Raw genomic sequence first — 57,444 nt, 5'->3', positions numbered from 1 at the left:
AATTGAGCATATGAAACAGGTTGAAAAGCAAGGCGGTATTTGTTTTGTTATTATATCCGCATTTGGTTCCGTTTATTATTTGTCCGCTACTGACCTCTTCTTCTTTTGGGAGCGGCAGCAGCAAAACGGCCGAAAATCCATTAGCAAAGATGAATTAATGGAAGCAGGCCACCTCATGACACTTGGATATTCGCCAAGAATTGATTATATTAAAGTAGTGGAGACACTTCATTTTTCGGATGAAAGCAAGCAACATTTACGTTCGAAAAAGGTTTAACACGAAAGGTTGAGATGTGATGTCTGATCAATTTACAAGTCGTGAACAGCGACGTAAAGCAAGTCAAGAAAACAATAAGAAGCAAAAGAACAAAAAAGGCAAAAAGAAAGCAGGTCTATTTAAAAAAATATTTTTATCTTTACTCGTGATCGGTCTTCTTTGTTTAGTAGCCGGAATCACAACTTTTGCCGTTTTTGCATCAAGCGCTCCTTCTATTGATGATAGCAAGCTAAAAACGCCGTATTCTTCAAAACTTTACGATAAAGACAAAAAAGTCTTTGCAGAAGTCGGGGCGGAAAAAAGAACGTATGTCTCGATTAAAGATATACCCGACGTGGTAAAAGATGCGTTTATTGCAACTGAAGATGCACGTTTTTATAAACACCACGGGATTGATCCTATCCGTATTGGCGGTGCTCTTGTCGCAAACGTCGAGGACGGTTTTGGAGCAGAAGGTGGAAGTACGATTACACAGCAGGTTGTGAAGAACTCCCTGCTTAACAATCAAAAGACGTTAAAACGTAAAGTACAGGAAGTGTGGCTCTCGATTCAACTTGAGCAAAAATACTCTAAAGATGAAATTTTAGAAATGTATTTAAACCGTATTTTCTTCTCTCCTTATGCTTATGGTGTTGGGAAAGCGGCTGAACAATTTTTCGGAGTGACAGATTTAAATAAACTAACTGTTGCACAGGCTGCCACACTTGCGGGTATGCCGCAAAGTCCTTCTGCCTATAACCCAGTGAAACATCCAGAGGCAGCGGAAAAACGTCGTAATATCGTTTTAGGCCTAATGAAAAAACAAGGCTATATTTCAGAAAAAGAGTATGAGGAAGCAAAAGCAACACCTGTCAGCAAAACAGTTGTTTCAGCTGATAAATATAAGAGTCAAAACTCAAGTAAGTACTCTGCTTATATTGAAGAAGTCATGGAAGAAGTACAGAAAAAAGCCAAAGTAGATGTATCAACAGATGGATTAAAAATCTATACTTCTCTTGATCGAAAAGCACAGGATCATCTGGATGACATCATCAATGGGGATTCAGCCGGATTTACGAAAGGTATGCAAGCTGGAGTCACCCTGCTAGATACAAAAAATGGTGAAATTCGTGCCATTGGCGGTGGTCGTGATGTACCAGCCGGCGGCTTTAACTATGCCACTGATGCAAAACGCCAGCCGGGATCTACAATCAAACCAATTTTAGATTACGGTCCTGTAATTGAAAACAAAAAATGGTCAACATATCAGCAAATTGATGATGCGCCTTATACGTACTCTAACGGTACACCAATTAACAACTTTGACAGAAGACACTTAGGGAAAATGTCGATGAGAAGTGCTTTGGCACAATCACGAAACATCCCTGCTTTAAAAGCTTTCCAAGAAGCTGGTACAGATAATGCTGTTCAATTCGCCAATAACTTAGGTTTGGACTTACCTTCTGACATTCCTGAGTCTTACTCAATCGGCGGATTTGACGAAGGTGTCTCTTCTCTTAAAATGGCTGGTGCATTTAGTGCATTCGGTAACAACGGATACTATAATGAACCGCATGCTGTAACGTCTGTTGAATTTAATGACGGAACGAAGCTTGACTTAACGCCAGACTCAAAAGCAGCCATGAGTGATTACACTGCATTTATGATCACAGATATGCTGAAAACTGCTGTACAATCTGGAACAGGTACACTCGCACAAGTACCGAATGTTCAAGTAGCTGGTAAAACAGGTACAACCAACTTTACACAAGATGATATTAATAAATACAACATCCCTTCTGGCGGTGCGAAAGATTCATGGTTTGTCGGTTACACGCCGCAATACACAGCAGCTGTGTGGACTGGAATCGGCAACTCAAAAGATGCGGACGGCAAAATGTGGCTTACGGATTATGAACAACGTGTTGCCAAAGTTGTCTTCCAGAAATTAATTTCTCAAATTGATGATGGAAGCGGCTCATTTGAAAAACCAGATAGTGTCGTTGAAGCAACGGTTGAAAAAGGATCAGATCCAGCGAAGTTAGCTGGACCAAACACACCAAGTGATAAGAAGACAACGGAATACTTCGTCAAAGGAACTGTCCCAACAAAAGTTTCTGACACATATGAAAAGAAAGAAGCTGACAAACCATCTGACTTAAAAGCGGTGTATGATGAAGAGAAAAAATCGATTACACTTACTTGGGGTTATGATGACGATGCAGATGCAACATTTAATGTGAAGCAAGCGGTCGATGATGGCGGCTATAAAGACATTCAAAACAGCTCTTCTAAAGAAGCCGTCATCTCTGATGTAAAGCCAGGATCCACCTATAAATTCCAAGTGACAGCGACTGTAGACGATGTCACAAGTAAAGCGGCTTCTACTTTCCTCACCATTAAAGATGACGAAGAAGAGGAAGAAAAAGCAGATGATGAGAACAAAGAAGAAGAAGAGCCACAGCAACCTGATGATGAGCAGACAGATCAAACAGATGATAATCAAAACCAAGGTGGCACTGATGAGCAGAAGCCTGATGATAAAAAAGATCAAGGTGGAAATACCGAAAATGGTGATGGCTCAGACAGTACAAATGGAAACAGCAACTCACAGAGTGATGCCAATAAAGATAAAAAGAAAGACGACGAGAAAGCCAATTCTCAAAGCTCAAATACTCAGTCAAATTCTACTTCTCGCAAAGAAGACGAATAACAAAAAAGCACTTGCCCTATGTGGCAAGTGCTTTTTTAACGATTTTGTTTTAACTTTCTGAGTGCTTCATATTTTCCATACTGCTTTTTGAGCTCTGTGTATAACTCGTCCAATTGAATAAAGCAATGATATTGAGTAGGTTTAAGCAAAATAAACTCTAATCGTTCTGTCCAGTTAATGGGGGCTACTGGAAACGTCTGTTGTTTAATTTCCTCCCAATCAACGGTTTGAAGCTTCTCTCCTTTGATCCAGTAAAACATTGCAATCATACTGACAATGCCTTGCAGCATATCATCCTCTTCACACCGAGATTTTCTCGTTTGAAAGCGAGGAAGCATGTGGTCTTTTAATTCATTCCACAGATCAAACATCAAAGGAACAAATTCTTCCGTTTTCTGCCACGGTTGCTCATCTAGTAAAGGTTCTGAGGATAGATCAAATGCGAGTGGATTGATTCTTAATATATCCTTTTTTTCGCCGCTTATCTCTACCTTTTTCTCTTTTAGCTTTTCGACATATGAGGTGAAAACAGCTGCTCCGCTCATGCCAGCTTCACCAGCCCTTTTTTCAGCCTCTTCTGCCCTTCTCTGCACATATCAAGAAGTGGACAAGATTCACACTGTGGCCGTTGCGCCTTACAGTGATATCTACCGAAAAAGATGAGACGATGATGGGTCACGGACCAATCCTCTTTTGGCACCTTCTTCATTAAGGTTTGCTCTACCTCAAGAACAGAATCCTTCCAGCGGCAAATCCCAAGTCGTTTGCTGACACGCTCAACATGTGTATCTACTGCAATGGCGGGAATTCCAAAAGCGACAGACACAACGACATTTGCTGTTTTCCGTCCAACCCCTGGGAGCTTGATTAGCTCATCTCGATCTCTTGGCACTTCACCGCCATAATCTTCAATCAGCATTTGGCTTAATTTTTGAATGTTTTTTGCCTTATTACGATAAAGACCGATCGAACGAATATCCTGCTGCAACTCTTCAAGCGGCACACTTAAATAGTCTTCTGGTGTTTTATATTTTTGAAATAGATGTTTGGTCACTTTGTTCACTAGAACATCTGTACATTGCGCTGAAAGTGCGACAGCAATCACTAGTTCAAATGGATTGGAATGAACGAGCTCACACTCAGCCTCTGGAAACATATCTCCTATAATATCTAAACATTCATTGATTTGTTTTTTTGATAACATGCCTTCTCCTTTATTGGTTATTGTTCCAGCCAATTATAAAAAGGAACTTGTCGTTTATATGAAGATGTTTCTTCTTTTGAAGGTGGGGCTTTTTGCTGCGAACGGAAATGCTGGCTATGTTCTTTCGCTTCTTCCGCTGTTTTCAGCCCTTTCTTTTTCCACTCAAATAAAATTCGATCGATATAGCGGAAATTTAATTTTCCTGATAAAACGGCTTCTCTTAGAGCAAGACGAATCATCTCAGCATCATGATGGTCTTGGTCCATCCAGATTGAGAGTGTTTCCCCTTCAAGAGGAGAAAGTGGTCTGCCAAACTCATCTTCAAATAGCGCATATAAAGACTTTTCAGCCTGCACATGATTTTTTTGTACGTCTTTCGCCTGTTTTGCTTCTAAAAAGTCATACAGCACACCCCATAAGGGTTCTACCGAGTACCGGTCATGCTGAATACCAGACCTGTCTTCAAACGGCTGAATCGAAATAAACCCTTTTTGAATCAAATACTGCACCATATAAGCACATTCTTCGGGCGAAATGGTCATACCATGTGAAAGCTCTTCAAATGTCTGAAAAAAGACGCCTTGTTCTTCATTCATTTTAATCTTTAACATGACCATCATTTGTGACTCATTCAGTCCTAACTGCTCATAATGAGCAATCAGCAAATTAGGCAAACTGGTCGAACCCATTTTCTGCATATCTATAAATTGCTGCCTTTTCATCGGATACACCTCTTCACTTTCAGTATATCACGTTTTCTCATACGTGCTGCCCTTAAGACGTTTGAAAAAGCCTCCATATGTTGGAGGCTTTCACGTCTTAAGGATATAAACGGTTTAATAATCTTGGGAATGGAATTGTTTCACGCACATGCGGCGCTCCGCTAATCCAAGCAACTGTTCGTTCAAGTCCAAGACCAAAACCTGAATGTGGTACAGAACCATACTGTCTTAATTCTGTGTACCATTTGTACGTTTCTTGATCTAACCCATGTTCTTTTAACCTTGCTTCAAGCAGATCTAAATCGTGAACACGTTCAGAACCGCCGATAATCTCTCCATAGCCTTCTGGCGCAATTAAATCTGCACAAAGGACGACATCATCACGGTCTGGTGCAGGCTGCATATAAAATGGTTTTAATGAGGTTGGGTAATGAGTGATAAAGACTGGTTTATCATAGCTTTCGGCGATCGCTGTTTCGTGCGGCGCACCGAAGTCATCTCCCCATTCAATGTCATCAAATCCTTTATCCTGCAAGAATTTAATCGCTTCATCATATGTGATGCGCGGGAATGGTGCTTTGATGTTTTCTAATTTTGCTGTATCACGGCCAAGTGTGTGCAGTTCTACTTTACAATTTTCAAGTACACTTTGAACAACGTGAGACACATAATTTTCTTGGTACTCAAGGTTCTCATTAAATTCAACAAATGCCATCTCAGGCTCGATCATCCAGAACTCGATTAAATGACGTTTTGTTTTCGATTTTTCTGCTCTAAATGTTGGACCGAATGAGAATACTTTTCCTAGTGCCATCGCAGCAGCTTCCATGTAAAGCTGTCCACTTTGAGAAAGGTATGCATCTTCATCAAAATATTTAGTAGCAAACAGCTCTGTTGTTCCTTCTGGAGCACTTCCTGTTAAGATTGGCGGATCCACTTTCACGAAGCCTTCTTGATGGAAAAATTCATATGTAGCACGAATAATTTCATTACGGATTTTCATAATGGCATGCTGTTTTTTAGAACGCAGCCATAAATGACGGTGATCCATTAAGAATTCTGTTCCATGTTCTTTTGGTGTAATTGGGTAATCTGTTGCTTCGTGAATCACTTCAATGGATTTCACTTGTAATTCAAAACCAAGTGGTGAACGTTCGTCTTTTGTTACTTGTCCTGTGACATAGACCGATGTCTCTTGTGTCACTGATTTCGCAAGTTTAAAGACTTCCTCTTCCACCTCTGCTTTTACAACGACTCCTTGAATAAAGCCTGTCCCGTCGCGAAGCTGCAAGAATGCAATTTTCCCGCTTGAACGTTTATTGGCAATCCATGCGCCGATGGTTACTTCTTCATCGACGTGTTTGAACACTTGATTAATAGTTGTTTTCAACATATTTCCCTCCAAAGCCAGAAAGAAACTCACCTTGTTAGATAGGTGTGATTCTTTTTTCATACATTTTATTATAACCGTTCTAAATCAGCATGGTCAACGCAAGACAGAAGAAACTACGGTGTTAAATTTTTTTCCACTCGTCCTGTCGTAAAATCAACATAGCTGAAACTATATTGGCTGTTCTCATTTAAGTACGTTACTTCCCAAAGGAGGACGTCACCTTCTCGTGCTAATTGAACATTTTTTAGCTTAGAAATGGTGTTCTCCTTTTGAACGGCTTGTACTGCTTGGTTTGAAGTAATGCCTTCTTTTGCTTTTTTGGCAATGACTTTTTCTTTTTTGCTGGCAGGTACCCACACATAGATCGCTTCGTTTTGTTTGTTTTTACCTTCCACAATAAATTGCTTTTCTTTCCCAACAAAGGTATCCACTTGCTCTACTTGTGCTAATGATGCTTGCTTTTTTGCTCGTTCAATCGCTGACTCATGACCTTCTTCTTTTTGTCCCATGGCCATTTGATAAATCCACGAAAAGCTAATGATGCCAATGAGTAAAACGAGCGCAGCAACGGATGAAATAATCCAAACTATTTTTTTCATGTCAAGCTTCCCCTATGTGCGATATATGGTAAATATCGCTTGATTTTGATCTTCTTGATCTAATGCTAATCCAAACATAAGATCTTCCCTTTTAAGCGTTCTGTTCAGCAAATCGACGATTTTGTATAGGTCTTCTGAATGCTTAATTTGAACAGTTGAAAGTACCTCTATTTTACTTTCCACTTCTAATTCCTCCTCGGTACGTAAATATTGTTAGTCATACTTTTCAATGTGAGAACCGATACTATTTTTACAACGGAACATAAAAAGCCGTTACGATAAATTAACTCCAAACCCACACCAGTGAAAGGCCGCTTATGACAGCGGCTTTTCGTTGTTAAGCTTTTCTATATACACCTCAAGCGACTCTTTGGACATCTCGTGAACTGGCGCATGATGAAGTGATTCTAAAAATAGTTTTCCATACGAAGCGGTTTTCACTCGGCGGTCTAAAATCAGCAATGTTCCGATGTCTTTTTCCGAGCGAAGCAAGCGGCCTGCTCCTTGCTTAAAAGTTAACACAGCTTCCGGGAGAGCGACGGCTTTAAACGGATTCTTCCCTTGTTTTTTTGCCGCTTCACATTTTGCTTCAATGAGCGGTGAATCAGGCGGTCGGAAAGGAAGCCTTGCCATAATGACGGTCGTTAGCTCTGAGCCAGGAAAATCCACACCTTCCCAGAAACTCCCTGTTCCTAGCAAGATGGCTTGCTTAGCCAATTTGAACATTTTCGTCAATTTTACAGGGCTCCCGCCTGTCAAACCTTGAGCAAACAATGCCGATTGCATACCTTCTGATTTCAGCTCTTCATACACTGCTTTTAACATCTCATGTGAATTAAATAACACCAATATTTTCGCTTGATCCTGCTTTTCCATGATCTTAATATATGTTGCAGCTTGCTTCACATAATCGCGTTCATCACGGTTTGTGATCGGTGGCATGTCAGCCGGTACAACGACCTTAAGCTGTTTTTCAAGTTCAAAAGGTGAATCAATTTGGACAAGGTGTGGATAAAAATCTTGCAGGCCAAATCGTTCCAAGCAATAATCAAAGCGTTGATTAATGGTAAGCGTCCCTGATGTGAGGACAACGCTTTTTTTGTTCATGAAGAACCGATCAGCTAGCAGCTCCCCTGTATCCAGCGGCTGTGCGTGCATAAAGACAGCATTCTTGGCACCCTTTGCATCAATCTCAATCCAAACGGTTTCATCATTGTTTGGTTCAAAGATAAACCGGTACAGCGTACTGCAGAATGTCTGCATAAACGACATCACTTGATCGTATTCTTCTGCTTCAAATGCAAAGTGTTCTATGAACTGATCACTTTTGTGAAGCAGCTCATTTTTTTGCTGCTCATACAGTTTCTCACAAGCAATTAATAATGAACAAAGCTTACTCGCTGATTCTTTAATTCGGACCCACTGAGCATGTTTTGAATGATGACGGACTCTATGAATGAGACGATTGATGTCCGCTTTTGGTTTTGTCCTTTTGACAAAAGAATGAACGGTACTAAAAAATGCGTCACTTTCCATCTGAAGCTGCTGAAGATACTCGTCCATTTCAATAAAGGTGTCAGTTGATAAACCTGCCCCATGAAATCTCTTTTTCAATTTCTTAAGCAGCCCGCCATGCAAAGAGCCAAGCTGCGTTAATTTCGCATGAAGCTGGATATAAGACGCACTGTCACCTAGCGTTTCATTGGCTGTTTTTTCAAATTGATGGGCCTCATCAATCACATAGACGTCTGCATGCTGAAAGATAGAAGCTCCTTCCGTTTGGGATAAAAGCAGACGGTGATTCGTCAAAATTAAATCAGCGGTTTGAGCCTTTCGTTTAGCCCGTTCATAAAAACAATGTTCTTTAAAACGGCGTTTTTTCGATGTAAATGGCATGTGCACACAAGAGATACGGTCTTTTATATTTGCAGCTCCTGACGGTAAATTCAGTTCAGACAAATCACCTGTTTCAGTGACAAGGAGCCACATTAAAATTTGCGCTTTTGTTAAGACAACATCATAGTTATCATCTTCCTCATGCAGGACATGCTCAAACTTATCTAAACAAATATAATGTGCCCGCCCTTTAAACACACAGGCGGCTGGCTCAAATGGGAGCAACTGCTTGAGTAGCGGAACATCGCGCTGAAGCAGTTGCTGCTGCAGTAAAATAGAATATGTACTGATAATGACAGGTTTTCCTGATTTCTTTGCTTCTAAAGCAGCTGGTATAAGATAAGCGAGTGTTTTCCCGATTCCCGGCGCCGCTTCAATTAACGCATAAGCTCTTTCATGGAACGCATCTCTTACTTTGTTCATCATCGTGAGCTGGCCTTCTCTTACTTCATAGCCTTCTAATGTTTGAGGAAGCTTCTCTTTTATCTCCTCAAACAGCTGCTCGTCGTCAGCGCCTACTGCATATGTCGATTCAGTGATAGGATTGGTCACATCTTTCACAGCAAAAGATCCTACTTCTACAAGCAAATCATCCTGACTAGAGTGATTGGTTTCAAGCTGCTTAATTAAAAGTCCTATATCACTTAGAAGATAAGAGGATAATCTGCGAAGCTGTTTTAACACATTTGGCGGAGTATTCCTTAATTGATCTAATAAGGTTAAAAATAACATGGCAGTAACTTCCGCATCACTATCCGCCCTGTGCGGGTGGTCATGTGGAAGCATGAGCTCTTCGCTTAATTCAGTTAGCTTATAACCTTCAAGCTCAGGATAAAGAATTCTAGAAATTTCAACCGTATCAATCGCTAGCACATCCAGCTCATTTTTCCCGCATGCTTTTAGTTCATCGTTTAAAAAGTTCAAATCAAAATGAACATTGTGCGCAACAAAATAAGCGCCCTGTATGAGATCATACACCTCTTGGGCAATGTCCTCAAAAAACACCGCGTCATCAACCATGTGCTGTTTAATACCTGTCAGCTGTTCAATAAATCCAGGAATCGTTTTCCCTGGGTTCACATATTTTGAATACCGTTCGACAATTTGTCCATTTTCAATGACCACCGCAGCAATTTGAATGATTTTATCACCTTTTTTTGGTGAATTCCCGGTGGTTTCAATATCAACGACAACAAACCTTTGATCGGTCATAAAATGGACACCTCAATTCCTCGTTCCACTCATAGTGAAACACACTCTGGGCAATATAGCTGAAACAGAACAGCTTCCTTTTGATGAAACTGTTCTGTTTCCATGTGAGCGTGCGTTATAAAATCGTTCTCGCAGGCTCTTGCCCAATCATTTGTTCAATTTGATTTTGTTTATTTAACACGACCACTTTAGGTGTGTGCGATTTCGCTTCTTCCTCTGACAACATCCCATAAGCGATAATAATGACTTCATCTCCTGGCTGAACCAATCTTGCTGCCGCACCATTTAAACAAATGACACCGCTCTTTCTTTCTCCAGGGATGATATATGTTTCAAGTCTAGCACCATTGTGATTATTGACAATTTGCACTTTCTCATTTGCCATCATGCCTGCCGCATCAAGCAAATCTTCGTCGATAGTAATACTACCTACATAGTGTAAGTTTGCTTCAGTCACTGTCGCTTTATGAAGTTTCGAGGTCATAAAAGTTCTATACATGTTTTTCACCGCTTTCAGGAACATGGAAAATCACATTATCAATCAGTCTTGCCCGGGAGAACTTCACAGCAATGGCAATGATCACTTGCCCCGTTAAGTGCTGAAGGGGTTCAAGCTCTGGATAGGAGTAAATGTCAATATAATCGATTTCTCCACTTGTTTGAAGAATCTCCTCTTCCACTAATTGATAAATACGATTTACATCATGTTCACCCTTTTCTACAGCTGTCTGTCCTTTTTTTAATGCCCGGTATAAAGCAGGTGCTTCTTGCCTTTCTGTTTCAGACAAATACACGTTTCTTGAACTTTTCGCTAAACCGTCTTCTTCTCGAACAGTAGGAACAGACACAAGGTGAAGATCAAAAAAGAAATCCTTGATCATCGCATCGATAACAGCGACTTGCTGTGCATCCTTTAGACCAAAGTATACATTGGTTGGTGCGACAAGGTGAAACAGCTTTGTGAGCACCGTGACAACGCCGTCGAAGTGTCCTGGGCGTTTCTTCCCGCATAAGACGTCTGTACGCTTTTGAACAGTCATCGTAATCGATGGCTCATCTTTGTACATTTCCTTCACATCAGGTGTAAATAATATATCTACTCCAGCTTCTTCAGCAAGACGCTGGTCTCTTTTCATATCTCTTGGATAGGATTCAAAGTCTTCATTCGGTCCAAATTGCAATGGATTGACAAAGATGCTCATCACCACAATGTCATTTTGATCTCTTGCTTCTTTTGCAAGCGTAAGATGTCCTTCATGAAGGAAACCCATTGTAGGGACAAATCCAATGGAATGCTGCTTCTTTTGATGCTGCTTGATCATTTCTTTTAATTCATGAATATGGGAAACAACCTTCATTCCTTGATCCCCCCATATAAACCATCAAGGACTTCTTCTTTCATATGAAAGGTATGAGCATCCTCTGGGAATGTGCGTGCTTTTACTTCTTTTGTATATTGTATGAGCGCTTCTTCTAATACAGCATCGATTTGCGCGTATTGTTTCACAAATTTAGGTGTTCTAGACACGCCGTACCCTACCACATCATGGTAAACGAGAACTTGTCCATCTGCTTCAGCCCCTGCCCCAATTCCGATCACAGGAATCTTTAGCATGTCAGTAATCCGTTTTGTCAGTTCACCAGGTACACACTCTAACACAAGGGCGATGGCACCTGCTTCCTCACATTTCAGACTATCTTCAATCAATTTCTGTGCACTCTCTTTGTCTTTTCCTTGCACTTTATAGCCGCCAAGGACACCGACTGATTGAGGGGTGAGCCCTAAATGGCTTACAACAGGAATGCCGCCTCTTGTAAGTGCTTGAATGGATTCAAATACTCCGTCTCCACCTTCAAGCTTTAAGGCATCAGCACCGCTTTCTTGCATAATGCGTGCTGCATTTTTCATCGTTTCTTCTAATGAATAATGATAAGACATAAATGGCATATCCGTCACAACAAATGTGTCTTTTGCGCCTCTTTTGACTGCTTTTGTGTGATGAATCATATCATCCATCGTCACTTGCACTGTGGAATCAAGTCCAAGGACAACCATCCCAAGTGAGTCACCAACTAAGATCATGTCGACTTCCGCTTTTTCCGCTTGCTTTGCAGCTGGATAGTCGTATGCTGTCAGCATCACAATAGGTTCGTTTTGTTCTTTCATTTTGAAAAAATCTAACTTTGTCTTCATTTGTTCCTCCTCATTCTGGAGAGGAGATGGCTTGTCTGATCTCACACGCTTTTATCTCTCATGTGCAGACGAATCATCCCTCTGTCCAAGTCCCTTAGGATCAAGGCAGAAATTTATCGAATTTTTCTTCCTAACAGGTACAGTTCTTTTTCAGATACTGCCCACACGAAGTATATCAAAAATGTGCCGGGTGTTCCACTTAAGTTGACTTGATCTCAATGTCAGCGGAGTAGATGTTTTGGATTCCGCCCTCCGTTTCGAGTAAAAGAACGCCTTCATCATTAATCCCAAGCGCCGTTCCAACATATTGTCCATTGACGGTGCGTGCGATGATACGCTTTCCAATGGTCATCGCATACGATTCCCATAATTGTTTGATCGGAGCAAAACCATATGTCATATATTCATCATACCTTTTTTCAAAGGTGGACATGATGGTTTGAATCAGTGCCGCTCTGTCTACCTTTTGACCCAGCTCCATTCGCAAACTCGTCGCAACATCCTTTAATTCTTCAGGAAAATCATTTGCCGTCTGATTCACGTTAATGCCTGGGCCAATAATGACTGCGTGAACTTGGTCAGCTTCTGCTTTTAATTCAGTCAAAATACCAACGACCTTTTTTCCGTTTAGCAAAATATCGTTTGGCCATTTGATCGATGGACTGAGACACGTTTGCTGCGCTATGGCTTCAGCGATGGCGACAGATGCTAAAAGCGTCATTTGCGGCGCTTTGTGCAGCGGTATTTCCGGCCGGAGAATCAAACTCATCCATATGCCTGTCCCATTTGGTGAGTGCCACGTTCTTTGAAGGCGTCCTTTTCCGTTTGTCTGATGATCACTGACAACAAGCGAGCCGTGCGGGGCTCCTTTATTGACGAGGTCATGGGCAATGAGCTGAGTTGAGGCGACTTCTTCTTGAAAGTAAATATGCCTGCCAAACAGCTCTGTTTCCAAACCAAACAGAATTTCGTCTTCACTAATTTTGTCCGGTTTACGAAGCAGCCGGTACCCTTTTCTTCTGACCGCTTCGACCTCATATCCCTCTTTTCGCAAATCCTCTATATGCTTCCATACCGCCGTTCGGGAGCAGCCAAGCTCATCACATATTTGCTGGCTTGAGACAAAATCTTGCTCAGATGCTGTAAATAGTTCAATTAATCGTTTTCTAATCGCTGATCGCACGCTATGAGCCACTCCTCTATGGCTTCTTTTCGGTTTTCAAGCTGGTTTTGCAAAACGGCTTTTTTCACAGAAGCAAGCTCTTCTGCAATCCATTTACCAGCTGGCTTTTGCCGAAAGGCCATCAAATCTTTTCCTGACACTGCAAGGTCTTGAAGCTGTTTAATCGGTAGCGCATCATATGAACGTTTCGCCGCCTCCAGCTCATCAAAGAAAATGCGGCGCTCATGTTTGAGCTGCGTGATTTTCATACTAGAAAGCAGGACATGTTCACCAGCTTCAAACATTTTTTCCGCATCCCAGTCACAATCAACATATTTGCTAATGGCAACGGCTTCTTTTAAAAGTTTCGTTGATAACTTCCATTCTTTTAAAAAGGACACCGCCTCCGCCTCATCTAGACCAAGTAAATGGATAAAGGCTCCCCACACCTCATCTAACCCATCCAATAAATAATACGGGAAAGCTTGGAACGTTTCATTCAGCTGATCCTTGAGGCCGGGCAATTCTTCATACAATTTGGTGGAGATGAGCACCTTGATGGCTTGCTCACAGTAGCGGCCTTTTAAAAGTTTTTCCATTTCGATTTTTTTGCGTTCAACAGATATGTTAGCAAGCAGATGTTTATCTTTTTTCATTGCTTCTTCCGTCTCTTTAGAAAGCTCAAACCCGAGCTGGCTTAAAAACCGCACCGCTCTCATCATCCGAAGCGAGTCTTCTTGAAAGCGGCATGCAGGATCTCCAACCGTTTGAATTCGTCTTCGCTTAATATCCCGCTTGCCGCCTACATGGTCAATGATGTCACCATGAATATCCATGGCCACTGCATTGATCGTTAAATCTCTTCTTAAAAGATCTTCTTTTAGTGATGAAATAAACGCCACTTCTTTAGGCCGGCGAAAGTCTTCATATTCTGATTCAGTCCGAAACGTAGTGACCTCATAGCTGACCCCGTCAAGTAACACAATGACTGTGCCATGCTCTTTGCCGACATCTACTGTTTTATCAAATAAAGACTCCACCACATCAGGTGTGGCATCTGTCGCAATATCGATATCCCCAATTTCCCTGCCTAAAAGGACATCTCTCACCGCACCGCCGACAAAATAAGCTTGATACCCATGTTCGTGCAGTGTATGTAAAATAGGGATCGCATGTGTGAATGGTTCATTCATCTTCAACATCACCTTCGATCAATTCTAAGTAAAGCTCTTCATACTCTCTCACAATTTTGTCAGAAGAGAAATTGGCTTCCACACTAGACTTGGCTGCCATCGATATTTGCTGATGGAGCGCATTGTCTTTCAGAATAGAGATGGCATGTTTTGCTGCTCCATCTACATCACCAAGCGGAACAAGGAATCCTGTCTCTCCATGTGCAATCACCTCTGGAATTCCTCCAACGTCTGTTCCTATACAAGGAACTCCGCATGCCATTGCTTCAAGTAGTACAAGACCAAAACTCTCTTTCTCAGAAAGCAGCAGCTTCAAATCACTAATCGAATAGAGCTCCTCCACCTTCTCTTGCTTTCCTAAAAATAACACGCGGTCCGTTAATCCAAGCTTTTTCACAAGCTCGCAAACAACCGATTTTTCAGGTCCGTCCCCAATCAGTAGCAGTTTTGCATTCACCTGTTCAGAAATCTGTTTAAACACATGGATCACGTCATGCACCCGCTTCACTTTACGGAAATTTGATACATGGATGACGACCTTCTCATCCTGCAGAAGACCATAATGCGTCTTCAGCACTTCGTGATCTTCACGCAAATATACACGCTCATCGACGAAATTATGGATCGTATCAATTTTTTTATTCGGTTTAATCAGATCGTATGTCTGCGCAGCTAATGAATGTGATACAGCCGTTACGCGGTCAGATGATTCGATCGCAAACCGGATGACTTCCTTTAAAGATGGGTCATAGCCTAAAACCGTAATATCCGTCCCGTGAAGGGTGGTGACGACTTTGACAGACTGTCCAGTCATTTGCTTAGCTAAGAACGCACAGACGGCGTGAGGGACCGCATAATGTGCATGAATAATATCAAGCTTCTCTCGTTTTGCCACTTCTGCTAGTTTACTTGCCAGTGCAAGGTCATAAGGCGGATATTGAAACACAGCATATTGATTGACATCCACCTCGTGAAAATAAATATTCGGATACACTTTATTGAGTCTAAACGGAATACTCGAGGTAATGAAATGAACATCGTGCCCTTTTTCAGCTAAACGTTTTCCAAGCTCTGTGGCAATAATGCCCGATCCGCCAACACTTGGATAACAAGTGATTCCGATCTTCAATTTTTTCATAATTACCCCCCAAGTAAGTCATCATCCATCAAAAGTGGCTTCTTTGTCAGAAACCCTTCTGCAAAAGGTTTATTGACTTCCCTTCCATACATCGACTCTCTCATTTTGACAAAATCAATATAACCATTTACAAGCGGTGTCTCCACTGAACTCTCTGTTTTGACAAATTGGCTTTTATACGCATGTAAGCTATCAATTTTTTGGTTCATCTCGTCTGAGATATCGATCACAAAATCTGGACGATGGTGGCCGTTAATCATGTAATAATACATCTGGCTTATTTTATGCGCTGGCTGCTTGTATGAATCTTCAAATTTATGTATACCTGCAGAAAAAGCGGCCTCTTCTACAAGTGAACCCGCATGACCATGATCAGGATGTCGATCTTGGTGGTGCGGGGCAAAAATAAGTCTCGGTTTGTATGTTCGGATGACACCTGCAATTTCTTTCATCGCTTCGTCATTGAGATAAAGTCCTCTATCTGGCAGCGTGAGCTGGATTCGAGTCGTGACGCCTAAAATGGCAGCGGCTGCTCTGGCTTCTTCTTTTCGGCTTTCAACCGTTCCATTTGAAGATAATTCAGCCTGAGTCAAGTCACAAATTCCAACACGTGCCCCTTTTTTTACGTATTTTGCAATCGTTCCACCCATACCGATCTCTACATCATCGCTATGGGCACCGAATGCAAGGATATCAAGTGGTTTCATGTGTTCCTCCGTTTTTTGCTACATCTCGAAAATCAAACGTACCTTTATTTAAATTCCTGACTAAAATTTCGGCAGTCCCCATATTGGTTGCTAATGGGATGGCATACACATCGCAAAGCCGGATGAGTGCAGATACATCCGGTTCATGCGGCTGTGCAGTGAGAGGGTCTCTAAAAAAGAGCACAAGATCCATTGCATTATCAGCAATCATAGCACCAATCTGCTGATCTCCTCCAAGTGGTCCTGATTGGAAACGATGAATGGGCAGCCCAGTCGCTTCTTTCACTCTTAAACCTGTTGTTCCTGTTGCATAAAGTGTATGATCTGCCAAAAGATCTCGATACGCAATGGCGAATTGAATCATGTCACTTTTTTTCTTATCGTGAGCGATTAAAGCAATGTTCATCAGGGATCCACTCCTTATTAGTCGATAATATTTTCTAAGCCATAGACGAGTTGATCAATATGCATCACCTGTTCAACAGAAAGCTTCACACCTGACATAAAGGATGCACGGTTATAAGAATCATGACGAATCGTGAGCGTCTGCCCGTCCATTCCAAACAGCACTTCTTGATGAGCAATCATGCCTGGAAGCCTTACGCTGTGAAGGCGGATGCCATCATAATCTGCTCCTCGTGCACCTTCGATTAGTTCTTTTTCTTCAGGGTGCCCCTGCTTTTTGCTTTCTCTTACTTCAGCAATCATTTCAGCCGTTTTTAATCCTGTACCGCTCGGAGCGTCCAATTTTTTATCATGATGAAGCTCAATGATTTCAACATCAGGAAAATAATTCGCTGCCATTTTGGCAAACTTCATCATTAAAACAGCACCAACAGCAAAGTTAGGCGCAATAATACAGCCTATCCCTTTTTCTTCTGTTAATTGCTGAAGTTCTTTTAGGTCGTCTTCTGAAAAACCTGTTGTGCCTACGACTGGACGTACGCCATGTTCAAGGGCTTTTTTTGTATGTACTTTCCCGATTTCTGGGGTCGTCAAATCAATTAATACATCCGGTGCTGTTTCTGAAAGACACACGTCAATATCCGTATAAATGGGCGCATCAGATGTTGTATGAAGCACATCAGATAGCTTTTTCCCCTCATGTGTGTGATCAAGTGCTGCTACCAGTTCAAAATGGCTTGTTTCTTCTGCCAGCTTGACAGCCTCTATCCCCATTCTTCCTCTTGCTCCAGCGATTACGACTTTGATGGTTTGATTCGTCATCTTCTCTACTTCCCTTCTTTTTTCGTCCAGCGGTCTTTGTCTCTTGTATTGAATTTATGCATCACACGATCATGGGCTTCTTCAAGTGATATATTGAGTGAATTGGCAAGGCATGTTAACACAAACAGCACATCGCCAATTTCTTCTTCCATGCTTTTTTCTGTTTCAGTTGTTTTTTTCGGCTTTTCTCCATAGTAATGGTTAACCTCTCTTGCCAGTTCACCTAATTCTTCTGTCAGACGGGCCATCATGGCAAGCGGGCTGAAATAGCCTTCTTTAAATTGTCCTATGTAATCATCTACTTCTTGCTGCACGTGACGCAGCGTTTTTTCATTCGTCATGAAGCTCATCCTCCTATCCATCTCTTACATGTTAGCGAAATCATAAATATTTGACAAATGTTTAAAACTCAGTTTGCTTGTTTCTCTTCCATACCATATAATATTATCGCTGTCTAAGCAAAAAAAGGAGTGATCTTTTGCTAAAAGAAATTCGTCTTAAAAATATCGTGTTTATTTTAATAGGATCTGCGATTTTTTCTTTCGGCCTTGTTCATTTTAATATGCAGAACAACTTGGCGGAAGGCGGATTTACAGGTATCACACTGCTTTTATATTTTCTATTTCACATTGACCCATCTATTTCAAACCTTGTGTTAAACATTCCGATCTTTTTTATCGGCTGGAAAATGCTTGGCAGAACCATGTTTACATATACAATTGTAGGAACCGTCAGTCTTTCTGTCTTTCTAGCCATCTTCCAGCGCTTTCAAATACATATGCCTCTTCAGCACGATTTAGCCTTAGCCGCACTCTTTGCAGGTGTGTTTATCGGAACAGGCCTCGGGATCATCTTTAAATTCGGCGGGACAACAGGCGGCGTTGACATTATTGCAAGACTGATCAACAAACATTATCAAGTCGCAATGGGAAGAACGATGTTTATCTTCGATGCGTGCGTCATTACCATCTCTCTCACCTATTTAAATTACAAAGAAGCCATGTATACACTTGTTGCCGTATTTGTTGCTGCAAAAGTCATCGACTTCATGCAAGAAGGCGCTTACGCTGCCAAAGGAGCGATGATTATTTCTGAAAAGGATGACATCATTCAAAAGAAAATCACAGAGGAAATGGAGCGCGGAGTGACCATTTTAAAGGGTGTCGGCTCCTATACGAAACAGGAACGCAACGTCCTTTACTGCGTCGTTCCAAAAAATGAGCTTGTCCACCTCAAGAGCGTCGTAACTTCCGTCGATCCTCATGCCTTTGTATCAGTGAGTGACGTGCATGACGTACTTGGTGAAGGCTTCACATTAGATGAACATAAAAAGCCGCTCAATCCCCACTAAAAAAGAAGCCCGATAACGGTGCTTCTTTTTTTATGACTTTGGATAATCGGCTTGTCTCTTTTGCTTTTTTTCTTTTTCAGCACGGTATTTCCTAAACCCAACATACGTTAAAGTGAGTAAAATCATACTTCCTGTTGTTAAAATGACCCATAAAAGTGATGGATCCGCTTCATCTTGATCAACGTTCGCAAACACACTTGATAAATCTTCTTCGAGTTTCGTGAGACGCTCAAGCTTTGTCCCACTCGATGCTTTTAAAAATTCACCTTGTTCAATTACTTCCATGTGCTGCTTAATCGTTTGCAGCTTTTCAGGCGAGATATCAATGGTTAAACTCGGATAAATCATATCATACAATGAAACCAGCTCATTCCAAGTTTCATAGAACGTCGTCGATTCTGGATCTTTTACTTCTTTCTTTAATGTCGGAAAAGACCCCATAATCGGCTTCTCGAGAGATCCCCAAAGAGGTTCTGAATTTGATTGTATCGCATCGAGAAGCATTCTAAACTGAGAGGCATACCGAAGTTTTTCGCGCTCATTTAAGTCTTCCTGCGGGAGTCCTTTAATGATATCTTGATAGCCAAGTGTAATTTGCCGAACCTGCGTATTCGTCAGAGTTCCACGCCAATTCTCAGCTTTAAATGTCTTTTCAGCATACAATGCAACTTGTAATGCCTCATCATATTTAGCTTGTCTCGTTAATTGAAAGATTGAATCTGATAGTTCCGTTAATTCTTGCAGAGCTTTAGCAGCTGTTGTTTCCTCACCTTTTGCAGCAGCTGGATGCAAGACGAGAAATAATAATAGAATCATCGCGATTGACTTTCGTTTCATGCAAGTCCCTCCTAGCCTTTCTCCATACAGCGTATGAAGAAAAGGACAAGGTTAGACCAACATTGTTAAGGGAGTTCAAGCTTGACCGATTTTTTCGAGATGACAAGATAATACGAAATAAGAAGAACGGCAATACTTAACCAAAACGTCACGTAGCCGATCTCATTTGAATAGGCAGAAAGCATAGAATAACGCGGCATCATTCCAAATACATAATCAATCACATCATTATGTAAAATCCATATCCCTGCTACAACCAAATGACGCATGTGAAAACGATAATACGGCGCAAATAACACAGCCTGTACCGCCATCGCAAAGTGCGAACCAATTAGCATATATCCTTCCCACGGAAAATCATCAACAGAAACGAGCACGAAAAGATTCATCCCTACAGCCCATAATCCATATTTGATCAAGGTGACAAGGGCCAACGCTTCAAAATAAGGAGCATGGCGTTTCATTAGAAAGGCTAGTAATACAAATAAAAAGAAAAAGCTTGCCGTCGGACTGTCTGGAACAAAAGGTAAAAAGATAGCCGGCGTCTCAACGAGCTGCGGGATATACCAGTAGTAGCCGTACACAGTACCAAGAAAGTTGACAATGAGCACCAGCACAAGCATGTAGCGTGTGGCTAGCAGATATTGAATCCATCTCATATTTCTCTTCACTCACGATCTGTTAAAATCAGAAAAAAGCTGACAGCGCCAGCTTTTTTCTCCTTTTGAGTATATCCTTGTACTTGCATTTAAACAACTGAATTATTTAGATTTGACCTCAGATAAATATTTCGAGAGCTTTTCAAGTTCTTCATCGCTGCCTTTAAAAATGCCCTTAGGCATGTTGCCTTTACCTTCTACAGCGATTTTCGCAATTTCCTCTGGTGCTAAACCATTGTCAACAAGTGACGGTCCAGCTGCCCCGCCTTGCATATTATCTCCGTGACAGGAGATACATGTCTGCTCTTGATAGATTTTATACTCTTCAGCTGAGGTATCAATCTCTGCTTCTTTCTTGATTTCACCTTGCTTCGCAGCTGCTTCCCAGTCATGAGTAGCAACAGACTCCCATGTTAAATAGGTTGCTGCACCAACTGCAAGAATCATCATCCCAACTGCAATTGGTCTTCGATATGGCCTGCGTTCAGGACCAGAATCAAGAAATGGTGCGAGTAAAAGAGCACCAAACGCAATTCCAGGCATAATCATTGCGCCAACTACCGTATAGCTCCCTGCAGCAAACTCATATTTTAACAACTGGTACAAAAATAGGAAATACCAGTCTGGCAGCGGAATATAGCCCGTATCTGTCGGATCAGCCATCCGCTCAAGCGGAGGTGCATGAACAACAGTTAGGACAAGAAATCCAATTAAAAAAACAGCACCTACAAGCCATTCCTTTAAAAGAAAGTTCGGCCAAAAGGCTTCGGTTTTTCCCGGATATTCGGAATAGTCTTTAGGTATGTTAGGTTTTCTTTCTGCCGGTATTCTGGAATCTCCGACAAACTTCATCCCTTTTCCCCTATGCAAAGTCATCCCCTCCTCATTGAACATTCATCAAACGCAAAATTTTACAGCGGTCCAGAAATTCCTTGCTTACGAATCATAATAAAGTGGGCAGCCATCAGCCCAAATAATGCCGCTGGCAAGAAAAAGACATGGATAGCGAAAAATCTCGTCAGCGTTTGTGCACCTACAATGTCAGGATGACCTGCAAGCAGCGTTTTAATCTCTTTCCCAATGAAAGGTGTCGCCTCTGCAATTTGAAGACCAACCTTCGTCGCAAATAGCGCCTTCATATCCCACGGTAAAAGATATCCTGTAAAACCAAGTCCAAGCATCACAAAGAAAATGAGCACACCGACAATCCAGTTTAGCTCTCTAGGCTTTTTATACGCCCCTTGGAAAAAGACCCTCAGCGTATGTAAAAACATCATAACAATGACTAGACTCGCACCCCAGTGGTGCATCCCTCTTACAATCTGTCCGAATGCCACTTCATTTTGCAAATAATAGACAGATTCCCATGCGTTTTTAATATCCGGTACATAATACATCGTTAAAAACATGCCCGAAAGGACTTGAATGACCGTCACAAAAAACGTTAAACCGCCAAAACAATACACAAAAGCAGAGAAATGATGTGCTGGATTGACGTGCTCAGGCACTTCATGATCCGCAATGTCTCTCCATATCGGTGTGATGTCCAGCCGCTCATCTACCCAATCGTAAATCTTGTTAAGCATCGTTACCCTTCCCCTTTCGGCACAGCTTTTCCAAGATAGAGGTATCCGTCCTTCACTTGCTGCTTATAATGATCAAGCGGTGCAAGCGGTGGAGTTCCGGGTACGTTTGTACCATCCTTGTCGTACAGCCCATAATGGCATGGGCAGAAAAATTTGTTTGGATTTTTCGGATCACTGTTCCAGTTCACTGTACATCCCAAATGTTTACAGATTGGCGATAAAGCGACAATTTCATCCCCTTCTTTGTACACCCATGCAGACCTAGATTCCTTTGACTCATACCATGCATCTACTTGATCAATTTTAAAGTCAAAGCGCTTCGGTTCTTTTGTCAGTTCATCTACACTGACAACTTGAACCATATCCTGATCCTCTGTTCCTTTTAGCACAGGGTCAAGCGCAAAGCGAACCATAGGCATGAGCATTCCAGCGGCCATAAATCCCCCCACGCCGGTCAACGTGTAATTCAAAAATTGACGCCTGGACACTCCATGTCTCTTCTCGCTCATTTTTTTCTCCCCCCCTCAGGTCGTCAGCTACTTTATAACTGAATTAGAAAAAATTTCATAAAACTAGGACACCCTCATAATATATCAATCTATTCACAAGGTCAACAGCCTAAAAAGCTATGTACAATGCAAATGTAAGGGTTTTTATGAAGGGTTCCATTTTTGTAACAAAAAGTTCAAAATTTGTTCTACACTGTCTTGAATGACTTTTTGCTTTAAATTGACCTTTAAATGCTCAAGCGGAACAGACTGCAATATAAATGCCGATTCGATCACTTCTAGCTGTTCTTTCCATTTGTTATCAGATGTGATAAACACAACATGCTGAAAATGTTCTTGCAATGATTGTTTTACTGCAAGTATGTCTTCTTGCTTACGATGATTTACTTCTAAATATGTATGTGGAGGAAAAAGAAACACTCTGCCTTTCAGTTGCCTTTCAAGATCCTCTGCCACAAGTATTGTAAACTCACCTAAAGACACGGTTTGTTTGATATGGCTTGCATCTATCCCAACTAATGGAATGATAGCGGTATCAATGTAATCTTTAGATTGTAAAAAGAGATCCGCGTCCTCCGCCTGAAACTTCATCTAGTTCCCCTCTTTCATCACATAAGCCCTGCCTGTATAGGGCAAGGCTTATTGGCTTGGTTTATGATAATAGGCTTAATTCTTTTGCTAACTTATTAAATGTTTCTTGATCATGACGGTCAAGCGCTTCATCGATTTCTTTCATCAGCCGTTCTTTTTGGAAAGTAGCAATAGAATGCTCTAGCACTTTCTCAGCAAGATCTTTATCTTTTTCATTTTCATAAAGATCTTTAGGAATATGAGGATTTGTTTCAAGTACAGCGGCATATTCCGGCGAACGATATGCAGATCGGAAATTCAATTGAATAAACAAATCTTGCTGTTTATTCAAACGAATATCATGAAATGATTTTTCTGCATCTGTCGTCATGATATTTTCTTTATAAAATCTAAAGGGAACTTCATCCACACAGTGTGTTGACATAATAATTCCCCTTGGGCAAAATTCTGCTTGCTCTACAAAATGAACCTTTTCCATCAAAGAGTCGTGACTCATTAAATAATTTAATATCCAAACACACTCTCTTCGCTTTAACTGATAATGGTTTAAGAACCACCGGATAAATTCCTTCTTTTCATTGACAGAAACAGGGGTCTGCATGTTATTCCCTCCTCTATCGTAAATTAAATTGCTATACATGAATTATTCAACAAACCAGTTCTTCATTCCTGCAAACTATAAGGAAATTTCGTCTTCAATTCTTAAAATCGTTTCTTCAATTTCTTCATTCGTGCCATCTTTCTGAAGAACTTTTCGTAATAACGGCAAGGCTTCTTTTTGTCTGCCTTCTTCTAAAAGGAACGAAGCATATTCATATAAAAAGTCACGTTCCTCATCAAAATCAGGCAGAGCAAGTTTGAAATACTCAGCGGCTTCATCGTATTCTTCTCGTCCGACAGAAGCAGAAGCAGCATACCAATTCCATTTTGGATCTTCTTCCCCAAAGCTTTTAACCTCTTTAATCACATCCAGAATTTCATCAAACAGCTCTTCATTTAAATAGATCGCAAGCAGCGTTTGAACCGCTTCAATATATCCTGGATCAAGAGCAAGTGCTTCTTGAAGCAATTTTTTCGCATCTTCCGAATGGCCATTTTTCAAATCAATCTTTGCCCCATATAAATATAACTCTTTGTTATACTCATCCACTTTAATTCCTTCTTTTACTATCTCTAAAGCTTCATGATATAGTCCTTCTTCCTCATAGCTTTTAGCTAAAGGCATATAAAGTGACGAATACGAAGGATCAATATCTTTTAGTTCAGAAAGCTGCTGAATAGCCGTTTTCGTTCTGCCAGCCCTCATCGCTGTAAATCCGTAGCCAAAAAGTGTATTTGGATCCACTTGATCCTTTACAGCCTTTTCATACCATTCAAGGGCATCTTCAAATTCTCCAGCTGTGCTTAATGATTCAGCGAGCCGCTGATATACATTGACACCGCCAATTTCATTTTGTTGATCGGCCACTTTGTAGAAATAGTCGGCTGCTTTCTTTGAAAGACCTTGAGAAAAATACAATTCTCCTAAAGCAAAATCAATGACGGCTTCATGAGGTAGTAACTCTTTCGCTTTTAAAAGCTTTTGTTCACTGACTTCAAATAGTCCTTGCATTTGATACAAATCTGCCATTAACAATAAACTCTCTGGATACGCATCGTCATCTTCAGGAATCGTTTCAAGAACTGCTATTGCCTTCTCTTCTTCATCAGAGTCTATTAACAGCTCTGCATAAAAACAGGTTAATCCTGTTTCTTCTGGATATAAATCATGTAAATCACTAATGAGATTCCGTGCTTTATCAATATCTCCCCAGTCATAATATAACTGAGCTGCCTGCGCTTTTTCTTCATCATGAAGATGCTTCTCTGCTTGAGCAAGTGTTTGGAGTCCCTTTTCAGTCTCACCCGCCTCAACTAATTTTATGGCTTCTTGTAATGAACTATTCAAATCAAACCGTTCCTTTCTGTTTCCAAAAACCTAAACTGTTGTTACTTCATATCATAATCGACAGCTGCATATCCAGCAAATATGTTGCTCTTTTAACATGAGGCCATTTTTGTGTTTTGAAGACTCTTTTTCAATCAATACTTTACTAAACTGACGATTTGTAAACCGAATACGCTAAAAAATTGTTTTTGAATCAGCAAAATGCTTTTTTTCAAGGTTTCACCTTGAGACAAGCTATGCTATAGTTCTTTCAAATATGCAAAAGGAAAGAAAAAGCCTGAGGAAATCCTCAGACTGTTTGCGTTAAGTATTCAATGTGTTCAAAGAAATTTGGGTAAGATACACGTACTGCATCTGTATCTTCAATCTCGATTGCTTGCTCTGTTATACATGCCGCAATTCCTAACATCATACCAATTCGATGATCTCCGTAGCTTGAGACGACTGCGCCGCCTTTAAGGCTCGTTTTACCATGAATCTTCATTCCATCATCTGTTGCTTCAATATGAGCACCTAGTTTTTTAAGTTCTGAAACGACTGTATCAATACGATTGGTTTCTTTCACTTTTAATTCAGCGGCATCTTTAATGATCGTTGTTCCTTCTGCTTGAGTAGCTAGGAGCGCAATAATAGGAATTTCGTCGATGAGTCTAGAGATCATATCACCTGAAATGTCGATCCCTTTTAATGAAGAGGTAGAGATCGTTAAATCACCGTACGGTTCTCCGCCTTTAGCATCCACTTCTTGAATGTCGAGGTCTGCACCCATTTGTTTTAGCACATCTATAATACCAGTTCTCGTTTTGTTCAAACCGACATTTCTCAATACAATCCGGCTGTTTGGAACGATAGATCCAGCCACTAAGAAAAATGCAGCTGAAGAAATATCTCCAGGTACAAATACATCTGTTGCTTTTAACGTTTGTCCACCTTCAATTGAAACACTTTGTGCATCTTCATGTAGCGAGACACCAAACATTGATAACATTCTTTCGGTATGGTCTCTTGATTTATGCGGTTCAGTTAACGTCGTTGTTCCTTCTGCCTGCAGCCCAGCTAGAAGGACAGCCGACTTAATCTGGGCACTGGCAACTGGAGACTCATAAGAGATAGCTTTTAAATTACCCCCACGTATAGAAAGTGGTGTATACTCGCCATTTGCTCTGCCATCTATCTTGGCTCCCAATTGTCTTAGCGGACCTGTTACCCGTTTCATCGGTCTTTTGGCAATACTTTCGTCACCGATCAGCGTACTGTGGAACTCACAGCCAGCCAAGATTCCCATCATTAAACGAATAGTCGTGCCAGAGTTACCAACATCGAGAATATCGCTCGGCTCTTTAAGTCCTTTTAGTCCCTTACCATGAATGACAACATCTGTACCTTTTTGTTCGATGTCGACACCCATCTTTCTAAAACAATCAATCGTGCTTAAACAATCAGCGCCAGGTAGAAAGTTTTTTACTACTGTAGTCCCGTCAGCAATAGCGCCAAACATCACAGATCTATGAGAAATGGATTTATCTCCTGGAATATGAATTTCTCCATTCATAGGAGCACTTTTATGAATTTTCATGTTCCTCACCTCAATCAGCATAAAATGTATCGTAATTTGCTCTATTTTTTATACAGAGTTCTGCCCGCTTTCGATCGTCATCTGTTTGAAAACTGATGCGTAAAATCCCGTTAATGTCTTCTCGCGTTTCAATAATACGGATATTTGTAATACTAATGTTTTCATTTGCTAGATATCCTGTAATTTCCGAAATAACACCAGGATGATCCGGCACATCGACATAAAGATCATAAAAAGCAGGGATCGCTCCTTTTTTCCTCAGAGGCAGGCCGTCGCGATATTCCTTGGCCTCTTGGAAATAAGAGAATAACCCCTCAGCATCTTCTTGTTGCACAAAGGATTCAATGCGGTCAATCTCTTTTTTCCATTCATAGAACCGGTCTAAAATCTTGTTTTTATTGTGCAAAAGGATATCGCGCCACATTGCAGGATTACTTGATGCAATACGGGTAATATCTCGAAAGCCTCCAGCAGCAAACCGTTTTACAAGAGGAAATTCTTCTTCAAAATGATGCGCTTGATGCACAAGACTGGCAGCGACGATGTGTGGAAAGTGACTAATCACACTTGTCACAGCATCATGTTCTTCGGGTGTCATTTCAATGAAATGAGCATTGGTTCCCTTCAGCAGATCCTTCAAACGGTCAACAGCCTGACGACTTGTTACCTTTGCTGGCGTTAAAATGTAGAATGCATTTTCAAATAAAAAGTCTTTCGCTGCAATGACACCTGATTTATGAGACCCTGCCATCGGATGCCCGCCAATAAATTGGTAATGATCAGGCAACGTTTTTTCAGCAAAGTGAACGACCTTTTGCTTTGTGCTCCCTACATCCGTAATCGTGAGCTCTCTTTCAATTCCAGATGCTGCAATATCACTTAACATTTTGACGGTTTGTTGTACTGGCGTTGCCAAAATAATCGTTGCTGATGCTTTTAAGCCTTCTATAAAGGACTCGGCAGTCGCGTCGATGATCCCTAGTTTTGTTGCAGCAATCATTTGTTCTTTAGAGACATCATAGCCTACAATTTTTTTATGTGGAAATTCTTTTTTAATCGACAGTGCAATAGAACCACCAATTAAACCAAGTCCAGCGATTAATATGGTTTCGTTTGCTTCATTCATGTTCATCACCTGATTTTTCGCGAAAATTAAACAAGCTGTTTCAATAGCTTATATGTATATTGGATGAGTTACAACGAAAGCCATATCCCATAAACAGGATATGACTTCATTGTTATGCTACGCACGGATGCCTTGTAATAAATCGGCAAGTGTAGTTAAGATTTCTTCATTTTGCTCCTTTGTTCCAACAGTAATACGCAAAGAAGTTGGGAATCCGAGAGCTTTACCAGATCGAACGATATAGCCCTTTTTCAAAAGTGCATTGAACAGCTCATCTGCATCTCTTTTAAAGTCAATCAGCACAAAGTTTGTTTGAGATGGATAGATAAATAGTCCAAAACGTTCCGCAAATTCTTGATATTGCTTGAGACCTGCTTCATTTTTTTGTCTGCACGATTGAATGAAGTCTTGATCTTTAATGGCTGCACGTGCAGCTGCCTGAGCGATACGACTTGTATTAAATGGCTCTCTCGCAGGTTCAATGGCGGTAATCAACTCCTCTGAGGCAACCCCATAACCTACTCGAAGTGCCGCAAGTCCATATGCTTTAGAGAACGTGCGCAGTACAATGACATTTTGATAGGCTTTTAATAGAGATAAACTGTTCGGAAAGTCTTCCGCACGAACATATTCAAAATATGCTTCGTCTAAAACGACAAGCACGTGAGCAGGCACTTGATCTAAAAACGATACGAGCTCAGACTCTGACAAATGATTTCCTGTCGGATTGTTCGGATTACACACCCAAACGACTTTTGTGTTGTCATCCATCGCATTCAGCATTCCCTTTAGATCATGAGCTCCTCCATTTAGAAGTGGTACTTCTCTAATCTCTGCATGCTCAATTACTGCATTGTGACGGTATTGCGGGAATGACGGAGATGGGATCACCGTATTTGTATGTTGATCAAGGAATGCCCTAGCAATAATTTGCACAAGTTCATCTGAGCCATTCCCGAATATTAATTGTTTTTCATTTACTTGAAGAAACTCAGCCAGTTCCGTTCTTAAACTTGCGCTGTATCCGTCTGGATAAATCGCTAAATGTTCAAGTTCAGCTTGTATGGCCTCTCTTGCATGTGTGGAACATCCAAAAGGGTTTTCATTTGAAGCCAATTTCACAATTTTGTCTAATTGATATTCTTTTTTGACCTCTTCAATTGGTTTCCCAGGTTGATACGGTTTTAGCTGTTTTAATTGATCTTTGATTTGCAAAATGTTTCACCTCATTTGAATGAATAGAGGGGACTAAATGTTTTTGCATATGTTTCAAATTCTCTTAAAGCCTCTTGGCGTGTATCACTCGCTACTAATTGTTCTTGAAGCTCTTCAATTTTTTTGACAAGCGCACTGCCGACAACGACACCATCACTCATTTTATTCATTGAGTCTACTTGTTCTCTTGTTGAAATACCAAAACCTACAGCAACTGGTATTTGACTCAGCTGTTTCACTTGTTGAATAAAATCTGTAATCGATGCGTCGAAAGATTGTCTGACACCTGTGACGCCGAGAGATGAAACACAATACACAAAACCTTCTGCCTGCTCTACAATTTTTTCTAATCGTTCCTTGCTTGTTGGTGCAACGAGTGATATATATGAAATGTCGTGTGCTTGACAGTTCTTCTGCAGCTCGCTGCTCTCTTCAAAAGGCAAGTCGGGTGTTAAGAGTCCCGAAATATGATTTTTGCGCAGTAAAGCGAAAAAGTATTCTGTGTCTAATTGTAACACAGGATTATAATACGTAAATAGAATTACAGGAATTTTTACGCCATTTTTTTTCATCTTTCCTGCTAATTCTATCGCTTTTACGATATTCATACCATGATGAAGTGCTCTTTTAGAAGCTCTTTGAATGACAGGGCCGTCCGCTAACGGATCGGAATACGGCACACCTAGTTCAATCGCATGTGCCCCTGCTGATTGAAGTGCGAGGGCTAAATCAATGGTGATCTCTTCTGATGGATCACCCGCTGTAATAAATGGAATAAATAATTTCTGACCTTGCTCTAATTGAAATGTGATCATTTTGTTTCACCCTCACTTTCAAGCACATTCATTAATGTATGCACGTCCTTATCTCCTCTGCCTGACAAGCAGACAAGGACAATGTCGTCTTCACTCATGTTCTGGCTCATTTCAAACGCTTTGGCTAAAGCATGTGCAGATTCGATCGCTGGCAGGATTCCTTCTTTTTCTGTGAGCAGCTTTAACGCATCTAGTGCTTCTTGATCTGTCGCACTCACATATTGAACCCGGCCGCTCGCATGCAAGTACGCATGCTCTGGTCCGATCCCCGGATAGTCTAATCCAGCTGAAATCGAATAAGGCTCAATAATTTGACCAAATTCGTCTTGGATCAAGTATGTCAAAGATCCATGTATGACACCTTTTGTCCCTTTCGTGATGGTTGCTGCATGAAGCGGAGTGTCGATTCCTTTCCCAGCAGCTTCTACACCAATGATATCGACCTCTTCATCTAAGAACGCCCGGTACATTCCTATCGCATTGCTCCCGCCGCCAACACAGGCAACGACTTTATGAGGAAGCTGCCCTTCCTTTTCAAGTATCTGTGCTTTTGCCTCATCTCCGATCATCCGCTGAAATTCACTAACGATTTGAGGATACGGATGAGGTCCAACGACTGAGCCGATCATATAAAAGTGGTCACTGCAATGCTGGACCCAATAGCGGATGGCTTCATTGGTTGCATCCTTTAATGTGCCGTTCCCGCTTGTGACAGGTATGACTTCAGCGCCGAGTAGTTTCATTCGGAACACATTGAGTGATTGTCTTTCCACATCTTCTTTTCCCATAAATACAGTGCAGGATAAACCGAATTTTGCGGCCACTGTTGCAGCAGCTACACCGTGCTGACCTGCTCCTGTTTCGGCGATGATATTTGATTTTCCCATTTTTTTCGCTAGCAGTGCCTGCCCAAGCGCATTGTTAATTTTATGAGCGCCTGTATGGTTTAAATCTTCTCTTTTTAAATAGATTTTAGCACCGCCGAGATATGCCGATAATTGATCAGCGTATGTGAGTGCAGTTGGTCTGCCTGAATAGTTTTTCAAAAGCGATATATATTCCTTTTGAAAAGCAGGGTCTTCTTTTAATTCACGAAAAGCTTGTTCGATCTCTTCTAGTGGCTGCATGAGCGTTTCAGGAACGAATTTCCCTCCAAATTCTCCATATCTGCCAATCTCATTTGGATATGCGTACATGGTTCAACATCCTTTCTTCGAGCACTTTCATCTTTGTACTGCTTTTCTTCCCGTTTTCTTCTATACCGCTTGAAAGGTCTATGACGTCTGGACCAAAAGCAAGCAGATCTGTTATGGTGTCTGGCGTGATCCCGCCAGCAATGGCGCAAGTTTTTCCCAGTTGTTTTGCATGCTGAACATATAAAGGCACTGCCTCCCATGCAAAAGCTGTTCCAGAACCGCCTCTCATTCCTTTCACTTTCGCATCAATGAGAAAACCGTCGACACTTGGAGCGAATGCCGTCATATGTTCAAGTGTGTCGTTTACATCGGGCTCGTGATGGAACACTTTCCAAACGAGCGCCTTCGTATGCTGTTTAATGTCATTTGCAACTTCTGGCGTCTCATCGCCATGAAGCTGCACAATATCTAAGGGGAGGTTGTTTGTGATCTCGCACACTTTTGGTGTTTTTTCATTCACAAATACCCCCACTATCTCTTTTTTACATTTTACTTGTGACAGCCAGTGTTTCACTTGATCTGGATGAACTCGTCTTTTACTCGGAGCAAAAATAAAACCGATGGCATCCGCTTGTGATTGCGAGATGCATGCGACATCCTCTTGTGAGACAGCCCCGCAATATTTTAAATAAGGTTTCATCCTATTCATTCTCCGAACAATGCCTGAACGGCTTTCTCCTGTGATTGTTCCCTCATTAAAGATTCACCAACAAGAACGGCATTTGCTCCGTGCTGTTTCACAAAGGTCAGATCATCAAATGTCTTTATGCCACTTTCACTTACTAGTAATACGTCTTTTGGAACAAGTGGCGCGATCTCTTTTGTTTGTTCAACAGTTGTTGTAAACGTATTGAGATTCCGGTTGTTCACACCGATGATCTCAGGAGTGAATAGGTGTAAGATCTTTTCTAGTGTATGTGCTGCATGTACTTCAACGAGGACATCCATTCCTTTTTCTTTCGCTTCTGTATAGAGCTCATACAGCTTTTGCGGCTCAAGCACCTCTCCAATTAATAAAATGGCATCTGCCCCTATCCGTTTCGATTCTTCTACTTGTATAGAGTCAATAATGAAATCTTTTCTTAGAATAGGACGTGTGATGTGTTCTTTAATAAGAGACAAATATTCGTTTTTCCCTTGGAAAAACGGTTCATCCGTTAAGACAGATAAACAATCTGCATTTGATGCTTCGTATGCTTTTGCTGTCTGTAAAGGATCAAAATGAGGCTGAATGATGCCTTTGGAAGGAGACGCTTTTTTCACCTCAGCAATCAGTCCGATCGAGCGGTGAGGATTCATAAGGGCTTCTTTAAATGATTGTCTTTCATAATGTCCTTCCTCAGGTAATTGCAAGGTTTGCACATGTTCTTTTTTACGGGCGATAATTTGATTAAGCATAGATCTCTTCCTCTTTCGTTTTTTGTTTTAGACGGGCTAATTGTTCTTTAGCTGATCCGTTTTTGATCGTTTCTAATGCTTTCATTGTTCCTGCCATCAGACTCTCTGCTTTTCCTGCCACATATAATGCGGCCCCAGCATTAAGCGCTGTAATATGAAGCGGTGCTCCACCCGCTTGATAATTCAATATATTCTGAATCAATTTGGCACTTTCTTCTGGTGATTGGACCTGAATGTCTGATAAATGCCCTTTTTCAAGTCCGAAGTCTTCTGGGTTTAACGTATATTCTGTCATGACACCTTTTTTGAGTTCAATGATGTATGAATTTGCTGTAATGGTTAATTCATCCAGCCCATCATCTCCGCAAACAAACAGGACATGTTCTGGCTCTAAAGGAGCAAGAGCTTTCGCCATGAGCTTTGCCTTTTCCTTTGCATACACACCAATGATTTGCTTTTTGGCCTGCATCGGGTGGCAAAGCGGTCCTAATAAGTTAAATACCGTCCGAAATCCGAGCTGCTTGCGTACGGCGGCTACTTGTTTCATAGAAGAATGATAGAGCGGTGCAAATAAAAAGCCCATGTTTTTCTGCTGTATTTGTCGTCTTGTTTCTTCAGGTGTGGATTGAATTTGAATACCAAGACATTCTAGCACGTCAGCACTCCCGCTTTTAGAGGAGACGGAACGATTTCCGTGCTTGGCGATTTTCGCCCCAGCAGCCGAAGCAACGATGGCAGCAGCTGTTGATATATTAAATGTTGATAAACCATCGCCTCCTGTCCCGCACGTATCAACGACATCAAGTGATCTTTCTAGTGGCGCTGCATGCTGCCTCATGGCTTTCACGAAGCCTGTCATTTCTTCGGCTGTTTCTCCTCGATGCGCTAAAATAGATAGACTAGCAGCGACTTCAGCATCTGTTAACGAGCCGCTCATCATATCATGCATCAGGCCATTCGCTTCTTTTTCTGATAGTTTTCCTCCATTAACAAGAGCTGATAGTCGTTGATTCATTTGGCATACTCTCCTTTTCTGAGAAAATATGTTCAGCAAGCTGAATGGCTTTTAGAAGTGCTCCTGCCTTATTGCACGTCTCTTCCCATTCGTTTTCTGGAACGGAATCAGCGACAATGCCGGCACCTGCTTGTATAGAAGCAGTCTGATGTTTGACGCTCATTGTGCGAATGGTAATACAGGAATCGATATTGCCGTCGAAACCAATATAGGCAATACAGCCGCCATACGTCTCTCTTGGCTCAGGCTCCATTTCGTTTAATAATTGCATCGCCCTAATTTTTGGGGCGCCTGTCAATGTGCCTGCTGGAAAAGCGGACATAAGCGCGTCTACTGGATGTGTATCCTGCTTCAGCTTCCCTGTCACAATAGAAATAATGTGCATGACGTGCGAAAAGTTCACGACTTTTGTAAAAGTTGGGACAGACACACTGCCATATTCTGCCACACGCCCCACATCATTTCGAGCCAGATCCACTAGCATGTAATGTTCTGCTTTTTCTTTTTCATCATCGAGCAGCTCTCTTGCTAGTGCATCATCTTCTTCTTTTGTCATTCCTCGTTTTCTTGTACCAGCAATTGGATGGATTTCTAAGTGACCGTTTTTCGCATGGATTAATCGTTCTGGCGAGCTTCCGACTAAGTCTCGATCTTTTAATTTCATAAAATACATATACGGTGATGGATTGACAATCCGAAGCACACGATACAATTCAAATGAGCTCACTGTCACTGGAATGTCAAAACGCTGAGAAAGTACACCCTGGAAGATATCACCCGCTCGAATGTACTCCTTGATTTTTTCGACATCCTTTAAAAATTTTGCTTTTTCATAGGTAGACGTCACCTGTTCAAACGAAGGGGGTTCATTCATATTCCCTGAGATAATCAGTTCTTTCATATCAATTTTTGTATGAAGCTGCTGTACCATCAGTTCAAGCTGCTTTTGATTTTCTCGATAAACCAGAATTTTTTCTTCGTCTGTTTCATGACCGTTCAGCTGCGTGTACTGAATAAAATGAACTTGGTTTGTTTCGTGATCAAATGCGATCATTGTTTGGCAAACAAATAATGTGCAATTATCTGTTGTTGATGCATTCGGATGCGGCTTGACAGACGGCTCAATGTTGGGAATGAGGTCGTAACTTAAGTACCCTACGGCTCCGCCAGTAAATGGGATATCAATTTCAGGTGTCTTGATTTGATATTGCTCTTTCATCCAGTCAAGCAACTCTTTCAGCTCCGCTTTTTGCATCACTGACTTTCCCGCAGCGTCACGAGCAATATAATGGTCTTGCTCGTCATGTAATGTTAAAAAAGGATGTAATCCGATAAAGGAATATCTCGACCAGCTAGAAGATTCGTCTTTGCTTTCTAGCAAATACACAATATCCTGTTTCAGTTTCTCGACAATTTGAATGGGTGAGAGCGTATCAACTGTAATGGTTTCAACAATCGGGATGGTTTTGTAAAACTGACTGTCTCTTAAAAATTGGGTAAGGTTTGATTGGGATTTCATAAGCACACTCCTTAAATGGAATTAAGGAGAATGAGGGGACATCTTGAGGATTTGTTTGAGTATACGAAATAAGCCTAAAAGAGGCTTCGCTCTTTTAGGCAGTATGATTAAATAGAAGTATCGTATCTCTGCTCAACTCTACTCATCTCAACTACCCTAGTCTCATTCTCATCTTCTCTAAGCTTGCAATGCCGTTCACACCTGTGTGTAAACTTCGGCTGTTCATATCGTATTATAATTCCTTGTTTTTTGTCAACTGTAAATCAGGCCGAAGCGTGACAGCCTCTTCCAAGTATACGTGCTGTATGTCTTCCTGCTTGACATCTGTCTGAACGGTCATTAAAACGCGAATGCACTTCTTTAGACCTCCATCAATGTCAAGCTCTTGCATACAAGTGACAGGCACATAGGTCCATCCTTCAAACTGCCTGAGTACTTTTGCTGGAAAAACGGAGTGAATATCTTGTGTAGCTGAAATCAAGATCTGCACGACACGCTCTGGATCTACTTGGTTTTTTGAAATGATCGCTTCTAGCAGCTGCTTCGTTTTGGTTAACACTTCTGTTTCAGTATCTTCTGTCACAGTTGTAGCCCCGCGTATCCCGCGAAACATCATAGACAGCCCTCCTCCCGTTTCCATTCTTCGAGCCAGTGATACAGCTCATCTTTTGTGAAAGATTGCAGGGTGACGTCTCCAACTTGTTTTAGCAAAACAAATTGAACACTCCCGCCTCTTGCCTTCTTATCACCAATCATGCGATCGACAAATGTTTTGGTTGAAATCGTTTGTGTGACTTGTACTGGGAACCCTAGTTCTTTCATCCACACTTTAAGTTTCTCACGATCTAGGCTGAGTCCTTGCTCTTTTTCACTGACATATAAAGCAAACTGCATGCCAATTGCAATGGCATCTCCATGCGTAATCGCACCGTATCCATACTCCGCTTCAATGGCATGCCCTAGTGTATGACCTAAATTCAAGTATGCCCGCACACCATGTTCTTTTTCATCTTCTTGAACAATGGATGCTTTCACTTGAATCCCTTGATAAAGCATATGTGCCAGTTCACCCTTTGATAATTCTGTCAACGAACGAATGGACATCAGTTCTGATAAAAAGACTTCACTTGAAATCAGTGCATGTTTTATCACCTCAGCAAAGCCTGATCTTAGCTCTATTGGTGAGAGTGTCTCTAGCATACTTGTATCATAGATGACAGCTGCCGGTTGATGAAACGCACCAATTAAATTTTTGCCGAGCGGATGATTGATTCCGGTTTTTCCGCCGACTGCACTATCATGTGCAAGCAGCGTGGTCGGTACTTGAATAAAATCAATGCCTCTCATATAAGTGGCAGCAGCAAAGCCAGCCAAGTCTCCAATCACCCCACCTCCTAATGCAATGATGCATGAGGAGCGGTCGAGTTGAAATTGGATGGCTTTCGTATGAATCTGCTCAAACTGTGCAAAAGATTTTGATTGTTCTCCGTTTGGCACCACTACTTTTTGTACAGACCATTTCTGTTTCAGTAATTGAACCATTTCATCTCCATAAAGGGCATCGACGGCTGAATCTGTCACGATGAAGAGCTTCGTGTAAGATCGCCCAGTGGAAGTAATCAAGTCTACGATATTTTGTCTAATCCCATCACCGATATATACAGGATAAGTGGCTGAAGACGTCTTCACTTCCAGTGTTTTCATTAAAACTCCCTCTGAAGCTGGCGCATTTTGTCGACATTTTCTTTAATGCGGTCAATTTGATCAAGACCAAACTGCTCAACCACTGCATTGGCGATTTCCCATGCAACGACTGCTTCTGCCACAACACTTGCGGCTGGAACAGCACAGCTGTCAGAACGCTCAATACTTGCAGAGAAAGGTTCTTTTGTTTCAATATCCACGCTTTGCAATGGTTTGTATAGAGTTGGGATTGGTTTCATAACCCCTCTTACGACGATTGGCATGCCAGTTGACATTCCGCCTTCAAGACCACCTAAGCGGTTTGTTTTTCTCGTATAGCCTTTTTCTTCATCCCAGATGATTTCATCATGAACTTCACTGCCATTTTTAGAAGCTGCCTCAAAGCCAATACCGAATTCAACACCTTTAAAAGCGTTGATACTCAGTACTGCGCCTGCAAGCTTGCTATCCAGTTTACGGTCATAGTGCACATAGCTGCCGACTCCAACTGGCATCCCTTCAACGATGACTTCGACAATACCACCAATTGAATCGCCGTTTTTCTTCGCTTCGTCAATGGCATCCATCATTTTTTGACCAGCTTCACTGTCATAGCAGCGAACAGGTGATTCTTCTGTTACTTTTTGCAAATCTTCAATAGATTCATAAGCGGTATGGGAAGCTTTTACTCCACCAATTTCAAGGACGTGACCAGCCACTTTGATTCCAAGGTGAGCCAAAATTTGTTTCGCTACTGCACCTGCTGCTACACGAACCGTTGTCTCGCGTGCTGATGAGCGCTCTAATACGTTTCTCATATCACGGTGACCATATTTAATCGCACCATTTAAATCCGCATGCCCTGGTCTTGGACGAGAGATTTGACGCTTCATTTCACTCTCTTCTTCTTCAGTAATTGGCTCTGCACCCATGACCTTTGTCCAGTGCTTCCAATCATTATTTTCAACAACAAGTGCAATAGGAGAACCTAATGTTTTCCCGTGGCGGACTCCACTTAACACTTTCGCTTGGTCTTTTTCAATCTGCATTCTTCTTCCGCGGCCATGACCTTTTTGTCTTCTAGCCAGTTCATAATTGATGTCATCCTGCTCTATGTAAAGTCCCGCTGGAACTCCTTCAATAATTGTGGTCAGTTGTGGACCATGTGATTCACCTGCTGTTAAGTACCTCATGACTTATTCTCCCTTCATCGCATTAACGCTTTTAAGTAAAACTATAATAACACACTTCCTACTAAAAAGTCAGCTACTACCCCTTCTTTTGATAAAAGAAAGTATCAGCAGAGGTTAATCCAAACTTTTCTGGGTGAAAAATTTGTTCTGTTGAACCAACAAATAATACGCCGTTTTGCTTTAAACTGCTGCTCATTTTTAAGTAAATTTCTTCTTTCGCCTCTTCTGTAAAGTAGATGAGAACATTTCGGCACACGATGAGATCCAGCTGTTTTTCATATGGATCTGCTAAAAGGTTGTGTTTCTTAAATTGAATGTGCTTTCGAATCTCATCCTTCACCGTGTAAAATGAAGAATCTTCTTTGGTGAAATATTTTTGCTTGATTTGATCTGGCACCTCTTGCAAAGATCGTTCATGATATCTTCCTTTTTGCGCAGATTGCAGGACTTTATCATCTATATCCGTTGCGATAATTTGGAAGTCCTTCACAAGCGGATGGCTTGATAGCAGCATTGAGAGTGTATACGGCTCTTCTCCAGTAGAGCAAGCTGCACTCCATATTTTTAGAGTGCCACTGTTTTTTGAAAGCAGCGGCAGGATTTTTTGATCAAGTACTTCCCAGCGCTGATAGTTTCGGTAAAATTCTGACACATTGATCGTCATTCGATCCATCGTTTCATCTAATAGCGCTTTGTCCTTTTCAAGAGCAGACGCAAATGCCTCAAAATCTTTATATCCTTTTTTATCATAAAGGGATGTTAATCTTCGTTTCATTTGTGCTTCTTTATATAAGTTCAGATCTACCCCAGTTAGTTTTTTCCATTTTCCAACAAATACTTGATACTGATCCATCAATGTCCTCTCCTGTCTCATCTATCTTTGTCCTAGTATAGCTGTTTTTATCATAAATTTGTATCATCTCATGCGAAAATTCGTATAGAAATCTCAATATAAAAAAGCCAAAGTGATCATTTGATGAACACTTTGGCTTGAACATTAATAAATCCAGCTTGAGATCGTTTGATCCCAGTTTGTCAGTTCTTCTTGTTTGAAGAACAGGTTGATTTCTCTTTCGGCACTTTCTGGTGAGTCTGAGCCATGGATAATGTTTTTGCCAACAGTTAATCCATAGTCGCCTCTTATTGTTCCCGGAAGCGCTTCCTTCGGATTTGTCTTTCCAATTATCTGCCTTGTTACGTCTACGACTTGTTCACCTTGCCATACCATCGCAAATACAGGTCCTGACGTAATAAAGTCAACCAATTCACCGAAAAATGGTTTTTCTTTATGCTCTCCGTAATGTGTTTCTGCTACTTCTTTTGGAATGCTCATGAGCTTTGCTCCAACAAGCTGAAGCCCCTTTTTTTCGAATCTTGACACAATTTCACCGATTAATTGTCTTTCCACACCATCAGGCTTGACCATAAGAAATGTTTTGTCCATATACGTTCTCCACCCCGTCGTTATGTATGTATAGGCTTACATTGTTACAAAGTGATCGTATCATTTTTTTTTATAATAATCAATTTTTGACAAAAAAATTTCACAAAAAAACCAACCAACGAAACGTTGATCAGAATTTTCGTTTACCAATATATTTTGCAATCGACGCTAATGAAGATTTAGCCCGCCCGCGCGGAAGTTGATCGAGCTGTTCAAATGCTTTTTTCAAATACATTTCACTCACTCGAATGGAACGGTCGATCGCATCTGTTTGTTTGAGATGTTCAATCACAGGTTTCAGCTGCTTTTCCGTCGTTTCACTATTGATCAGCTTCAACTGACCTTCTAACGTCGGGTTCTGAAGCGCATATAAAACGGGAAGAGTGACATTTCCTTGTAAAAGGTCCCCGCCAACAGGTTTACCTAATTCTTCTTCAGTTGATGTAAAATCAAGGACATCATCAATGATCTGGTACGACATACCAACATAGTACCCAAACCAGTAAAGGGCTTTATGTGTTTTTTCATCTGTTCCAGCTGCAATCGCACCTAATTGGCAGCTACCTGCAATAAGCAAGGCTGTTTTTCGTTTAATTCTTCTTAAATATGTACGAAGGTTTTGGTCCATGTTGTATTTATCTTTGACTTGTTCTATTTCCCCAAGACAGAGCTCGACGACCATTTTTGACAAAATTTCATGTGCCATTGGGTGATTGATTTTCGTCATGTACTCGAGTGACCTTGCAAATAAGTAATCCCCCGTGTACATCGCAATTCTGTTGTCCCATTTTGCTTTAATCGTCGGTTTTCCTCTTCTCAGTTCTGCATCATCAATGACATCGTCATGGACAAGTGATGCCATATGAATTAATTCAAGCGCTACGGCTACATATTTAATTTTATTAATATCATAGTCACCAAACATGCCTGAAAGGAGAACAAAAACGGGGCGGATTCGTTTTCCGCCCGCTTGCAGCAAATGAAGACCGGCTTCACTTAATAATGCATAATCAGAGCGAACGGTTTGTTCAAGCTCTTTTTCAATTATATCGATATCATGATTTAGAAAAGAAATCATTGCTTTTAGTTTCATTATTTTCACCCAAATATCGTTTATTCAAAGCTTCTTTCCGATATGTGTTGCTGCTACACCGCCTGTAAATGGATGATACGAGACATCAGACAGACCAGCCTCTTCAAAAAGAGACGCCAGTTCTTTCATGCCAGGGAACGTTTTGGCTGATTCTTGAAGCCATGAATACTCCTGATAGCTTTTGGCAAACAGCTTGCCAAAGAGCGGCATGATGTATTTGAAATAGACATAATACCCTTGTTTAAACCCAATCATCTCAGGCTGTGATGTTTCAAGGCAGACAACCATTCCACCGGGTTTTACCACTCGCGTCATTTCCTTTAGCACTGTTAAGTAATCAGGGACATTTCGAAGTCCAAAACCGATTGTGACATAATCAAATGAGTTGTCCTCAAAAGGAAGCTCCATTGCGTTGCCGTGGAGCAGCTCAATTTGATTGTAGCCGCCTGTTTTCACCTTCGTTTCGCCAACACTCAGCATATTTTTACTGAAGTCAAGACCTTTGACCTCGCCAGTTTCTCCAACAGCGTCTGCAAGCGCAATCGTCCAATCGGCAGTTCCACAGCATACATCTAGTGCTTTGGCTCCTTTTTGAACATTCATGAGCTTCATTGTTTTATCGCGCCATTTTTTATGCTGTTTAAAGCTAATGACAGAGTTCATTTGGTCATAGTTTTTATAAATTTTTTCAAATACACCGTGTACTCGCTGTTCTTTTGATTGCTGCATGACTTACCCTTCTTCCACTTTCTGATGGTACGCAGGTTCATTTTTCATATGATCCAAGCGATTTAATAGCTCTTTTTGAACGATCGGAGATGAAACTAGATGCTCCTTGATTGATCGTTTGGCCTTTTCATAGCCTTCACTTTCAAAGTTGTCAAAACATGTATAGGCGTCCGTATAGCTATCGTTCAAAAAAAGTTTTAAATGTTTGTCGTCTTCTGCTTGTTTCATAAAACGTTTATAAACAAGGAAGCGACTTGCAATTTCATTCCAATGCGTCAATTGAAAGTGCTCAGAAATTCTTTGGAATAGCGCAGATTCTACTGTAGCAACACTTTTATAAAAGTGGGCTGCATCTTGAATGGATCGATCATATAGTCTAATTTTATGTTCATTAATCTCTTTGATCGCCGTGGCGAGAGTACGGATCATGTAAATATCTTTCATGTCAGAGAGAAGAGAGTAATAGAGACCGCTGAAATAGTCTCCTGCTAGGATGGTCAACTGACGATTTTTGAACTCGTCTTGTTTGATGGCTGCAGCAGTTGTGACTTCGTCATGGGTATCAAGGGCAATTTGCACAAGCATCGCCGTTAAAATATAATTTTCTTTTTTCTCAGCATCGATTTGAGCTTCATCAAACATTGCATGAAAAAGAAGGAGCTTATCTTCATCGATGAGCGGTGCACGCAAATGCTTCGCCAAATAAGGATGAGAAAGCTTTTTGTTTAATTTTATATTCAGATTAGATAAAATTCCGTAGATGTCTTGCAAAGATATCACCCTTGTCCCAAAAATTACAGTTTCATATGTAGCTCTCTACATTGTATAGAGATTTATTATACCATATCAGGCCTGACTTTCATGCTATCAAGTGCATAGTCGAGCGTTATTTCTTTGCTTCGCTTTGAATTTCACCGAAGCTTGTTTGAATGACAGCATCGCCCCGCACTTTGATGGCTGATGTGTGCTCAGTAAATTGCGCGATAATGACTTCACCTTTATCGAGCTTTTCGGAATGGTGAAATCTTGTATCGGAACCTCTAGTTAAGCCGATCACATTGACACCATTATCAATGGCTTTAATCACCACAAAATCAGATGCTTTATTTTCACTCAATCTGTTCACCTTCCATCTATGGATTAGTCGTTTTTAATAAATGAAAGCACTTCTGCTCTTGCTGCCGCATCATTTGCAAATGTACCGCGTACGGCTGAAGTGACTGTTTTAGCGCCGGGCTTCTTCACTCCGCGCATCGTCATACACATATGCTCTGCTTCAACGACAATCATCACACCATGTGGATTTAAAGTTTCCACCATGCTATCTGCAATCGTTGATGTAATGCGCTCCTGAAGCTGCGGGCGCTTTGCCACGGCTTCTACTGCTCTTGCCAGCTTGCTGAGTCCCGTTACTTTTCCGCCGCGCGGAATATAAGCGACATGGGCTTTGCCATAGAATGGCACAAGATGGTGTTCACACATTGAATGAAAAGCAATATCTTTGACAAGTACGAGTTCTTCATGATCTTCACCAAAAATGGTTTTAAAATGTTCTTTTGGATCTTCATTTAATCCCGAGAACACTTCTTCATACATTTTTGCTACTCGTTTTGGGGTATCAAGAAGTCCTTCACGATCTGGATCTTCTCCGATTGCTTTTAATATATCGCGTACTGCGTGTTCGATTAATTCTTTATTTATTTCACTCATGTATTATATCCTCCAAAGGCGATTACATTTCATTCAGATTCTAGCACACTTCAGATCCTAAAAGCAAAGGAGAGCGTTCTAAACAAACCATTTGATTCAAAAGGAAAAGCCCCTTATCAAAGGGGCTTTTCTAGACCAGTGTGAAACTGTATATGTATAACTCCTTCAATAGGATCATTACACATAACGATTATTTACCTGCCACCGCGTCTTTAAGTGCTTTACCTGGTTTGAAAGCAGGTACTTTGCTTGCAGGGATTTCGATCTCTGCACCAGTTTGTGGGTTACGTCCTTTACGAGCTGAACGCTCACGTACTTCAAAGTTACCAAAACCAATAAGTTGGATTTTGTCACCATTTTTAAGTGCATCTAAAATTGTATCAAAAACAGAATCAACTGCTTTTGTCGCGTCTTTTTTAGATAACTCGCTTGCTTCAGCAACCGCGTTAATAAGTTCTGTCTTGTTCATGCCTTTCACCTCCTCCCAAAAATATGCATTCAATAGATTGTTATCATTTCTTCACAATTCATCTTCTTTCTATACACTTTTTTTGAAAAAAAGAGCGTCTAGAAAGCGTCATACATGGCTTTTCATTAGAAAACTTCTCTTTGAAGGAATGTTTGTCCAACAAAGTGAAGATTTTCTGTAAGTAGATTAACACATATGAAATACCATATCAAGCATTTTAAAGGGAAGAATCCTTATTCGTCAAGGATTAAGGGCACTTTTGCGAACGAATATTCCTAATTTCAGCCTGAATCTGACTAATCTTTATACAATTGTCTTTTTATGACTTAACCCGCACGCAAAAAAAGACCCCCATCAATGAGAGGTCTCACATCCTATAGAATAATCGCGATCAGACCGCCTGATCCTTCGTTAATAATTCGTTCAAGCGTTTCCTTTAGTTTATACCTTGCATTTTCCGGCATCAGCGAGAGTTTTGCTTGAATGCCTTCTCTGACAAGCGAGCTGAGTGAGCGTCCAAATATATCGGAATTCCAGATCGAAAGCGGATCATCTTCAAAGTCTTGCATTAAGTATCGGACGAGCTCTTCACTTTGTTTTTCTGTTCCGATAATCGGCGCAAACTCACTTTCTACATCTACCTTAATCATATGAATAGATGGCGCGACTGCTTTTAATCTGACGCCGAATCTTGATCCTTGCCTAATGATTTCCGGCTCATCTAAACTCATATCTGACAAAGCTGGTGCCGCAATTCCATAACCAGTCTGCTTCACCATTTTTAAAGCGTCAGACACTTGATCATACTCCGTTTTCGCATGTGCAAAATCTTGCATGAGCTCAAGAAGGTGATCTTTGCCCCTAATTTCCACACCAACCACTTCTTTTAGGATATGATCATATAGATCATCCGGCGCATACAGATCAATTTCTGCGATCCCCTGACCCATTTCAATGCCTGCTAAGCCCGCTCTTTCGATAAAATCGAATTCACTGAACTGACCTACCACTCGGTCAACATCTCTTAATCTCTTAATATCCTTGACGGTTTCTTTCACTGAATCCTGATAACTCTCTCTTAGCCAATGATCTTCTTTTAGTACCATGACCCAGCTTGGCAGGTTCACATTCACCTCAAGCACTGGGAATTCATATAATGCTTCACGAAGTACACTGAGGACGTCTTGTTCTCTCATACTTTCGACACTCATCGCGAGTACAGGAATATCATATTTTTGACTAAGCTCCTGCCGCAGTGCTTCTGTTTCAGGGTGATAAGGTCTCACAGAGTTGATCACCATAATAAACGGCTTTCCAACTTCTTTGAGTTCGTCAATGACACGTTCTTCTGATTCAATATAGTCATGTCTTGGGATTTCTCCAATTGATCCATCTGTTGTAATCACAACACCAATGGTTGAATGCTCTTGAATGACCTTGCGTGTACCAATTTCCGCTGCTTCATGAAACGGGATTGGTTCTTCATACCACGGCGTATTAATCATTCTCGGACCATTTTCATCTTCATAGCCGCGTGCACCAGGCACGGTGTAGCCTACACAATCGACAAGCCTAATGTTGACATCCAGACCGTCGCTCACGTGAATGGATGCCGCTTGATTTGGCACAAATTTTGGCTCTGTGGTCATAATGGTTTTTCCTGCTGCGCTTTGCGGCAATTCATCCTGTGCTCTTGCACGGTCTGCCTCATTATTGATATTCGGGAGCACCACGAGCTCCATAAACTTTTTAATAAACGTAGATTTCCCTGTACGAACAGCTCCAACGACTCCTAAATATATATCGCCTCCTGTTCGTTCAGCGATATCCTTGAAAATATCAACTTTTTCCAAGTGATCCCCTCCCGGACTTGCTATCCTCGTTTTCAAATAAAATACTCTATACTTCAATCAAACGGTGCTTGAAAGGTGTCAGGACAATATATGTGTATGACGTTGTCCTATTTGAATATGACACCTTTTTTGTTTTGAGAGTATGTTTAGCCATAAAAAAACCTTTCTCCTCATTTATATGCAGAGGAGAAAGGTTCATTCTTGTTTATGACGTCTTTTTTTCTAAAAAAGCCGGCTCACCTTTTTTGTTGATCGTATATGGAACAGAAAACGCTGGTACAAACGGGGTTTCCTGCCAATAGACATCTTGAATATTTTCACCTGGTTTCAGCTTTTGTTTCGTATTTTTCAAAATCTGGGCAAAATCACTGCGATAGTCAACATAGATTTCGCCATTTGAGGAAATCAGTAATGGAAGTGATTCACCCGTAACAGGGCTCGTCACTGTAGGCGGTGCTTTTAACCCTAGTTTTTTTTCATTTAACGTATATAAATCTTTGGATACTACTTTGCCATATGGCGGATATGTATGTTCATCTTGATATATTTTGATTCTCAGACGCAATTCACTGATCGTTTGTGTCATTTTGACATCAAGCAGTTTCACCGTTGGATTTTGTTCGACGTCTGTGAGGACATAGATATATTCGCCCCCGCCTTCAAAAGATGTCGACGGTACATCGTGTAAATATCTTGGTGACAGACGCTTAAAGTCAATGACATACTTCTGATAAATCGGTGTGTCGCCTTCTTTTGTTTCAATGGGCAAAAGGCCATTTGTCGCTTTTTGAAAATCTTCAATCGCTGTCTGCACACTTTGCAGCTGCTCTTTATATGGCACGCGGTTTTCAGCTTTGCGATTCTCTGGATAGAGGCACCCCGTAAGTAAAATAAGTGTTAACAGCATGACACTGATTTTTGCTTTGATCATCATATTCTTCCTTTTTCTTTATTCATTGACCGGCCCACTAAATACAACTAAAAACACAATGATACCTGATATGAGCATCAAGCTGTACGCAACAGTCGAAGCTGTTATTTTCAGAAATCGACTCTTCAGCTTAAATCTACTCAGATAAATGGTTACAACGGCTAAAAACATGAGCCCCATTGAACCAAGCGCAAACCACATCTTGATTAAAGCAAAACTCATCGTGCCTGTCCCCCTTTAATACAAACGAATTGTAAGCGTTTATATTTCATTCTAAACCAAAATTAAGTCAAATATCAATCATTTTTCCAATCATTCAGAAAAAAGTGCATAAAAAAACTGAAGCAAAGAGGGGGACTCTGCTTCAGCCATTAGGTCGACTATTTTTCCTCATTCTGTAGAGGCAAAGCTCTATTCAAACTTCATTGTTATGTTATGCAAGTCTGCCCCTTCTTGCATCCTCTACACGCCTAAGTTCAGTCTTCCAATTACTTTGTTTGGTTTTCGAACATGTTCACAAGGTCTTCCATCTCATGTGTTTTCACACGTGCCATTAAGGATTCTACAGCATCGTCTACCTTTTTCCCTTCAAATAGGACGCCGTAAAGAGCCTCTGTAATCGGCATGCTGACCTTGTATTCTTTGGAGAGCTGATAAGCGCCTTTTGTTGTGCGGACGCCTTCGACAACCATCCCCATTTTTTCAAGCACTTCTTCGAGCTTATATCCTTTACCGAGTAAATTCCCGCAGCGCCAGTTACGCGAATGAACACTTGTACATGTGACAATCAAATCTCCAACACCTGTTAATCCGGCAAACGTAAGAGGGTTTCCTCCCATTTTTGTGCCGAGGCGGGCGATTTCAGCAAGACCCCTTGTGATGAGCGCTGCTTTCGCATTATCGCCATATCCGAGTCCGTCTGTGATCCCTGCCGCAAGAGCGATGATGTTTTTCAGCGCCCCGCCAATTTCCACCCCAATCACATCAGGGTTGGTGTACACTCTAAAATGATTGTTCATGAACAAATCTTGAACAAATTGAGCTGCTTCAATATGTTCTGACGAGACAGTAACAGTTGTCGGATGACGCAAGCCAACTTCTTCAGCATGGCTTGGTCCTGACAGGACAACAACTGCTTCTCTTTTCGCTTCCGGGACTTCTTGTTCAATCATTTGAGAAATTCTAAGAAGTGTATCTGGTTCAATTCCTTTACTGACATGAACAAATGGCACCTTTGACGTAATGAACTCATTTGCCTGTTTCAATACTTCTCGAATGGCCTTTGTTGGCACAGCGACAATAATCGCATCTGTCCCTTCTAGTGCCTGTTTCATATCTGTTGTCGCTTGAATAGACGCTGGCAATGCAACATTAGGCAAGTAATCATGATTTTCATGTTTCTCATTGATTTGATCAATTAATTCTTGTCTATGTCCCCACATGTGTACATCATGATGATTATCAGCTAATACAAGCGCAAGAGCTGTTCCCCAGCTCCCTGCTCCAAGTACTGAAATTTTCTTCATCCTGCTCACCCTTTTTATTTTCTCGCTCTCGCAAATATTTTAATTGGTGTTCCTTCAAAACCAAATGCATCTCGAATTCGGTTTTCTAGGAAACGCTCATAAGAAAAGTGCATAAGTTCTGGATCATTTACAAACACAACAAAGGACGGCGGTTTGATCGCCACTTGTGTTGCATAGTAAATTTTCAGACGCTGTCCGTTATGGGTCGGCGTTGGGTTCATTGCTACGGCATCCATGATAATATCGTTTAGAATGTTCGTTTGAACGCGCATCGCATGATTTTCACTAGCGGTAATGATTGTTGGCATTAACGTGTGAATTCTCTTTTTCGTAAGAGCAGACATGAATAAGACAGGTGCATAATCAAGGAATTGAAAATGCTCGCGAATATTTTGCTCAAATTCCTTCATTGTACGCTCGTCTTTTTCAACAGCATCCCACTTGTTCACAATGATCACAACGGCTTTACCCGCTTCGTGTGCGTAGCCGGCAATACGTTTATCCTGTTCAATAATGCCTTCTTCACCATCAAGAACTACAGCGACAACATCCGATCGATCAATGGCTTTTAACGCTCGAAGTACACTGTATTTCTCTGTTGTTTCATATACTTTCCCTTTTTTTCTCATACCTGCTGTGTCGACAATGACAAAGTCACGTTGGTTGTACGTAAACATTGTATCTACAGCATCTCTTGTTGTACCAGCGATGTTGCTGACAATGACACGTTCTTCACCGAGCATCGCATTCACCAAAGAGGATTTCCCTACATTTGGGCGGCCGATTAAGCAGAACTGTACCACTTCTTCATCATACTGTGTATCTGGTAAGTTTTTGAAATGCTCTGCGACAGCATCAAGCAGATCACCTAGACCGAGTCCGTGCGTTCCAGAAATCGGATACGGTTCACCAAATCCAAGTGCATAAAAGTCATACACGTCGCTTCTCATTTCAGGGTTGTCCAATTTATTGACAGCAAGTACGACAGGTTTTTTCGTGCGATATAAAATTTTTGCGACTTCTTCATCCGCAGATGTGACGCCATCTCTTCCATTGACCATAAAGATAATAACATCCGCTTCATCCATTGCGATTTCAGCCTGATGGCGAATTTGCGCCAAAAACGGCTCATCTCCAATATCAATTCCACCAGTATCTATTAAATTAAAGTCATAATTTAACCATTCAGCAGAGCTATAGATTCGATCTCTTGTTACACCAGGTGTGTCTTCTACAATCGATATTCTTTCGCCTGCGATTCGATTAAAAATTGTAGATTTTCCAACGTTGGGCCTTCCAACAATGGCTACGACAGGTTTACCCATAGTACCCTTCCTTTCAATCCAGCCGCGATTCAATATGTTCATCATCATGTTTCAACCGGGATTTATAATTTTCATTCAGTTTTATGAAATAAACCCTTCAAACATGAAGGGTTCAACTTATATATTATATCAATTTTTAATCAGACCACAATGAATAACTTAAAAATGTTTGACGATCAAATAAAGATCTTCTCCAATGCCGTGTGCAATTCCATCTAAAATGGCCTCTAAATTCATGGCATACATGTCAAGCTCTTCTTTATTTTCACAGAAAAAAACGGCTGTTCCGCCAATGACCCGCTCTTTATTTGTTGTCGCCACAGCCAATATAAATTGTTCAATGGTGTTCGCCATGCCCTATTACCTCACTTTCTTTTTAATGAAATCTGTCGGCATTCTAATGGCATTTTCTAAAATAGGCACCTCTTCTAATACACGGACAGCTAAATCTTCACGCTGCCATTGCGGTAAAATGAATACGCCAAGTGTGCCATTATTCAGATCACGTTTTGCGAGCGGACAAAGCGATGGTTCACCAGAATCTCGGTATACACCAAGCACGTTGGATAAATCAAATAAGATAGCCTGCCGCTGCCCAAGGTTTGCGATGGTTGTGGCCGAGTTAAAATTCTTCGGAGTCAAGATGAACCCCATTCCATGCTCTAAAATCAATTTTTGCTTTTCAGGCAGCCCGATATTCATAATGTAAATATCATTTACGTAAAGTCCTGCGCCGTCAAAGCGAAGTTCCCCTTTTTGAATATTCACGATATCCTTTAATTGGCTCCCTGACATTAATAGTTTTGCCATGAAAAAACAAAGAATACCGACCACTGTCCCAACGACGAGCGAGAAGAAAATACAGGCGGTCGTTGTAATAAGGGCAGTAAGAATGGCAATATAATTTCGACTTTCAAAGGCGATCGCAATGCCTTCGATATATGTACTGCCTCGTGAGACAAGCTCATACGAATCCATTTGGGTCAATGTATTTCTTTCCATATTACGCACATCACGAAATTGCGTGGCTGCAAGCGTCAGGAAGGTAATTGCAGTGAATTCTTCCTGTATCAGCGCAGGCATAATAATAGCACCAAGGCCTGATGCAATAAAACCTAGCGCAATGTGAATCACTTGTCCATGAATATATGTGGGATATTGCCGATAATCAGTTCTTAGCATATAAAGCCTAGCCGCCATCCCAAAGATGACACCAATAATCACAGGAAACGTGTAATCCGTCATGTTGATTTTGCAGCCCCTTTTACTGGTTTTCTAGATGAACGGGTGTTCAAGAGTTTTTCAAGCTGACCTACACCTAATAGAAAGACAGCTCCTTGAACAGCCATGGAAAGAAACGAGAGATCTCCTATGACAATGGAAGATGTGAGGCGATGAATCGTAAGCGCATAAAGGGCTTCCCCCAGACATATAGCCATCATCCATAAAGTGATCCGTTCCGTTAACTGATGCCCATATGTTAAACACATCAAGATCAGCAAGGCAAATACAACCCAGTCCACCTTTATTATCGTGAACCAAACTGGATCATATAATGCAAAAATCATAAAAAAGGCATACGCACTGACCATTGAACCTAATTGCATGATTCGCATGATTCGATGAGCAGGCCGAAAGATCACGAATGACATGCAAGCATATAAAAAGGTCAACAAAAATCCTGTATTGATCCTCATGTCTAAAATAGAAACCATGACATGACTGCATATAATATGAACGAGAACACATACGCCTAGCACATTGCGCCACGTGCTTTTCTCCATGATAAATGTCACCATAATCCAAACGAACCATATTGACCAATAATAGTACAATGCCTCCAACCCTCATCACCTCAATTACATTATGGGAAAATCTCCAGTTTTTAAACGTATGAGAAGGTGCGGGATTTGCATGAAATAAACAAGAGGTGACACCCTAATAGTTGAGGAGGGATGTATAATGGGTAAGGATAGACAGGAAAAACGCCTAAAGGCGTCAAGAAGAGTTGAATCTGACCGCGATCAATCCATTCATCACAAAGGGGCAACAACTTTAGAAGGCCCGGAAGACGCTCGCAAAAGAAATCAATAAAAAAAGACATGTGATCATCACATGTCTCAGCGTGTAGACAAACCCTCGCATTCGATGTCAGTCCTGCGCGCTGGTGCTCACGAATGTCAAATTCGCTCCGCAAAAGTAGCTGTCTTTCATAGACTGCAAAGGTTTTCTTTCACGCTGAAAAGAAGACAAAGGGCTAAAATTTCATTTAGTCCTTTGTCTTCTTATTTCTTAAACTATAGTACGTAGTATCCACGCCTCTTTCTTTCAGCCAATGACTTGTTTCCCCTGTAAGCACAATCGGAGCTTGCCGTAGCTCCTCAATTGTCTTCATGCCAAGTACTGTCATCAACATCTTCACATCATCTTGTAGATCAATGATATCAGAGATGAGGCCCTTTTCTCCTCCACTCGTCAGGGATTTTAAGAAAAAGCCGGCTAATCCAGCGGCAGACGCACCAAGAGCAATTGATTTTGTCACATCAAGTGCATCTTGAATGCCTCCAGAAGCTAGGACGGTTTGATCTGGAAAGGCTGTATGTACTTCAGCCAGACTCGCTGCAGTTGGAATTCCCCACTGGTCAAAATAGCGAAGTGCTTTTTGACGGCGCAGGTTCTCGATTTTAGAAAAATTCGTTCCCCCAAATCCGCCTACATCAACAGCAGCAACTCCAGCATCAAATAATTTCTTTGCTGTTTCCTTATTCATCCCAAATCCAACTTCTTTGACGACAACAGGTACCTCAATTGATTCAGTGATGGCTGCGATCCGCTCAACAGCACCTCTGAAATCACGATCTCCTTCAGGCATGACGATCTCTTGAATCACGTTTAAGTGAATTTGGAGCATGCTTGCCTCCAGCATGTCAACGGCATCCCGTGCTTGCTGAATTGTCGCCTCACTGCCTAAATTGGCAAAAACGAGTCCATCCGGATTCACCTTTCGAACCACTTCATACGTACGACGTTCGTCTGCATCTTTCAGTGCGGCCATTTGTGATCCGACTGCTACTGGAATATTGGTTTCCTTCGCTGCGATAGATAAAGAGCGATTAATCTCATAGGTCGATTCTCCGCCTCCACCAGTCATTGCATTGATAAAAATTGGCGAACCGAAAGTCAGTCCGCCAATTGTCGTATGTGTATCAATTTGTGATGTCGCAAGATCTGGTAAACTGGCGTGAACGAAGGAAACATCTTGTAAACCTGTTGCTGCATGCTGGCCAGTCGACAAAGCATGCTCAATATGCTGTTTCTTTCTTTCTGCTCGCGTCAATTTTGATCACCAAATTATTTTAGTTTATTGAGTTTATCACCAATCAGGTCACCAAGCTGGAATCCGCTTGTATTTTCTTCTTTCGCCTGATACTGACGGTAATCCTCTTCGATTTGTTTTTCAGGATTCTCTTCTAATTCACGAATGCTAAGTGAAATGCGCTCTTCATCTTCATTGACATCAAGCACTTTCACTTTCACAGTCTGCCCTTCTTCAAGGACTTCTTGAGGAGTACCGATATGTTTGTGTGAAATTTGGGAAATATGCACAAGTCCTTCTACACCTGGCAGAATTTCAACAAATGCTCCAAAGCTCACAAGACGTTGAACGGTTCCTTCAAGAACATCACCTTGTTTTACCTTTTCACCAATTTGGCTCCAAGGTCCTGGTAATGTTTCTTTAATAGATAGTGAGATACGTTCGTTATCGCGGTCAACAGCAAGAACTTTGACTTTTACTTCCTGTCCTTCTTCAACAACGTCAGATGGCTTTTCGACATGCGCATGGGATAGTTGAGAAATGTGAACTAATCCATCAATGCCGCCAATGTCAACAAATGCACCAAAGTCAGTCAGGCGCTGCACTTTTCCATCAATCACACTGCCTACTGCAAGCTTTTGCAGGAAGTCTTGCTTCTTGTCTAATTGTTCTTGCTCAACGACTGCACGATGCGATAGAATCACGCGGTTTTTTTCGCGGTCAAGCTCTACCACAACAAGCGAGAGTGTTTTTCCTTTGTAGTCAGTGAAGTCTTCTACATAGTGTGCCTCAACAAGAGACGCAGGAATAAATCCGCGAACACCAATGTCGACCACTAGACCACCTTTGACAACGTCTTTTACTTCTGCTTCAAATACTTCTTTTGTTTCAAACTTTTTCTCTAGGTCTTCCCAAGCGCGGTCTGCATCAACAGCACGTTTCGATAAAATCAAAGCATCGTCTTCGACCTTTGTTACTTTAAGCTCTAACTCGTCGCCATCTTTCACGACATCTGATGCTTTTTCAACGTGAAGACTTGATAATTCACTGATTGGGATGATCCCAGGTTGTTTCACATTGACGATATCTACATTGACATGCTTGTCCTCAACTTTAGAAACAATCCCTTTCACTACATCTCCAACCTCTGGTACCTGAACATCGATTTGATTCATTTCCTCTGTCATTTCGATAACCTCCTTGGTCCAAACCTACACAGCTTAGTTAAAACGACTGGGTGAATATGTGTCCTTAGCATGATGATTGCCAGCCGAATATGTATTATAGAAACATTCAAATCAACAGAATTGCTTGAATGATCAATAAAAATAGTATTAGTATAAACTTCTAATAAAAGACCTTGTTTGTCAAGAGATAAACCTCTAACTTATAAAAGTTTTCTAAAATTTCTTACTGTTTTTCTACACGCTCTGCTGCATCTAAAATTTTACCTGCAACCTCTTGAATAGAAAGGGCAGTCGTGTCAATTTCAATGGCATCATCTGCTTTCTTCAGCGGTGATACCTCCCGCTCAGAATCAAGCTTGTCACGTCTTGCAATTTCTTCGATCAGTTGATCGTAATTGACATCGTAGCCTTTTTTCTGATTTTCTTCAAAACGGCGTTTTGCTCTTTCCTCTACTGACGCAAGCAAGAAAATTTTCACTTCTGCATCTGGAAGAACATGCGTGCCGATGTCTCTTCCATCCATGACGACACCGCCTCGGTTCCCCAGCTCTTGCTGCCTGCGGACCATTTCTTCCCTAACAGCTCGATGCTTTGCAACAACAGAGACTTGATTGCTCACACGGTCTGTTCTGATGTCTTCTGTGACATCAATCGTGTCTAGATGTACTTTTTGACCTTCGTCAGTTGACACAAGTTCAATGACTGTGTTTTTCAATAACGCATCAAGTGCCTGTTCGTCTTCAAGGTCTACGCCTTGATTGAGTGCCGCAAGTGTAATTGCGCGGTACATCGCACCTGTATCGATATAAATATATGATTTTTTCGCTGCGACAATTTTTGCCACAGTGCTTTTTCCTGCTGCAGCAGGACCGTCAATTGCGATAGATAATTTCTTTTTCATAATACCTCTCCTTGATTGAATCTCCCTTATGAATTGTAACACGATCACCGCTCAAACGGGGGAATTTTCTATCAATCCTTTTGCTTAAATGTCTCAATCCAATCTTCAATGCTCATGTTATTTACACCCTCGTATTGTACGACTTTTGACAAAAATAGTTCTCCTTTCGTCAAGTGAAGGGTGACCTGAACCGCCAAAAGCAGAATGAGCTGAATGAGCACTGCTTTGAATAGCCATCTTTCCATTGTTTTCATACAAAAAGCCTCCAACGCTAGATTCTTTCTCTCTAGTATGGAAGCTTTTGACAACCTTTATTCTTATACTTTTTTCACACGTGTTAGAAGCTGCTGCTGGAAGCAGTACTTCATGATGTGCTGCTGGTGGTCGTTTGTGATTTCAGTAAATTCCATGATCGCTCTTGTTTTCCCGGTCTGTTCATCTTGATAAACGCGATTCATTTCTGCAATCGCTTTAATTTTCACTGGTTCTTTCAGTGAAAGTTCAAACTCTGTGACGACCTCGCCATATTCTTTTAGTGAGACACCTTCTGGAACAGCAATTGCTACACCGCCAGCACTCATATTGACAATAAATGTGTCGAATGTTTCTTCACCATTTTGCGTAATGGACGCTTTCACCATCGTATCCACTCGAAGATATTCTCTTCGCTGAAGCCGAATCATTTCTTCTTTTGGCGGAATCGAAACGACAATCATCGGGATATCTTCTTTTCTTTTCCCAATGACTTTGCTTGTACATTTGTATGGAATTTGATTTTCATCGAAAAAGAAGACGGTGATTTCTGTTTCTTGATTTAAATAGATCGTGCGCCCCGTTTCTTTATCAGCTGGATAATTAATGCAAATATCATCGTTATTATTTTCCAAAACTTTCGATTTTGCAGTTTTCACTTCTTTGTTCTCATTGACATACTCAATTGTGATTGCATCCCCTATTTGTAACATTCCTCATCACTCTTTTCATCTGTGAAATCGTATCCTCTCTTATATTAAACCATGTATAAAACAAAAGGAAAAGGCTTATTCGCCTTTTCCTCGCTTCCTTTTCTATAGGTCTTTATATATAGGTTCTGCATTTTTTAGTTTATCTACTCTTTCTTCTTTTCCAGTATCTGCATTAATGAACATTCGGTATGTGTCGTTTTTAATGGTTCCTAAAAACTCATAGCAAAGAACTTCCTCTGACATATCATTTTGAACAAGAGCTACATGTGTATCCTCGATCTTCACATGTTTATTTAAGGTCTTTTCAGCTTCTTTTCGAGAAATCTTTGGTGCTTTTATGTCACGTTTTCTGTGATTCATTAAATAGTCTTTCGCTGAGAATCCCACAACCTCTCCATCATCTAAAGCGACTTTCATTCGAATGCTATCTGGATAAAGCAATACGTTATTCTGTAAAGGGACATAGGTAAATACGCCGATATTATCAAATTGCGCACTCTCATCTAAATGAAATGATTCGGTATCGAATCCATGCTTCTTTAAGAAACTTAGTGCTTTTTCTGAGGCATCATTTAAACTGATTTTTTGTTTGTTCACTTCACGGTTCTGAAGAAGATAAACAGGATGGCCTCCTTTTTCAGTCAAGTCTAAATAAAAGTTTGCCCGGTTGTCTGGGTCAGACATTGACAGGCTGTAGACATCACGGTTCGTTTTACTCCCACTTTTTCTCACCTTGAAATCTTTGTTATGGTCAGGCGCAAATTGCTGGGCGATACGGATCGCTTCTTTTTTTGAAATCTTTTGCCCTTTTAAGTGATTGTAGCCTTGCGTTTCTGATTCAGTTGACACATTTGTAGGGCCAAGATCAACATCTGCAAACGCATCAGCATTTCTCTCAACGGTTTTTAATCCGTCAATGATGGTATTGTCGTTTTTTCGATCTCCATCAGCCAGTGCCATTTCAACATCCATCCATTTTAAATTTTTGTTGAGTACGAGATGCTGCACTTGTCTAAGTTCGTTTTGAATATCTGCCGCTTGATCATATAAAGTGGTAATTGTTTTGTGTGTATCTTTGTTTAATGGTTCATCTGATAAAGATTTAAGTGACGATTTATAGCTAAAGTCACCGACATTCGCTAGAAACTCTTCTGTTTTGTTAAAAGGCATCAATGTGAGCGGAAGCTGGCTGACATTGTTATGCGCTTCTGATGACATTCTCCATACATCTGCAAGTGCTGGAGATATAGATGTTTGGCTGTTCATCGCAAGTGTTGCGCCAAGTTTATCGTGCAGCTGATCGACTTGATACGTTAGATCATGGAAGGCTCTTTGATAGTTGTTCTCTGCATGAAGCAGCACTGCATCTTTTTCTTGATGCTCCTTATAACCCCAGTATCCTGTTGAGATGACAGCAATTCCTAAAATAGCAATCAATATTCCTCTGATCATTTATTTACACCTCTTTTTATTCACAGAAAATATGTTTCCCGATTCGTTTAATTTGTGGCCTTCCCCAAATCCATGGGCTTGTTGCTGTATCAGGGTTAAAGTAATAAACGGCGCTTTCAGATGGGTCCCAGCCATTAATGGCATCAAATACTGCCTTTTTAGCGGTTTCATTTGGCGCCATATAAAATTGTCCATCTGCTACAGCGGTAAACGCAAGCGGTTCAAAAATGACACCAGCAATCGTGTTTGGAAAGGTTGGGTTGTTTAAACGGTTTAAGATGACGGCTGCGATCGCTACCTGTCCTTCATAAGGTTCACCTCTCGCTTCACTATAAACAGCTTGTGAAAGGAGCTGAATGTCATTGCTTGAAAAACCACCTGGCATGTTGGCTGCTGTTTGTTTCGGCGTTTGATTTGCTTGACCATTTCCTGACTGGTTTCCAGACTTCCCAGACGAGCTGTTTCCTCCGCTTTGACTTTTTTGATTCTCTTTTGTACCTTGTGCTGTCTTTTTTTGCGTGTTTCTTTGCGCAGGAGCCTTTGTTTGCTGATCAAGAGGTTTCCCGCCATAGTGCGTAAACTGATTCCCTTTTTGCAACTGCTGTTGCACAAACTCTTTATAGTATTTCGTCTTTTGAACTAATAGGCTTTTTGTTTTTTCCCCTACGAGTCCATCGACTTTCTTTACACCAAACTGGCTTTGAAAATTG

General features: G+C 41.1%; 64 protein-coding genes (2 of these 64 cut by a window edge). 4 read left to right on the top strand and 60 right to left on the bottom strand.

What is annotated here, in order from left to right:
- Positions 1–277: the final stretch of a Holliday junction resolvase RecU gene (gene recU, locus BA79_RS11995; RefSeq protein ID WP_035702946.1), read on the top strand. Its footprint begins 359 nt before the window's first position; the window shows 277 of its 636 coding nt (coding positions 360–636); the start codon falls outside the window, past its left edge; it ends in the stop codon at positions 275–277.
- A gap of 19 nt (positions 278–296) precedes the next feature.
- Positions 297–2,969, top strand: a complete 2,673-nt coding sequence (locus tag BA79_RS11990; RefSeq protein ID WP_035702944.1) for a PBP1A family penicillin-binding protein — start codon at positions 297–299, stop codon at positions 2,967–2,969.
- 35 nt (positions 2,970–3,004) lie between these two features.
- On the opposite strand, the gene BA79_RS11985 is transcribed toward BA79_RS11990, so the two are convergent.
- From BA79_RS11985 to BA79_RS11910, 17 genes are all read right to left on the bottom strand, one after another.
- On the bottom strand, positions 3,005–3,514 hold the full coding sequence (locus BA79_RS11985) for a YpoC family protein (RefSeq protein WP_035702942.1): 510 nt from the start codon (positions 3,512–3,514) through the stop codon (positions 3,005–3,007).
- Positions 3,511–4,173 (bottom strand): endonuclease III, encoded by a 663-nt coding sequence (nth, locus tag BA79_RS11980; RefSeq protein WP_008344602.1) that lies wholly within the window; start codon positions 4,171–4,173, stop codon positions 3,511–3,513. The genes BA79_RS11985 and nth overlap by 4 nt, the downstream gene beginning before the upstream one ends.
- 17 nt (positions 4,174–4,190) lie before the next feature.
- A complete protein-coding gene (locus tag BA79_RS11975) occupies positions 4,191–4,895 on the bottom strand; it encodes a DnaD domain-containing protein (RefSeq protein WP_035702940.1) in 705 nt (234 codons plus the stop codon).
- Positions 4,896–4,992: 97 nt separating this feature from the next.
- Positions 4,993–6,285: an asparagine--tRNA ligase gene (gene asnS, locus BA79_RS11970; RefSeq protein ID WP_024718525.1), complete on the bottom strand. Its 1,293-nt coding sequence runs from the start codon at positions 6,283–6,285 to the stop codon at positions 4,993–4,995.
- 116 nt (positions 6,286–6,401) lie between these two features.
- Positions 6,402–6,887, bottom strand: coding sequence for a cell wall elongation/penicillin-binding protein regulator TseB (tseB, locus tag BA79_RS11965; protein ID WP_035702939.1), 486 nt, complete (start codon positions 6,885–6,887; stop codon positions 6,402–6,404).
- Between the two features lie 12 nt (positions 6,888–6,899).
- Entirely contained in the window at positions 6,900–7,070 is a 171-nt protein-coding gene (locus BA79_RS19115) for a YpmA family protein (RefSeq protein ID WP_008344594.1), read from the bottom strand.
- A gap of 132 nt (positions 7,071–7,202) precedes the next feature.
- Positions 7,203–9,995 (bottom strand): ATP-dependent DNA helicase DinG, encoded by a 2,793-nt coding sequence (dinG, locus tag BA79_RS11960; RefSeq protein ID WP_035702938.1) that lies wholly within the window; start codon positions 9,993–9,995, stop codon positions 7,203–7,205.
- Positions 9,996–10,110: 115 nt separating this feature from the next.
- The gene (gene panD, locus BA79_RS11955) at positions 10,111–10,494 is read right to left on the bottom strand and encodes an aspartate 1-decarboxylase (protein WP_017359738.1); all 384 of its coding nucleotides are present in this window, start codon (positions 10,492–10,494) and stop codon (positions 10,111–10,113) included.
- Positions 10,487–11,353 (bottom strand): pantoate--beta-alanine ligase, encoded by an 867-nt coding sequence (gene panC, locus BA79_RS11950; RefSeq protein WP_017359739.1) that lies wholly within the window; start codon positions 11,351–11,353, stop codon positions 10,487–10,489. Before panC ends, panD begins: the two co-directional genes overlap by 8 nt.
- Positions 11,350–12,189, bottom strand: coding sequence for a 3-methyl-2-oxobutanoate hydroxymethyltransferase (panB, locus tag BA79_RS11945; RefSeq protein WP_008344587.1), 840 nt, complete (start codon positions 12,187–12,189; stop codon positions 11,350–11,352). Before panB ends, panC begins: the two co-directional genes overlap by 4 nt.
- A gap of 199 nt (positions 12,190–12,388) precedes the next feature.
- A complete protein-coding gene (locus BA79_RS11940) occupies positions 12,389–13,372 on the bottom strand; it encodes a bifunctional biotin--[acetyl-CoA-carboxylase] synthetase/biotin operon repressor (protein ID WP_035702936.1) in 984 nt (327 codons plus the stop codon).
- Positions 13,345–14,544 carry a CCA tRNA nucleotidyltransferase gene (locus BA79_RS11935; protein ID WP_035702933.1) on the bottom strand — a complete coding sequence of 400 codons (1,200 nt, stop codon included), beginning with the start codon at positions 14,542–14,544 and terminating at the stop codon, positions 13,345–13,347. The genes BA79_RS11940 and BA79_RS11935 overlap by 28 nt, the downstream gene beginning before the upstream one ends.
- Positions 14,537–15,682, bottom strand: a complete 1,146-nt coding sequence (gene bshA, locus BA79_RS11930) for an N-acetyl-alpha-D-glucosaminyl L-malate synthase BshA (protein ID WP_017359742.1) — start codon at positions 15,680–15,682, stop codon at positions 14,537–14,539. Before bshA ends, BA79_RS11935 begins: the two co-directional genes overlap by 8 nt.
- A 2-nt stretch (positions 15,683–15,684) precedes the next feature.
- On the bottom strand, positions 15,685–16,389 hold the full coding sequence (gene bshB1 / locus BA79_RS11925) for a bacillithiol biosynthesis deacetylase BshB1 (RefSeq protein WP_025207539.1): 705 nt from the start codon (positions 16,387–16,389) through the stop codon (positions 15,685–15,687).
- Positions 16,376–16,795 (bottom strand): methylglyoxal synthase, encoded by a 420-nt coding sequence (gene mgsA / locus BA79_RS11920; protein WP_035702930.1) that lies wholly within the window; start codon positions 16,793–16,795, stop codon positions 16,376–16,378. Before mgsA ends, bshB1 begins: the two co-directional genes overlap by 14 nt.
- Before the next feature lie 17 nt (positions 16,796–16,812).
- Positions 16,813–17,616, bottom strand: coding sequence for a 4-hydroxy-tetrahydrodipicolinate reductase (gene dapB, locus BA79_RS11915; RefSeq protein WP_017359745.1), 804 nt, complete (start codon positions 17,614–17,616; stop codon positions 16,813–16,815).
- Between the two features lie 5 nt (positions 17,617–17,621).
- On the bottom strand, positions 17,622–17,957 hold the full coding sequence (locus tag BA79_RS11910) for a nucleotide pyrophosphohydrolase (RefSeq protein ID WP_008344575.1): 336 nt from the start codon (positions 17,955–17,957) through the stop codon (positions 17,622–17,624).
- A 137-nt stretch (positions 17,958–18,094) separates the two neighbouring features.
- Here BA79_RS11910 and BA79_RS11905 point away from each other — a divergent pair, with 137 nt between their 5' ends.
- Positions 18,095–18,967, top strand: coding sequence for a YitT family protein (locus tag BA79_RS11905; RefSeq protein WP_003215598.1), 873 nt, complete (start codon positions 18,095–18,097; stop codon positions 18,965–18,967).
- 30 nt (positions 18,968–18,997) lie between these two features.
- On the opposite strand, the gene ypjB is transcribed toward BA79_RS11905, so the two are convergent.
- From ypjB to BA79_RS11725, 36 genes are all read right to left on the bottom strand, one after another.
- Positions 18,998–19,804 carry a sporulation protein YpjB gene (gene ypjB / locus BA79_RS11900; protein ID WP_008344572.1) on the bottom strand — a complete coding sequence of 269 codons (807 nt, stop codon included), beginning with the start codon at positions 19,802–19,804 and terminating at the stop codon, positions 18,998–19,000.
- Positions 19,805–19,869: 65 nt separating this feature from the next.
- Positions 19,870–20,463, bottom strand: a complete 594-nt coding sequence (lhaT, locus tag BA79_RS11895; RefSeq protein ID WP_035702928.1) for a lipoprotein heptaprenylglyceryl N-acetyltransferase LhaT — start codon at positions 20,461–20,463, stop codon at positions 19,870–19,872.
- Between the two features lie 102 nt (positions 20,464–20,565).
- A complete protein-coding gene (locus BA79_RS11890; protein ID WP_008344567.1) occupies positions 20,566–21,333 on the bottom strand; it encodes a menaquinol-cytochrome c reductase cytochrome b/c subunit in 768 nt (255 codons plus the stop codon).
- A gap of 41 nt (positions 21,334–21,374) precedes the next feature.
- A complete protein-coding gene (gene qcrB, locus BA79_RS11885) occupies positions 21,375–22,049 on the bottom strand; it encodes a menaquinol-cytochrome c reductase cytochrome b subunit (RefSeq protein ID WP_003215804.1) in 675 nt (224 codons plus the stop codon).
- A 2-nt stretch (positions 22,050–22,051) separates the two neighbouring features.
- On the bottom strand, positions 22,052–22,558 hold the full coding sequence (locus BA79_RS11880; protein ID WP_007500911.1) for a ubiquinol-cytochrome c reductase iron-sulfur subunit: 507 nt from the start codon (positions 22,556–22,558) through the stop codon (positions 22,052–22,054).
- Between the two features lie 144 nt (positions 22,559–22,702).
- Complete coding sequence (locus BA79_RS11875; RefSeq protein ID WP_035702925.1) at positions 22,703–23,149, bottom strand: YpiF family protein; 447 nt, start codon at positions 23,147–23,149, stop codon at positions 22,703–22,705.
- Between the two features lie 61 nt (positions 23,150–23,210).
- Entirely contained in the window at positions 23,211–23,750 is a 540-nt protein-coding gene (locus BA79_RS11870) for a ReoY family proteolytic degradation factor (RefSeq protein ID WP_008344562.1), read from the bottom strand.
- Between the two features lie 75 nt (positions 23,751–23,825).
- Entirely contained in the window at positions 23,826–25,097 is a 1,272-nt protein-coding gene (locus BA79_RS11865; RefSeq protein ID WP_035702924.1) for a tetratricopeptide repeat protein, read from the bottom strand.
- A 289-nt stretch (positions 25,098–25,386) separates the two neighbouring features.
- Entirely contained in the window at positions 25,387–26,673 is a 1,287-nt protein-coding gene (aroA, locus tag BA79_RS11860; RefSeq protein ID WP_024718513.1) for a 3-phosphoshikimate 1-carboxyvinyltransferase, read from the bottom strand.
- 10 nt (positions 26,674–26,683) lie between these two features.
- Entirely contained in the window at positions 26,684–27,799 is a 1,116-nt protein-coding gene (locus tag BA79_RS11855; RefSeq protein ID WP_035702923.1) for a prephenate dehydrogenase, read from the bottom strand.
- A gap of 117 nt (positions 27,800–27,916) precedes the next feature.
- Positions 27,917–29,014: a histidinol-phosphate transaminase gene (gene hisC / locus BA79_RS11850; RefSeq protein ID WP_035702922.1), complete on the bottom strand. Its 1,098-nt coding sequence runs from the start codon at positions 29,012–29,014 to the stop codon at positions 27,917–27,919.
- A gap of 11 nt (positions 29,015–29,025) precedes the next feature.
- The gene (trpA, locus tag BA79_RS11845) at positions 29,026–29,829 is read right to left on the bottom strand and encodes a tryptophan synthase subunit alpha (protein ID WP_007500934.1); all 804 of its coding nucleotides are present in this window, start codon (positions 29,827–29,829) and stop codon (positions 29,026–29,028) included.
- The gene (gene trpB, locus BA79_RS11840; protein WP_007500937.1) at positions 29,826–31,025 is read right to left on the bottom strand and encodes a tryptophan synthase subunit beta; all 1,200 of its coding nucleotides are present in this window, start codon (positions 31,023–31,025) and stop codon (positions 29,826–29,828) included. The genes trpA and trpB overlap by 4 nt, the downstream gene beginning before the upstream one ends.
- Positions 31,006–31,674, bottom strand: coding sequence for a phosphoribosylanthranilate isomerase (locus BA79_RS11835; protein WP_035702921.1), 669 nt, complete (start codon positions 31,672–31,674; stop codon positions 31,006–31,008). The genes trpB and BA79_RS11835 overlap by 20 nt, the downstream gene beginning before the upstream one ends.
- The gene (trpC, locus tag BA79_RS11830) at positions 31,671–32,423 is read right to left on the bottom strand and encodes an indole-3-glycerol phosphate synthase TrpC (RefSeq protein WP_035702919.1); all 753 of its coding nucleotides are present in this window, start codon (positions 32,421–32,423) and stop codon (positions 31,671–31,673) included. Before trpC ends, BA79_RS11835 begins: the two co-directional genes overlap by 4 nt.
- A complete protein-coding gene (trpD, locus tag BA79_RS11825; RefSeq protein ID WP_035702918.1) occupies positions 32,416–33,438 on the bottom strand; it encodes an anthranilate phosphoribosyltransferase in 1,023 nt (340 codons plus the stop codon). Before trpD ends, trpC begins: the two co-directional genes overlap by 8 nt.
- Complete coding sequence (gene trpE / locus BA79_RS11820) at positions 33,410–34,957, bottom strand: anthranilate synthase component I (RefSeq protein ID WP_035702915.1); 1,548 nt, start codon at positions 34,955–34,957, stop codon at positions 33,410–33,412. The genes trpD and trpE overlap by 29 nt, the downstream gene beginning before the upstream one ends.
- Before the next feature lie 232 nt (positions 34,958–35,189).
- The gene (gene aroH, locus BA79_RS11815) at positions 35,190–35,573 is read right to left on the bottom strand and encodes a chorismate mutase (RefSeq protein WP_035702913.1); all 384 of its coding nucleotides are present in this window, start codon (positions 35,571–35,573) and stop codon (positions 35,190–35,192) included.
- On the bottom strand, positions 35,570–36,661 hold the full coding sequence (gene aroB, locus BA79_RS11810) for a 3-dehydroquinate synthase (RefSeq protein ID WP_035702911.1): 1,092 nt from the start codon (positions 36,659–36,661) through the stop codon (positions 35,570–35,572). Before aroB ends, aroH begins: the two co-directional genes overlap by 4 nt.
- On the bottom strand, positions 36,661–37,833 hold the full coding sequence (gene aroC, locus BA79_RS11805; protein ID WP_007500947.1) for a chorismate synthase: 1,173 nt from the start codon (positions 37,831–37,833) through the stop codon (positions 36,661–36,663). Before aroC ends, aroB begins: the two co-directional genes overlap by 1 nt.
- A 76-nt stretch (positions 37,834–37,909) precedes the next feature.
- On the bottom strand, positions 37,910–38,686 hold the full coding sequence (locus BA79_RS11800) for a CheR family methyltransferase (RefSeq protein WP_008344547.1): 777 nt from the start codon (positions 38,684–38,686) through the stop codon (positions 37,910–37,912).
- Positions 38,687–38,830: 144 nt separating this feature from the next.
- Positions 38,831–39,277, bottom strand: a complete 447-nt coding sequence (gene ndk / locus BA79_RS11795) for a nucleoside-diphosphate kinase (protein ID WP_003216015.1) — start codon at positions 39,275–39,277, stop codon at positions 38,831–38,833.
- Positions 39,278–39,407: 130 nt separating this feature from the next.
- Entirely contained in the window at positions 39,408–40,370 is a 963-nt protein-coding gene (gene hepT / locus BA79_RS11790) for a heptaprenyl diphosphate synthase component II (RefSeq protein ID WP_007500951.1), read from the bottom strand.
- Between the two features lie 24 nt (positions 40,371–40,394).
- Positions 40,395–41,099, bottom strand: a complete 705-nt coding sequence (locus BA79_RS11785) for a demethylmenaquinone methyltransferase (RefSeq protein ID WP_007500957.1) — start codon at positions 41,097–41,099, stop codon at positions 40,395–40,397.
- A gap of 3 nt (positions 41,100–41,102) precedes the next feature.
- Entirely contained in the window at positions 41,103–41,870 is a 768-nt protein-coding gene (locus BA79_RS11780) for a heptaprenyl diphosphate synthase component 1 (RefSeq protein ID WP_024718505.1), read from the bottom strand.
- Positions 41,871–41,985: 115 nt separating this feature from the next.
- On the bottom strand, positions 41,986–42,216 hold the full coding sequence (mtrB, locus tag BA79_RS11775; RefSeq protein ID WP_008344541.1) for a trp RNA-binding attenuation protein MtrB: 231 nt from the start codon (positions 42,214–42,216) through the stop codon (positions 41,986–41,988).
- 23 nt (positions 42,217–42,239) lie between these two features.
- The gene (gene folE, locus BA79_RS11770; RefSeq protein WP_003215789.1) at positions 42,240–42,809 is read right to left on the bottom strand and encodes a GTP cyclohydrolase I FolE; all 570 of its coding nucleotides are present in this window, start codon (positions 42,807–42,809) and stop codon (positions 42,240–42,242) included.
- A 190-nt stretch (positions 42,810–42,999) separates the two neighbouring features.
- On the bottom strand, positions 43,000–43,278 hold the full coding sequence (hbs, locus tag BA79_RS11765) for a non-specific DNA-binding protein Hbs (RefSeq protein WP_003215863.1): 279 nt from the start codon (positions 43,276–43,278) through the stop codon (positions 43,000–43,002).
- Positions 43,279–43,652: 374 nt separating this feature from the next.
- Positions 43,653–45,131: a stage IV sporulation protein A gene (gene spoIVA / locus BA79_RS11760; protein ID WP_008344534.1), complete on the bottom strand. Its 1,479-nt coding sequence runs from the start codon at positions 45,129–45,131 to the stop codon at positions 43,653–43,655.
- A 205-nt stretch (positions 45,132–45,336) separates the two neighbouring features.
- The gene (locus BA79_RS11755) at positions 45,337–46,062 is read right to left on the bottom strand and encodes a hypothetical protein (RefSeq protein WP_007500961.1); all 726 of its coding nucleotides are present in this window, start codon (positions 46,060–46,062) and stop codon (positions 45,337–45,339) included.
- Between the two features lie 18 nt (positions 46,063–46,080).
- Complete coding sequence (locus tag BA79_RS11750) at positions 46,081–46,284, bottom strand: DUF2768 domain-containing protein (RefSeq protein ID WP_008344530.1); 204 nt, start codon at positions 46,282–46,284, stop codon at positions 46,081–46,083.
- Positions 46,285–46,550: 266 nt separating this feature from the next.
- Positions 46,551–47,588, bottom strand: a complete 1,038-nt coding sequence (locus tag BA79_RS11745; RefSeq protein WP_035702907.1) for an NAD(P)H-dependent glycerol-3-phosphate dehydrogenase — start codon at positions 47,586–47,588, stop codon at positions 46,551–46,553.
- A gap of 14 nt (positions 47,589–47,602) precedes the next feature.
- A complete protein-coding gene (gene der, locus BA79_RS11740) occupies positions 47,603–48,913 on the bottom strand; it encodes a ribosome biogenesis GTPase Der (RefSeq protein ID WP_008344528.1) in 1,311 nt (436 codons plus the stop codon).
- 159 nt (positions 48,914–49,072) lie between these two features.
- Positions 49,073–49,267, bottom strand: a complete 195-nt coding sequence (locus BA79_RS11735; protein WP_008344527.1) for a capping complex subunit for YIEGIA — start codon at positions 49,265–49,267, stop codon at positions 49,073–49,075.
- A gap of 6 nt (positions 49,268–49,273) precedes the next feature.
- Complete coding sequence (locus BA79_RS11730; protein ID WP_007500964.1) at positions 49,274–50,158, bottom strand: YIEGIA family protein; 885 nt, start codon at positions 50,156–50,158, stop codon at positions 49,274–49,276.
- A complete protein-coding gene (locus BA79_RS11725) occupies positions 50,155–50,748 on the bottom strand; it encodes a YphA family membrane protein (RefSeq protein ID WP_428829221.1) in 594 nt (197 codons plus the stop codon). Before BA79_RS11725 ends, BA79_RS11730 begins: the two co-directional genes overlap by 4 nt.
- Positions 50,749–50,875: 127 nt before the next feature.
- Here BA79_RS11725 and BA79_RS19105 point away from each other — a divergent pair, with 127 nt between their 5' ends.
- Positions 50,876–51,007, top strand: coding sequence for a YpzI family protein (locus BA79_RS19105; RefSeq protein WP_008344525.1), 132 nt, complete (start codon positions 50,876–50,878; stop codon positions 51,005–51,007).
- Between the two features lie 175 nt (positions 51,008–51,182).
- Here the strand turns inward: BA79_RS19105 and fni are convergent, their stop codons facing one another.
- The 7 genes from fni to sleB form a co-directional block, all read right to left on the bottom strand.
- Complete coding sequence (gene fni, locus BA79_RS11720; RefSeq protein WP_035702903.1) at positions 51,183–52,250, bottom strand: type 2 isopentenyl-diphosphate Delta-isomerase; 1,068 nt, start codon at positions 52,248–52,250, stop codon at positions 51,183–51,185.
- Between the two features lie 14 nt (positions 52,251–52,264).
- Entirely contained in the window at positions 52,265–53,416 is a 1,152-nt protein-coding gene (gene rpsA / locus BA79_RS11715) for a 30S ribosomal protein S1 (protein WP_008344519.1), read from the bottom strand.
- Positions 53,417–53,639: 223 nt separating this feature from the next.
- Positions 53,640–54,317: a (d)CMP kinase gene (gene cmk, locus BA79_RS11710; protein WP_035702901.1), complete on the bottom strand. Its 678-nt coding sequence runs from the start codon at positions 54,315–54,317 to the stop codon at positions 53,640–53,642.
- Between the two features lie 71 nt (positions 54,318–54,388).
- The gene (locus tag BA79_RS11705; RefSeq protein WP_008344514.1) at positions 54,389–54,571 is read right to left on the bottom strand and encodes a YpfB family protein; all 183 of its coding nucleotides are present in this window, start codon (positions 54,569–54,571) and stop codon (positions 54,389–54,391) included.
- Between the two features lie 63 nt (positions 54,572–54,634).
- Entirely contained in the window at positions 54,635–55,282 is a 648-nt protein-coding gene (locus BA79_RS11700) for a flagellar brake protein (RefSeq protein ID WP_007500975.1), read from the bottom strand.
- Positions 55,283–55,384: 102 nt separating this feature from the next.
- Positions 55,385–56,734 (bottom strand): germination protein YpeB, encoded by a 1,350-nt coding sequence (gene ypeB, locus BA79_RS11695; RefSeq protein WP_035702899.1) that lies wholly within the window; start codon positions 56,732–56,734, stop codon positions 55,385–55,387.
- A gap of 16 nt (positions 56,735–56,750) precedes the next feature.
- Positions 56,751–57,444, bottom strand: the 3' portion of a protein-coding gene (sleB, locus tag BA79_RS11690) for a spore cortex-lytic enzyme (protein ID WP_411801802.1). The gene runs 158 nt beyond the window's last position; the window shows 694 of its 852 coding nt (coding positions 159–852); its start codon lies beyond the right edge, outside the window; the stop codon is at positions 56,751–56,753.

The organism is Bacillus altitudinis 41KF2b (assembly GCF_000691145.1).
GTDB lineage: Bacteria > Bacillota > Bacilli > Bacillales > Bacillaceae > Bacillus > Bacillus altitudinis.
This window is presented reverse-complemented; position numbering and strand designations above follow the sequence as displayed.

What these genes read in the sequence shown, in the direction of transcription:
- BA79_RS11990 (WP_035702944.1), top strand. Translation starts at nt 297, where the DNA reads ATGTCTGATCAATTTACAAGTCGTGAACAGCGACGTAAAGCAAGTCAA.
- BA79_RS11985 (WP_035702942.1), bottom strand. Translation starts at nt 3,514, where the DNA reads ATGAGCGGAGCAGCTGTTTTCACCTCATATGTCGAAAAGCTAAAAGAG.
- nth (WP_008344602.1), bottom strand. Translation starts at nt 4,173, where the DNA reads ATGTTATCAAAAAAACAAATCAATGAATGTTTAGATATTATAGGAGAT.
- BA79_RS11975 (WP_035702940.1), bottom strand. Translation starts at nt 4,895, where the DNA reads ATGAAAAGGCAGCAATTTATAGATATGCAGAAAATGGGTTCGACCAGT.
- tseB (WP_035702939.1), bottom strand. Translation starts at nt 6,887, where the DNA reads ATGAAAAAAATAGTTTGGATTATTTCATCCGTTGCTGCGCTCGTTTTA.
- dinG (WP_035702938.1), bottom strand. Translation starts at nt 9,995, where the DNA reads ATGACCGATCAAAGGTTTGTTGTCGTTGATATTGAAACCACCGGGAAT.
- panD (WP_017359738.1), bottom strand. Translation starts at nt 10,494, where the DNA reads ATGTATAGAACTTTTATGACCTCGAAACTTCATAAAGCGACAGTGACT.
- panC (WP_017359739.1), bottom strand. Translation starts at nt 11,353, where the DNA reads ATGAAGGTTGTTTCCCATATTCATGAATTAAAAGAAATGATCAAGCAG.
- panB (WP_008344587.1), bottom strand. Translation starts at nt 12,189, where the DNA reads ATGAAGACAAAGTTAGATTTTTTCAAAATGAAAGAACAAAACGAACCT.
- BA79_RS11935 (WP_035702933.1), bottom strand. Translation starts at nt 14,544, where the DNA reads ATGAATGAACCATTCACACATGCGATCCCTATTTTACATACACTGCAC.
- bshA (WP_017359742.1), bottom strand. Translation starts at nt 15,682, where the DNA reads ATGAAAAAATTGAAGATCGGAATCACTTGTTATCCAAGTGTTGGCGGA.
- bshB1 (WP_025207539.1), bottom strand. Translation starts at nt 16,389, where the DNA reads ATGAAACCACTTGATATCCTTGCATTCGGTGCCCATAGCGATGATGTA.
- mgsA (WP_035702930.1), bottom strand. Translation starts at nt 16,795, where the DNA reads ATGAACATTGCTTTAATCGCTCACGATAAGAAAAAAAGTGACATGATT.
- dapB (WP_017359745.1), bottom strand. Translation starts at nt 17,616, where the DNA reads ATGACGAATCAAACCATCAAAGTCGTAATCGCTGGAGCAAGAGGAAGA.
- BA79_RS11910 (WP_008344575.1), bottom strand. Translation starts at nt 17,957, where the DNA reads ATGACGAATGAAAAAACGCTGCGTCACGTGCAGCAAGAAGTAGATGAT.
- ypjB (WP_008344572.1), bottom strand. Translation starts at nt 19,804, where the DNA reads ATGAAACGAAAGTCAATCGCGATGATTCTATTATTATTTCTCGTCTTG.
- lhaT (WP_035702928.1), bottom strand. Translation starts at nt 20,463, where the DNA reads ATGAGATGGATTCAATATCTGCTAGCCACACGCTACATGCTTGTGCTG.
- qcrB (WP_003215804.1), bottom strand. Translation starts at nt 22,049, where the DNA reads ATGCTTAACAAGATTTACGATTGGGTAGATGAGCGGCTGGACATCACA.
- BA79_RS11880 (WP_007500911.1), bottom strand. Translation starts at nt 22,558, where the DNA reads ATGAGCGAGAAGAGACATGGAGTGTCCAGGCGTCAATTTTTGAATTAC.
- BA79_RS11875 (WP_035702925.1), bottom strand. Translation starts at nt 23,149, where the DNA reads ATGAAGTTTCAGGCGGAGGACGCGGATCTCTTTTTACAATCTAAAGAT.
- BA79_RS11870 (WP_008344562.1), bottom strand. Translation starts at nt 23,750, where the DNA reads ATGCAGACCCCTGTTTCTGTCAATGAAAAGAAGGAATTTATCCGGTGG.
- aroA (WP_024718513.1), bottom strand. Translation starts at nt 26,673, where the DNA reads ATGAAAATTCATAAAAGTGCTCCTATGAATGGAGAAATTCATATTCCA.
- BA79_RS11855 (WP_035702923.1), bottom strand. Translation starts at nt 27,799, where the DNA reads ATGAATGAAGCAAACGAAACCATATTAATCGCTGGACTTGGTTTAATT.
- trpA (WP_007500934.1), bottom strand. Translation starts at nt 29,829, where the DNA reads ATGATCACATTTCAATTAGAGCAAGGTCAGAAATTATTTATTCCATTT.
- trpB (WP_007500937.1), bottom strand. Translation starts at nt 31,025, where the DNA reads ATGTACGCATATCCAAATGAGATTGGCAGATATGGAGAATTTGGAGGG.
- BA79_RS11835 (WP_035702921.1), bottom strand. Translation starts at nt 31,674, where the DNA reads ATGAATAGGATGAAACCTTATTTAAAATATTGCGGGGCTGTCTCACAA.
- trpC (WP_035702919.1), bottom strand. Translation starts at nt 32,423, where the DNA reads ATGCTTAATCAAATTATCGCCCGTAAAAAAGAACATGTGCAAACCTTG.
- trpD (WP_035702918.1), bottom strand. Translation starts at nt 33,438, where the DNA reads ATGAATCAACGACTATCAGCTCTTGTTAATGGAGGAAAACTATCAGAA.
- trpE (WP_035702915.1), bottom strand. Translation starts at nt 34,957, where the DNA reads ATGAAATCCCAATCAAACCTTACCCAATTTTTAAGAGACAGTCAGTTT.
- aroH (WP_035702913.1), bottom strand. Translation starts at nt 35,573, where the DNA reads ATGATGTTTCGCGGGATACGCGGGGCTACAACTGTGACAGAAGATACT.
- aroB (WP_035702911.1), bottom strand. Translation starts at nt 36,661, where the DNA reads ATGAAAACACTGGAAGTGAAGACGTCTTCAGCCACTTATCCTGTATAT.
- aroC (WP_007500947.1), bottom strand. Translation starts at nt 37,833, where the DNA reads ATGAGGTACTTAACAGCAGGTGAATCACATGGTCCACAACTGACCACA.
- BA79_RS11800 (WP_008344547.1), bottom strand. Translation starts at nt 38,686, where the DNA reads ATGGATCAGTATCAAGTATTTGTTGGAAAATGGAAAAAACTAACTGGG.
- ndk (WP_003216015.1), bottom strand. Translation starts at nt 39,277, where the DNA reads ATGGACAAAACATTTCTTATGGTCAAGCCTGATGGTGTGGAAAGACAA.
- hepT (WP_007500951.1), bottom strand. Translation starts at nt 40,370, where the DNA reads ATGAAACTAAAAGCAATGATTTCTTTTCTAAATCATGATATCGATATA.
- BA79_RS11785 (WP_007500957.1), bottom strand. Translation starts at nt 41,099, where the DNA reads ATGCAGCAATCAAAAGAACAGCGAGTACACGGTGTATTTGAAAAAATT.
- folE (WP_003215789.1), bottom strand. Translation starts at nt 42,809, where the DNA reads ATGAGTGAAATAAATAAAGAATTAATCGAACACGCAGTACGCGATATA.
- hbs (WP_003215863.1), bottom strand. Translation starts at nt 43,278, where the DNA reads ATGAACAAGACAGAACTTATTAACGCGGTTGCTGAAGCAAGCGAGTTA.
- BA79_RS11755 (WP_007500961.1), bottom strand. Translation starts at nt 46,062, where the DNA reads ATGATCAAAGCAAAAATCAGTGTCATGCTGTTAACACTTATTTTACTT.
- BA79_RS11750 (WP_008344530.1), bottom strand. Translation starts at nt 46,284, where the DNA reads ATGAGTTTTGCTTTAATCAAGATGTGGTTTGCGCTTGGTTCAATGGGG.
- BA79_RS11745 (WP_035702907.1), bottom strand. Translation starts at nt 47,588, where the DNA reads ATGAAGAAAATTTCAGTACTTGGAGCAGGGAGCTGGGGAACAGCTCTT.
- der (WP_008344528.1), bottom strand. Translation starts at nt 48,913, where the DNA reads ATGGGTAAACCTGTCGTAGCCATTGTTGGAAGGCCCAACGTTGGAAAA.
- BA79_RS11735 (WP_008344527.1), bottom strand. Translation starts at nt 49,267, where the DNA reads ATGGCGAACACCATTGAACAATTTATATTGGCTGTGGCGACAACAAAT.
- BA79_RS11730 (WP_007500964.1), bottom strand. Translation starts at nt 50,158, where the DNA reads ATGACGGATTACACGTTTCCTGTGATTATTGGTGTCATCTTTGGGATG.
- BA79_RS19105 (WP_008344525.1), top strand. Translation starts at nt 50,876, where the DNA reads ATGGGTAAGGATAGACAGGAAAAACGCCTAAAGGCGTCAAGAAGAGTT.
- rpsA (WP_008344519.1), bottom strand. Translation starts at nt 53,416, where the DNA reads ATGACAGAGGAAATGAATCAAATCGATGTTCAGGTACCAGAGGTTGGA.
- cmk (WP_035702901.1), bottom strand. Translation starts at nt 54,317, where the DNA reads ATGAAAAAGAAATTATCTATCGCAATTGACGGTCCTGCTGCAGCAGGA.
- BA79_RS11705 (WP_008344514.1), bottom strand. Translation starts at nt 54,571, where the DNA reads ATGAAAACAATGGAAAGATGGCTATTCAAAGCAGTGCTCATTCAGCTC.
- BA79_RS11700 (WP_007500975.1), bottom strand. Translation starts at nt 55,282, where the DNA reads ATGTTACAAATAGGGGATGCAATCACAATTGAGTATGTCAATGAGAAC.
- ypeB (WP_035702899.1), bottom strand. Translation starts at nt 56,734, where the DNA reads ATGATCAGAGGAATATTGATTGCTATTTTAGGAATTGCTGTCATCTCA.